The sequence below is a fragment of the Bradyrhizobium sp. SRS-191 genome (genome assembly GCF_024586915.1).
GTDB lineage: Bacteria > Pseudomonadota > Alphaproteobacteria > Rhizobiales > Xanthobacteraceae > Bradyrhizobium.
On the sequence record NZ_JANBVS010000017.1, the window covers coordinates 1 to 57671 of the forward strand.

A 57671-nucleotide genomic window follows, 5' to 3' on the forward strand; every position below is an offset into this window, starting at 1 on the left:
ATACCCATCGCAACCTCCTCATCGAGTGTTGCGACGACCGATTGAATCCGCCTCCGGCCCTCCCTGCGCGATGGTCTTCACGCTTATGGCGTGCTCTCCCCGGTGTCCGGCCTTTAGCCACCGTCGCCTGCGGGCTCATCATCGCCCAAAGACTTGGCGCCAGCTTCGGGGCGCCAGAACCACACGCTTTCGCGTCCGCGCCGGACAGCGTTCGTCGCACGCTGCCGTTCACGGCCACCGCTCCCCACCTCCACGTATCGTGACGACGCGTACGTCCCTCTGCATGAGGCGGGATGGCGATAGACAACCACGTTTTCCGATAAAACGAAAGCGGAATATTTTTTGCCGGGGGACTGGACAGGCCAAATCAGGCTGAAGCGACTGACGAAATCAGTTTCTTCGCGCACGTAGCTGAGCATGCTCGCGAATGCATCCATCGTTCGGCCGCGGGTTGTCCCGGCGAGCGCGAAACACTTGCCGCGAACCTGCGATCGATCCGAATTGACGACTGCCCGACACCGCCGGTCCGGTGGCCATGAGCGTTCGCCGCGACGACACCAGCAAATGCGGTTGCAGGGATGCATCATCGTGAGCGCATCCCACACATTCAACATCCCGACGATGGCGCCTCTGCGCTCGCAACGATGATGCCGACATCCTCTGCGTGCAAACGCCGATCGGTTCTACGCGACGAATGCGCGAAGCACATGCGCGGACAACCGCATGATCGCAACGCGTAGTTGAAGCGTCGCTTGCCAAAATACGATCGATCGTCGGCGCGTTCGATTGTCGGCATCCGCTTGCGGCAAAATTTACCACCCATATGCACGCGACTTGGCGGAAGCCATGATCACGCTAGAGTGAGTTCAACAACCAGCTCTCAGCGAAACGCCCCATCATGTCGATCTCCGTCAAAGGCCGGCTGGCCATTGTCGCGCTCATCGCGCTTGCCTGTTTGGCAAGCTCGGTCCTGAAACTCTATCTCGGGCTGCTGTGCATTTCGCTGCTGGTGAGTTTCGCCATTGTGGGCGTGATCGCCTGGCTGGTGGACGGCATCGCCAGCAAGCGCCATCGCGGTCCGGAACGACGGCGCGGCCGGAGGCGCCGTTGTTCCGCTCTCGTCCAGGACCCGCGGCCGTTGCCGGTCACGAGCGTCGATCACATCGATACGCCGTCAGCTGCAGGGCAAGCGTGATGAGCAGGATGCACGCCGTCCGCTTCGCCACACTGCTTTGTCTCGTCACTTGCACGGGGGCGCAGGCCGAGCGGCCTGCCTTCGCCGTCGTAGATCGTCCGTCGCAGGACGGCCGCTGCATCGATGATCCCGGTCGCGGCGATCTCGACCGCTCGGAGGCGGCTTGCCTCGCCCAGCTGTCGGCATTCGCGCAACGCAGCGGCTCGTCGCTGAAGCTGACATTCCGCAACGGCCGCACCCGCATCTATCGCAATCAGGATGCCAGATGCGCCGAGGGCGACATCAAGACGTGCGTGAAGTTTCAACTGACCGGCTACTTCCCCGAGCATGAGCTGATCCTGATCGAATGCGGCCGCCTCGAAGGCGTCGACTGGATTCTGGTGCGCGCCGACATCGGTGACGAGATCGGCATCGTCGCTCCGCCGCACTACTCGCCGGAGAAGCGCTGGCTGGTTTCGGTCGTGGCACGGCGGAGCTCGTCGGGACCGCCCGAAGGCATCGATATCATCCCGACCAAACGCGATCGCATGTTGAAGGATTGGCACTATCGGACGCCGGAGGACAGCAAATGGCGCTACGAGTTCGAACGCTGGGACGGCGAGGACCAGATCGTCCTGTCAGCCAAGCCGACCGAGGACACGGCGATGCCGCGCCTGGTGGCGATCCATCGGAAGAAGAGCGAGTGGCTGTTCAAATAGCCGCGCTGATCGCTTCGATCCGCCGCCCGTATCTCAGTCCCTCGCCCGCTCCGCTTCGAGCGCAGCCAGATAGGCAGCCATCATCTCAGGCAGAGCAGCAACGACGACGTCGCGACTCCGCGGGTCCTGCTCGCGCGTGAACAGCAGCGTGCCGAGCGCGACGGCATCCAAGGTGGTGGCGGCCTTCGCCCCCAGCTCATCGCCGAGCTTGGCGCGCATGATCCGGTCGATGAGGCGGCGAAAATCGTCGTGCATGGTCTTGTCATGCAGATCGAGCGTGGCCAGCGCATCGGGGTGGCGCACGAAATAGCGGAGCGCCCAGCCGATCAGTTGCTCGATGATCTCCGGCGGCGACATCGCGCCCCACTCGGCGTCGCTTCGCTGCAGCACGCGGTCGAAGGCCGGCTGCAGCTCGGCGTCATGGCGCTCGGCCAGCGCATCGAGCATCTGATCCTTGTCGCGGAAGAAGTGATAGACCGAGCCGATCGACGCGCCCGCGCGTTCGGCGACCGCATGCATGCTGACGGCCGCGAGTCCGGACTCGGCGATGAGCGCCGCGGCAGCGTCGAGCAACTGCTCGCGCCGCTCCCGCCCGCGCGCCTGGCGCGGCGCCCGCGCCGAGCTGCGCGGGGAGGTCTCCGCAGGGGTCACATCTTTCCGTCGCACGTCCGAAGCAAACTTTCGTCTCTGACGGGTCGCCCGGCGGGACATCACCGGTCCCCGAGGCAGATCCGCTCATTCCAGAAGGACTTGCCCTGGGCCTACGCAATTCTAGACCGGGCAACGGGAATGTGACTAGACATTTTTTTCTAGAAATGTTTGTCTAATTCACGCGCCGTCAAGGGGAAGGTGCTTTGCTTGTTCCCTGGGCTGTCACCCTCTGCCAATGCCTAACGCCTGGCGCGGGTTCATCGGCCTGATGTGCGACTGCCTTGAATGCCGGATACGCGACGACCGGGGTCTTCGAGACCATCGTTGGCGCGGCCTGGATCAACCCCTGCCCTCGGGTTTCTGCGTGCAATCATGATGTCATCGACGCGATCTCTCCCTGCCTCTCGCGCCTCCGGCTTCCGCTTGCGGGCATTGGCCGGCTATGCGGCTCTCGGCCTGCTGCTCACGGGCTGCGACCAGAAGACGGCAGCGACCGCGCCGCCGTCGCGGCTGGTGCGAACCGAAGTGGTGAAGCTGTCCGAGCGGCGGCAATCGATCACGCTGACCGGCGACGTGCAGGCGCGCGTGCTGGCCGAGCTGTCGTTCCGCGTCAGCGGCCGCGTGACCGAGCGGCTCGTCGAGGTCGGCGCGCACGTCAAGGCCGGTCAATTGCTCGCCAAGATCGATCCGGCCGAGCAGCAGGCGGATCTCGATTCCGCGCAGGCCGCCGTGGTGGCCGCGGAGTCGCAGGTCAAGGTGGCGACCTCCAATTTCAACCGGCAGCAAACGTTGATCACGAGCGGTTTCACGACGCGCGCGTCGTTCGACCAGGCGCAGGAGACGCTGCGCACGGCGGAAGGCTCACTGGAAGCTGCGAAAGCGCAGCTCGGAACGGCCAAGGACGCTCTCACCTACACCGAGCTTCGCGCCGACGCCGACGGCACCATCACTGCACGCAACATCGAGGTCGGCCAGGTCGCGCAGGCGGCGCAATCCGTGTTCACGCTGGCGCATGACGGCAACCGCGATGCCGTCATCGACGTCTACGAAGCCGCCCTGTCGCTGAAGTTCGATGACAGCAAGGTCGCGCTGGCGCTGCTGTCGGATCCCTCGGTCACCGCCAAGGGCACGGTGCGCGAGGTGTCGCCGACCATCGATCCGAAGTCCGGCACCGTCCGCGTCAAGATCACGATCGAGAATCCGCCGCCGGAGATGGTGCTCGGCAGCGCCGTCAGCGCCACCGGCTTCATCAAGCCGGAGCAACGCATCATCCTGCCGTGGAGCGCGCTCAATGCGTCCGGCAAGACGCCGGCGGTGTGGCTGGTCGATGCCGCCAACAAGACCGTGTCGCTGAAACCGATCACGATCGAGGACTATGAGACCGGCGCCGTCGTCGTGTCCGCCGGGCTGAAGCCGGGTGATCGCATCGTCACCGAGGGCGGCAAGCTTCTGAGTGTCGGTCAACAGGTCAGCTTCAACGAGGAGACGCGGTCGTGACGATCTCGATGCGTTCCGTGCTTCCCCTTCTCGCGCTCTGCGTCCTCGCCGGCTGCAACGACAAGACCGAAGCGCCCGAGCCGGTCCGGCCGGTGCTGTCGATGAAGGTCGAGCCGCAGGCGGCCAACGCGTCCGCCGTCACCGGCACGATCGAGCCGCGCTACAAGGCCGACCTGAGCTTTCGCGTGCTCGGCCGCCTCATTGCGCGTCCCGTCTATGTCGGCGACAGCGTGAAGCAGGACCAGGTGGTGGCGGCGATCGACCCCGCCGCACTCGAACTCGCGGTGCGCGCCTCCGCCGCCGAGGTCTCGCGCAGCCAGGCGCAGCTGACCAATGCGACGGGCACCGAAGGCCGTCAGCGCACCTTGCTGGAGACCGACGCGACGACCAAGGCCACGCTGGAGAGCGCCGAACAGTCGCGCGCTGCGGCACAGGCCTCGGTCATCAAGGCGCAGTCCAATCTTGCCAAGGCGCGCGAGCAGCTCGGCTACGCCCAGCTCAAGGCGGATTTCGCCGGCATCGTCACCGCCGTTGGCGCGGAGGTCGGTCAGGTCGTGTCGCCCGGCGTCAGCGTGGTGACCGTGGCACGGCCCGACATCCGCGAGGCCGTCATCGATGTCGGCGACGACATCGCCGGCGGCTTGCAGGCGGGCACGCCGTTCACGGTTCGGCTGCAGGTCGATCCGAGCGTCAGCGCGACCGGCAAGGTGCGCGAGATCGCGCCGCGCGCCGACGCCACGACGCGCACGCGCCGCATCCGCATCACGCTCGACAATCCGCCGGAGATCATGCGCCTCGGCACCACCGTCACGGCGAGCATCGACGCCGAGCAGAAGATGGTCATTCGCCTGCCGCGCTCCGCCGTGCTGGAGCAGAACGACAAGCGCTTCGTCTGGCTGGTCGATGCCGCCAGCAAGACGGTGAAGCGGCAGGAAATCACGGTCGCCACCAACGAGGACGGCAGTCTTCGCGTGACCAGCGGCCTCGAGGCCGGGCAGCGTGTCGTCACCGCCGGCGTGAACAGTCTCAAGGATGGCCAGGCCATTCGCATCGATCAGGAAACTCAGCCGTGAAGTCCTTCAATCTCTCCGACTGGGCGCTCGAGCACCGCTCGCTGGTCTGGTACTTCATGATCGCCTTCATGGCGGCGGGTCTTTTCTCCTACATCCATCTCGGGCGCGAGGAGGATCCGTCCTTCACCATCAAGACGATGCTGATCCAGGCCAAGTGGCCCGGCGCCTCCGCCGAGGAGATGACGCGGCAGGTCACCGATCGCATCGAGAAGAAGCTCGAGGAGCTGCCGGCGCTCGACTACACCAAGAGCCTGACCGTGCCCGGCCAGACCACGGTGTTCGTCAATCTGCGCGACACCACCAAGGCGCGCGACGTCGTGCCGACCTGGCTGCAGGTGCGCAACCTCATCAACGACATCAAGGGCGACTTCCCCTCTGGCGTGGTCGGCCCCGGCTTCAACGACCGCTTCGGCGACGTGTTCGGCAACATCTATGCGTTCACCAGCGACGGCCTCAGCCAGCGCCAGCTGCGCGACCGCGTCGAGGAGGTCCGCGCCAAGGTGCTGACCGTGCCGAATGTCGGCCGCGTCGACATCGTCGGCGCGCAGAACGAGGTGATCTATCTCGAATTCTCGCCGCGCAAGGTCGCCGCGCTCGGCATTGACCAGCGCACCATCCTGAACGCGCTGCAGGCCCAGAATGCGGTGTCGCCGTCCGGCGTGCTGCAGGCCGGCCCCGAGCGCGTCGCGGTGCGTGTCTCCGGTCAGTTCAGCTCTGAGGAGAGCCTCAAGGCGATCAACCTGCGCATCAACGACCGCTTCTTCCCGCTCACCGACGTCGCCACCATCACGCGCGGCTATGAGGATCCGCCGACCTCGCTGTTCCGCTTCAACGGCCAGCCGGCGATCGGGCTTGCCATCGGCATGAAGGCCGGCGCCAATCTGCTCGACTTCGGCGAGGCGCTGAAGGAGGAGATGACCAAGGTCGTTGCCGACCTGCCGGTCGGCGTCGGCGTGCACCTCGTCTCGGATCAGCCGAAGATCGTCGAGGAAGCCGTCGGCGGCTTCACCAAGGCCTTGTATGAGGCCGTGATCATCGTGCTCGCGATCTCGTTCGTCAGCCTCGGCGTGCGCGCCGGACTCGTCGTGGCGATCTCGATCCCGCTGGTGCTCGCGATCACCTTCCTGTTCATGGCCTATACCGGCATCTCGCTGCAGCGCATCTCGCTGGGCGCACTGATCATCGCGCTCGGCCTGCTGGTCGACGACGCCATGATCGCGGTCGAGATGATGGTGGCGCGGCTCGAAGTGGGAGACTCGCTGCGCAAGGCTGCCACTTACGTCTACACATCCACCGCATTCCCGATGCTGACGGGCACGCTGGTCACCGTCGCCGGCTTCATTCCGATCGGTCTCAACAACAGCGCCGCCGGCGAGTTCACCTTCACGCTGTTCGTGGTGATCGCGGTGTCGCTGGTGGTGTCGTGGATCGTGGCCGTGCTGTTCACGCCGCTGCTCGGCGTCACCATCCTGCCCGCGTCGCTGCCGGCGCATCACGCCGAGGGCGGCCGTCTGACGCGGATGTTCCGCGCCATGCTGAATGCCTGCATGCGCAACCGCTGGACCACGATCATCGTCACCGTCCTGATCTTCGGACTGTCGGTGTTCGGCATGGGCTTCGTGCAGCAGCAGTTCTTCCCCTCTTCCGACCGCAACGAGCTGGTCATCGACTTCAACCTGCCGCAGAACTCCTCGATCGCCGAGACCAATGCGCAGATGGCGCAGTTCGAGCGGGAGGCATTGAAGGGAGACCCTGACATCGACCACTGGTCGACCTATGTCGGCTCCGGCGCGCAGCGTTTCGTGCTGTCGTTCGACGTGCAGCCGGCCGACGTGTCGTTCGGCCAGATCATCATCGTGACCAAGAGCCTGGAGGCGCGCGACCGCGCGCGCGGCAAGCTGCAGGCCTATCTGACCAAGACCTTCCCCGGCACCGACGCCTATGTGCATCTGCTCGACATCGGCCCACCGGTCGGCCGCCCCGTGCAGTACCGCGTCAGCGGGCCCGACGTGGCCAAGGTGCGCGAGATCGCGCAGGACTATGCCGGCGTGATGCGCGGCAACAGCCATCTCGGCGCCGTCATCTTCGACTGGATGGAGCCGTCGCGCGTCGTCAAGGTCGACGTGCTGCAGGACAAGGCGCGCCAGCTCGGCGTCACCTCCTCCGACATCGCCAACGCGCTGAACGGCGTGCTCGACGGCACCTCGATCACCCAGGTCCGCGACGACATCTATCTGATCGACGTGCGCGGCCGCGCCCAGGCCAAGGAGCGGCAGTCGCTGGAGACGTTGCGCGATCTGCAGCTGTCGGGCTCCAACGGCCAGTCGATCCCGCTCGCGGCGCTGGCGACCCTGCGCTACCAGATCGAGCAGCCGGAGATCTGGCGCCGCTCGCGGCTGCCGACGCTGACCCTGAAAGCCAGCGTGATCGACCAGGTGCAGCCGAACACGGTGGTCGATCAGCTCAAGCCGGCGCTCGCGTCCTTCAACGCCAAGCTTCCGGCCGGCTACAAGGTCGTCACCGGCGGCGCCGTCGAGGAGAGCGCCAAGAGCCAGGCGCCGATCATCGCGGTCGTGCCGATCATGCTGTTCACGATGGCCACCATCCTGATGCTGCAGCTGCAGAGCTTCCAGCGGCTGTTCCTGGTGTTCGCGGTGGCCCCGCTGGCGCTGATCGGCGTCGTCGCGGCGCTGCTGCCGAGCGGAGCGCCGCTCGGCTTCGTCGCCATCCTCGGCGTGCTCGCGCTGATCGGCATCCTGATCCGCAACTCCGTCATCCTGATCGTGCAGATCGAGCATCTGCGCGAGGAGGGACGGCCGCCTTGGGAAGCTGTGATGGAGGCGACCGAGCACCGCATGCGGCCGATCATGCTCACCGCCGCCGCGGCCTCGCTCGCCCTTATCCCGATCGCGCGCGAGGTGTTCTGGGGCCCGATGGCCTATGCGATGATGGGCGGCATCATCGTCGGCACCGTGCTGACCTTGCTGTTCCTGCCGGCGCTGTACGTCGCCTGGTTCCGCATCAAGGCGCCGGACGCAACGGCCGAGCCGGAGGCCAAGCCGCACGGCGCGTAGCGGCTTGGGAATCGCGGATATTTGCGTGGGATAAGCCGTCCGCGTGGGTTAAACGCCCCGCGGCGGCCGGTTAGATTCGGTCTCCATGGAGAGATGCGAATCATGACCGATCCTCAGATCGTCTGCCCCTCCTGCCGCACCGAGATCAAGCTCACCGAGCAGCTCGCAGCGCCCCTGATCGCGGAGACCCGCCGGCAGTTCGAGAAGCAGCTTGCCGCCAAGGAAGCCGATTTCGGCCGCCGCGAAGCCCAGCTCAAGGCCGCGCAGGAGCAGATCGCGCAGGCCAAGGCCGCGATCGACCAGCAGGTCGCCGCCAAGCTGAAGGCCGAGCGCGCCGCGATCGCGCAAGCCGAGGCCGAGCGGGCGCGCCAGGCCGTCGCCGACGAGATGGGCAATCGCGACCGCCAGCTCGCCGAGCTGCATCAGGTCATCGTCAGCAAGGATGCCAAGCTCGCGGACGCACAGAAGGCGCAGGCCGAGATGCTGCGCAAGCAGCGCGAGCTCGACGAGGCCCGCCGCGAGCTCGACCTCACCATCGAGACCAAGGTGCAGGAGTCGCTCGTCGCCGTGCGCGACAAGGCGCGGTTGGAAGCCGAGGACTCGCTGAAGGCCAAGGTCGCCGAGAAGGAGACTCAGATCGCCGGCATGCAGCGGCAGATCGAGGAGCTCAGGCGCAAGGCCGAACAGGGCTCGCAGCAGCTGCAGGGCGAGGCGCTGGAGATCGAGCTGGAATCGCAGTTGCGCGCGCGCTTTCCCCGCGACCTCGTCGAGCCCGTGCCGAAGGGCGAGTTCGGCGGCGACGTGATCCACCGCGTGGTCGGCCCGGGCGGCCAGGCCTGCGGCGCGATCCTGTGGGAATCCAAGCGCACCAAGAACTGGAGCGATGGCTGGCTGGTGAAGCTGCGCGACGATTTGCGCGCGGCCAAGGCCGACATCGCGCTGATCGTTTCGACCGCGCTGCCGAAGGGCGTCGACGGCTTCGACCTGATCGACGGCGTCTGGGTCGCCGAGCCGCGCTTCGCGCTGCCGCTGTCGCAGGCGCTGCGCCAGTCGCTGATCGACGTCGCCTGCAGCAAGCTCGCGCAGGAGGGCCAGCAGACCAAGATGGAAATGGTCTACGCCTATCTCACCGGCCCCCGCTTCCGCCACCGCATCGATGCCATCGTCGAGCGCTTCACCGAGATGCAGTCGGACCTCGACCGCGAGCGCAAGACCATGATGCGTCTCTGGGCCAAGCGCGAGGAGCAGCTGCGCGGCGTGCTGGATTCGACGGCTGGATTGTACGGCGATCTCCAGGGCATCGCGGGGCGCGCGATGCAGGAGATCGAGAGCCTGGATGTGTTGCTGATCGAGGGCAAGAGCGAGGCGGCGGAGTAGTCAGCGCGCCCGATATCAGCTGCGTTTCGCGGCTGTACCCTGACGGCTTAGGCCCCTCTTCGCGACGCTTGCACGGTGCACCCTCGAGGTCGGATTGCATCGCCAGATGCCATCCGGGTGAGGGGGACAGAACTCACCACACACACCACCTGCGCGGCTGCCCCTCACCCCAACCCTCTCCCCGTGAAGAACGGGGAGAGGGAGCGCACCGTCTGCGCGGCCAAAGCTTAGATCAGAAGATCGCTCAGGCCGCCGGGATGATCTTGCCGGGGTTGAAGATGTTCTGCGGGTCGAGCGCCTGCTTCACGGCGCGCATCGCATCCAGCGCCTCCTGGCCGAGCTCGGACTTCAGGTACTTCTGCTTGCCCTGGCCGATGCCGTGCTCGCCGGTGCAGGTGCCGCCCATCGCCTGGGCGCGCTCGACGAGGCGATGCATGAAGTCCTCGCCGCGGGCCATCTCGTCGGCGTCATCGACGTCGCACATCAGCGAGCAGTGGAAATTGCCGTCGCCGACATGGCCGACGATCGGCGAGGTCAGCTTGAGACGGGCGAGATCCTCCTCGGTCTCGCCGACGCAATCGGCGAGACGCGAGATCGGCACGCAGACGTCGGTCGCGACCACGCCGACACCGGGCCGGATCGCCTTGACGGACCAATAGGCATCATGGCGCGCCTGCCACAGCTTGGTGCGGTCCTCGGGCTTGGTGGTCCAGGCGAAGTCGCCGCCGCCGCACTCCCTGGCGATCTCGGCGAAGTTCTTCGACTGCTCGGCCACCTCGGCGTCGCTGCCGTGGAACTCCAGCAGCAGCAGCGGCGTCTCCGGCAGCGTCAGCTTCGAATAGGCGTTGCAGGCCCGCACCTGCGCGGCGTTGAGCAGCTCGATGCGCGCCATCGGGATGCCGGTCTGGATCGCGAGGATCGTCGCCTGGCAGGCGCCGCGGACGGTCTCGAACGAGCACGACGCCGCTGCAATGGTCTCGGGAATGCCGCGCAGGCGGATGGTCATCTCGCAGATGATGCCGAGCGTGCCTTCAGCGCCGATGAAAAGATGCGTCAGATCATAGCCCGCGGCGGACTTCTTGGCGCGCGTGCCGGTCTTGATGATCTCGCCGTCGCCGCGCACCACCTTCAGCGCCAGCACGTTCTCGCGGATGGTGCCGTAGCGCACCGCATTGGTGCCCGAGGCGCGCGTCGAGGCCATGCCGCCGAGCGAGGCGTCGGCGCCGGGATCGATCGGGAAGAACAGGCCTTGGTCGCGCAGATACTCGTTGAGCGTCTTGCGGGTGATGCCGGGCTGGATGACGCAGTCGAGATCCTCGGCATGCACCTCCAGCACCTTGTTCATGTCGCGCATGTCGATGCAGATGCCGCCGGCGGGCGCGTTGACCTGGCCCTCCAGCGAGGTGCCGGTGCCGAACGGAATGATCGGCACGCCGAGCGGCGCACAGATGCGGACGACGTCCTGGATGTCGGCGGTCTCCTGCGCCAGCACCACGCCATCCGGCGGCTGCGTCGGCAGCCAGGTCGTGGTATGGCCATGCTGCTCGCGCACGGCCTGCGAGGTGATGAGCTTGTTGCCGAAGCGGGCGGCGAGCGCGTCGAGCGCGCTCTTCAGCGCCTCCGGCGCGGGCCGCTTCAGGTCGTGATGAGGGATCGTCGTCGCCACTTTATCCTCCGGAAGTTGGGCGGACCGTGGCAAAGGACGCAACAGGGGTCAAGGGAGCAAACGGAAGAGCCGATGAGCGATAATGCAGTGCCCACAAAGGCCGCCAGCGGGCCGTTCCTGTCGTCCATCATGCAGATCGAGCCGCAATGGATCGACTATAACGGCCACCTCAACATGGCCTATTACAACGTGATGTTCGACCGCGCGATCGACCAGATCTGGGCCGAGCTCGGCATCGGCCCGGCCTACATGAAGGAGCGCCAGGGCTCGACCTTCACCGCCGAATGCCACGTGCGGTACCTGCGTGAGATCCATCTCGGCGATCCCGTGCAAATCGCGGTGTGGCTGATCGCCGCCGACGAGAAACGGCTGCACACTTTCGAGGAGCTGCGCCACGCGACCGAAGGCTGGATCTCCGCGACCTCCGAGAACATGTCGGTGCATATCGACATGACCAAGCGCAAGGTCGCGCCGTTTCCGGAGGACATCCAGGTCAATATCGCGCGCGTGCTGCAGGCGCACACAGCGCTGCCGCGGCCCGACGGGCTCGGCCGCGCCATCGGCATGCCGGCGAAACGATAGCTCAGTCCGCCCGTACCCACTCCGGCAACCGCTCGAACCAGGGCTGCGCCTGTTCGAGCTGTCGGGCGAGCTGCAGCAGCCGCGCCTCGTCGCCAAGCCGGCCGACGAACTGCACGCCGAGCGGCAGGCCGTCGGCGGTCCAGTGCAGCGGCACGCTCATCGCCGGCGTGCCCGTGAGATTGGCGAGCTGCGTGAACGGGACGTATTGCAGGCTGTCGCGGGCGATCTTGTCGATCATGCCGTCGAGCACGCCCCAGCGTGTCAGCAGTCCGAGCAGGCCGATCCGATCGAGCATGTCGAGCAGGGTCTGCTCGGCGCTCGACGGATCGCCCTCGCCATGCCGGACCGGCGGGTGCGCGAGCGTCGGCGTCAGCAGCATGTCGTAGCGGGCGTGGAAACGCGCGAGCGCGCGCGCGAAGCCGTTCCATTTGAGGAGTTGCGTGGTCAGCGCGCCCGCCGAGATCGCCCCTCCGAGCGTTGACAGCACCCGCGTCAACAGCTCGAACTCCTCGCGGCGCGCGCCCTTGGCGCGGGCCTCGCTCACCAGTGCCGCGACCTGACCGAAATAGATGTGCAGGAACGAGGTCGCGAGCACAGCGCCGTCGATGTCGGGCTTGGCCTCTTCCACCTCGTGACCGAGGCCTTGCAGCAGCTTCACCGCATTCTCAACCGCGAGCTTCGCCTCGGCGTGAACCTCGGTGCCGATCGGGGATACGGTGGTGGTGCCGATGCGCAGCTTGCCGGGATCGCGCGTCATCACGTTGGCGAAAACAACGCCCGGCTCGGCCACCAGGAACGGATCGCCGGGCTCGGCGCCCGCGATGACGTCGAGCGCCAGCGCCGTGTCGCGCACGCTGCGCGAGACCACACCTTCGCAGGACGCACCGAACCAATATTCGCCGAAGCCGGGCCCGGACGACACCAGCCCGCGCGACGGCTTCAGCCCGAACAGGCCGCAGCAGGCCGCGGGAATGCGGATCGAGCCGCCGCCATCATTGCCGGCCGCCATCGGCACTATCCCCGAGGCGACCGCAGCGGCAGCGCCGCCGCTGGAGCCGCCCGGCGTGTGCGCGCCATTCCAGGGATTGCTGACGCGACCTAAGGCGCGGGAGTCGCTGACGCCCTTGAGGGCGAGCTCCGGCAGATTGGTCTTGCCGAAGATCACGAGGCCTGCCTCGAGATAACGCCTGACCACCGCGGCATGCTCGGCTGCGACCACGCCCGACAGCGCCTTGCTGCCATAGGCCGTCGGCAGGCCCGCATAGTCCTGCGCGCAATCCTTGATCAGGAAGGGCACGCCGGTGAACGGGCCGGAGGCCGGCTTCGCCAGCTGTGCGCGCGCCTCGCGCTCCATCAGCCTGCAGACGGCGTTGGTCCGTGGCTGGGCCCGCTCGTTCTGCGTCAGCGCGAGCTGCAGCAGTTCGGCCGCGCTGGTCTCGCCCGCCTTCACCGCTGCGGCCAGCGCCGTCGCATCGCGCGGCAGGTAGTCCCGAACGTCCACGCTGCCCTCCCCGTGCGGCATCGGCTGCCGTCATCGTAGCTGATTCTGGCTGCAACAGAGGCCCACTCGCGCCAAACGCGGCGGCATCGCGGCACCACGAAGGCGACCTTGGCGGTATGATGCTCGGCCACGGTCGATTTGATGGCCGGATTGCGCGCTTCGCCCTGATTTTAGTTAATTTGATTCAGATCATTCGTCGCGTCCCTTGCGTCGGCCTAACCTTACGCATCGTTAGTTGCGTAGAGTTGACGAGAGAGCGATGGGACGCCTCGCAAGCCTACTGAGCAGAGCGCACGGGCCGCACGACGATGTCGCGGCGGTCCCGGTGACCACCGCCGACTACTTCATCCTGCTGTCGCGCGCGATGGAGAACCTCCCCGATTCCAGTCCCGAACGGCGGGCCGAAGTCTATCAGTCCGCACGCCAGGCGCTGGTGACGCAGCTTCAGGCGATGGATCCGCCCGTCTCGCGATCCCGCATCAAGGCCGAGCAGCGCGCGCTGGACGACGCGGTGGACACACTCGAAACCCGCGCACTGACCACGCCGGACGCGGCGGCAGAGCCCGAGACAAGTCCGGGTGAAGCCCATCCGGAGATTTCAAATGTTTCAATTGCACCGAGTGAAGACGACACCATGACCCAGCACCAGTTTCAATCCAGGTTTGCCCCCCGCCCCGCCGTCGAGGAGAAGCCGATGTCACGGCTCGATGAAATCAACCGCGTGCTGCGCAAGCTGCAGAGCGACTCCTTCGGCGTCGAGGCCTGCGCCTTGATCTCCGAAGACGGTCTGATGATCGCGAGCGTGCTCGCCGCCGACATGGAGGAGACGCGGGTCGCCGGCATGACCGCGACGTTGCTGTCGCTCGGCGGCCGCGCCGCCATGGAGCTCGGCCGCAGCCATCTGCAGGAGGTCATCATCCGCGGCGAGTCCGGATACGCGGTGCTGGTCAGCGCCGGCCGCGGTGCGCTGCTGCTCGCGCTGACCAACGAGAACAGCAAACTGGGCCTGACCTTCTTCGACATGCGCGAGGCCGTCCGCTCGCTGCAGAAGGTGCTGTAGCAGTCATACAAGGGAGGCCGGCGCGCCGCGCCGGCAGGAGTATCGTCAATGGCCAATACCGTCCTCTATGATGACGGCGTTCACAAGAACATTCTGCTGGAGGATTTCAGCGCCGGCGATCTCGCCGTGCAGGCGAACCAGCATCTGATCATTCACGACCGCGTCGGCATGCTGCTCGACCCCGGCGGCCACAAGGTCTACTCCAAGGTGCTCGGCGAGACCTTCAGCGAGCTCTCCGGCGGCCGGCTCAAATATCTGTTCCTGTCGCATCAGGACCCCGACATCGTCGCGGCCATCAATGGCTGGCTAATGACCACCGATGCCGACGCCTACATCTCCTCGCTGTGGACGCGCTTCGTGCCGCATTTCGGCTTCGACCATATCGTGGCCGACCGGCTGAAGCCGATCCCCGACGAAGGCATGGTGTTCGATCTCGCCGGCTGCAAGCTGTACGCCCTGCCCGCGCACTTTCTGCACAGCGAGGGCAATTTCCAGCTCTATGACCCCCACTCGAAGATCCTCTACAGCGGCGATCTCGGCGCCTCGCTCGGCGTCGACTACATCGTCACGCGCGACTTCAAGGCGCATATCCGCTTCATGGAGGGTTTTCACCGCCGCTACATGGTGTCGAACCGCGTCATGAAGGCGTGGGCCGACATGGTGCGGCCGCTCGACATCGAGATCATCGCCCCACAACACGGCGCGCTGTTTCCGGATCAGGCGATGTCGCGCCAGTTCATCGAATGGTGCGCGGGCCTCGAATGCGGCATCGACCTGATCACGCCGACGTTCAAGGTGCCGGCAGGCTGACATGCTGGCGCCCTCCCCCAACATCGTGTTTTCTCCGCCTGCGCCGCGCGCCGATGGGTATGTCGTAGCCGGCGAAGATGCGCCAGCTTGGCTTGCGGCTGCCTTTGCCGTAGCGGGGACGCTGGTCGCGATGATGTCGGCCGCGCTGTGGCAACAGGCACCGGCTGCCCCCGAGACCGTGGCCGCAGCCGCCGTGCCGCAGATGATGATCGCTCAACCAGTGCCGAAGCCGCAGGAAACGCCGGTGCCTCTTCCCGCACTAACCATGGCTCCGCCGATGCCATTGCCCTCGGCAACCCCGGTCGAGCCGCCAGCGCCGCCCACGTCATCGACAGCCCGCGCGGAGCCCCAGAGCGCCGCGAAGGCGCCTGCCGAATGCTTCGCACCGCTGGCCATCTCGTTCGAGCGCGGCAGCACGCGGCCTCATCCGGGCGACATGAAGCGCGCGCTGACTGTCCTGCAAAAGGCACTCTCGCGCCATGGCGACGCGGCCATCCTGATCGAGGGCCACGCCGACGCCAGCGGCAGCGAGGATCTCAACGTGCTCTTGAGCTATTCGCGCGCGAAGGCCGTCGCGGAGCTCTTGAAGAAGGACGGCATTTCGCCGCGGATGTCGGTGAGCGCAGCCGGCGCAGGCACCGCGCGCGGCGACTCCGAGGCGGCCGCGAACGATCGCAAGGCTGTTCTGCGCATCGCCGGCGTCGACGATTGCGATCACCTCACGGAAGCGAAGCGACCATGACCTTCTATGCCATCGTGAGCGGCGTTGGTGCCGCCATCCTGCTGTTGACCGCAGGCTATCTGTTCGGGGCGCGCCAGGGCGCGGTCGCCCGCGACCATCTGCGACGGCAGGTACAAGTCCAGGCGGCGAGCCTCAATCAGTTGCAAGACCAGAGCAGCCATGACGCCAGCGAGCGGGAAACAAGCCTGCGCAGCGCGATCCAAGACGTGCTGGCGCCGCTGGTCGAACGCGAGCGCATCTCGCTGGACCTCGCACATCTCGCAACGCGTCCGGGCCGACGGCGCGAGCTGGTGCCGCTGCTCGACAGGATCGCCGAGGTCGGCCGCTTCGAGACCGTGCTGTTGACGAACGAGGAAGGGCTGCCGCTGGCCGCCAACACCGCCGGCCATCACACCGAGCAATTGGCCGCGGCTGCGACGCGGCTGGCGCTGGTCGCCGAGAAGATCGCCGACGAGAACGACATCGCGCCGCTCTCGGTCATGCTGCGCGATGCGTCGGATACGACGACGCTGTGCCGCATCTTCCGGGTGCAGGATCAGACCTTGACGCTGACAGCCCTGTCCAACGATGCGCGGCTCGCCTCCGTCGCGCTCGATCCGGCGCTTGCGAAAGTTCAAGTAGCGCTGACCGCGCCGGCTTGAGGCGCCCAAACGCGCAAAGGGCGCAGTCCCTCTTGCGAGGCACTGCGCCCTTCGCCGACCTCATTGTCAGGGATGAGGCCGACTACACGCGGCTGCGACCGCGGGCGAGGCCCACGACGGCCGACACCAGGAACAGCACGATAGCGATGAAGAAGATGATCTTGGCGATCTCGATGGAGGCACCGGCGACGCCGCCGAAGCCGAGGATGCCGGCGATCAATGCGATAACCAGGAAGGTAACGACCCAGCTTAACATGACACGACCTCTGTCTCTCGATTGCGGTTCAAAGCGACGCGGAGCTTGCGCCGTTGCCAGGACAATCGAGGCCGGGAACAAAGGTTCCGGGCTCTTTCCGAGGTAAAAATTCGCGATTCGCCGGAACAAAGTCGGCGGAAACCGGCGCGCATCCGCACGGGCTGCCCCGATTTAGGGCTGTAAAACGCTCCCAGCGGCCCCATATCACCATCAATCCCTGCTATGAGGGCTCCTTCCTGCAGACCCCTTGATGTCGTCGTATGATGCCGTCAGAGGGACGAGATTGATTCGCCGATGACCGAGCCCAACCGCGTAAGCCGCTTTCCTGCACCCGACCACCAGCCCGTTGCCGGCGGCATCGCCGCGCGCGCACGCGCTGCCGCGAGCGGCGGTGCGCGTTATCTCTCAGGCCTCAACCCGGAGCAGCGCGACGCCGTCGAGACGCTCGACGGCCCGGTGCTGGTGCTGGCCGGCGCGGGCACCGGCAAGACCCGCGTGCTGACGACGCGCATCGCACATATCCTGAGCATGGGACGCGCCCGTCCGAGCGAAATTCTGTCGGTGACCTTCACCAACAAGGCCGCGCGCGAGATGAAGACGCGGCTCGCCGAGATGCTGGGACAGGCCGTCGAAGGCATGCCGTGGCTCGGCACCTTCCACTCGATCTCCGGCCGCATCCTGCGCAGCCATGCCGAGCTGGTGCAGCTCAAATCCAACTTCACGGTGCTCGACACCGATGATCAGATTCGCCTGCTCAAGCAGCTGCTGCAGGCCGAGAACATCGACGACAAGCGCTGGCCGGCGCGCATGCTGGCCGGCCTGATCGACGGCTGGAAGAACCGCGGGTTGGCGCCATCGCAGGTGCCCTCGGGCGAGGCCGCCGTGTTCGCCAACGGCAAGGGCGGCAAGCTCTATGCGAGCTATCAGGAGCGGTTGAAGATCCTCAACGCCGCGGATTTCGGCGACCTGCTGCTCGAGAGCATCCGGCTGTTTCGCGAAAACCCGGACGTGCTGCGGCAGTATCAGAGCCGCTTCAAGTTCATCCTGGTCGATGAGTACCAGGACACCAACGTCGCGCAATATCTGTGGCTGCGGCTGCTGTCGCAGGCGCCTACGCCTGCTGCCGCCACAGCCGCCGCTGCCCCCTCTCCCCTTGTGGGAGAGGGTGGATCAGTTGAGCGCAGCGAAACTGAGCCGGGTGAGGGGTTCTCTCCGCTTGCTCCTGCGCCTGCGGACAGAGACCCCTCACCCGCCTCGCTGCGCTCAGCCCCCTCTCCCTCAAGGGGAGAGGGGAACGACGTTTCCGCGGCCAAGACTGCCCTCAAGAACATCTGCTGCGTGGGCGACGACGATCAGTCGATCTATGGCTGGCGCGGCGCCGAGGTCGACAACATCCTGCGCTTCGAGCACGACTTCCCCGGCGCCAAGGTCATCCGCCTCGAACGCAACTACCGCTCGACGGGCCACATCCTCGCCGCCGCCTCGCATCTGATCACGCATAACGAAGGCCGGCTCGGCAAGACGCTGCACACCGAGGACGTCGAGGGCGAGAAGGTCACCGTGACCGGCGCATGGGACTCGGAAGAGGAAGCCCGCGGCATCGGCGAGGAGATCGAGGAGCTGCAGCGCAAGGGCGAGCATCTCAACGACGTCGCGATCCTGGTGCGGGCGTCCTACCAGATGCGCGAGTTCGAAGACCGCTTCGTCACGCTCGGCCTGCCCTATCGCGTCATCGGCGGCCCCAGATTCTACGAGCGCGCCGAGATCCGCGATGCGCTGGCTTATCTGCGCGTCATCAACTCGCCGGCCGACGACCTCGCCTTCGAGCGCATCGTGAACGTGCCGAAGCGCGGGCTCGGCGATGCCACCGTGCAGCTGCTGCACGACCATGCCCGCAAGCGCCGCATTCCGCTGTTCGAGGCGGCCCGCGCCGTGGTCGAGACCGACGAGCTGAAGCCGAAGGCGCGCGGTTCGCTGCGCGGGCTGGTTTTGCAATTCGAGCGCTGGCGCGCCCAGCGCGAGGTGACGCCGCACACCGAGCTCGCCGAGATCGTGCTCGACGAGAGCGGCTACACCGAGATGTGGCAGAAGGACCGCTCGGCCGACGCGGCAGGTCGCCTCGACAACCTGAAAGAGCTCATCCGCTCGATGGAGGAGTTCGAGAACCTGCACGGCTTCCTCGAGCACATCTCGCTGGTGATGGACCGCGAGGGCGCGGCCGACGAGGAAGCGGTGTCGCTGATGACCCTGCACTCGGCGAAGGGCCTGGAATTCGACAACGTGTTCCTGCCTGGCTGGGAGGAAGGCCTGTTCCCGAGCCAGCGGACGCTCGACGAGCAGGGCCGCGCGGGCCTCGAAGAAGAGCGGCGGCTCGCCCATGTCGGCCTGACGCGCGCCCGGCGTCGCGCCAAGATCTACTTTGCGACCAACCGCCGCATCCACGGCACCTGGACCACGACCATCCCGTCGCGGTTCCTGGACGAACTGCCGTCCGCGAGCGTCGAGATCACTGAATCCAAGGGCGGCTCGGGCTGGGGCGGCGCCGGCGGCTATGGCCCGTCGCGGTTCGACAATGTCGAGTCGTTCGGCTCGAGCTATTCGACGCCGGGCTGGCAGCGCGCCCAGGCGCGCCGTCCCGGCGCCGCGCGCGGTGGCTCGGAAGGCGGCTTCAAGGAGGAGCAATCTCCGTTCTCGGGTCACGATCCTTTCGGCGGTACATTCGGCCGCAACAAGCGCGGGCCGATGACGATCGAGGGCGAGCTGGTGGCGAAATCCACCGGCACCACGTCGGAGTTCGCGCCCGACGACCGCGTGTTTCACCAGAAGTTCGGCTATGGCCACGTCATCAAGGTCGACGGCAACAAGCTGACCATCGCCTTCGACAAGGCCGGCGAGAAGCACGTCGTCGACAGCTTCGTGCAGCGGGCGTGACCTCACGGCCGCGCGCCGCCGGTGGCGCGCGCTCGGCAAAAACGTCACCCGTCATCGAACTTCACACTTCGCCTTGGTTAGGCCTTGACCGTGGCGGCTCGCGTCGTATGAGATGCGTGCATGGTCCGGGGATACAATCTGTTCATTGTCGCGGTTGCGCTTTTGGTCCCGTCGCTTGCGACGGCGCAGACGATGAGCTTTGGCGACTCCGCCGGGCTGATCGCATCGAGCTGCGGCGCCGACATCACGGCCAATTGCCGCGGCGTCAATCTCGATTCCAACCGGCTCAAGGAATGCCTGTCGCGTAACCAGGACGTGGTGTCTGCGCAGTGCAAGGCGACCTATTTCAAGGCGTTCGAGGCGATCCAGAAGCGCATCTCGGCCCGCGTGACCGTGGCGAATGCCTGCCAGCGCGAGATCGTCAAGCTGTGCGGCGGCTCGACCAAGGAGACCAGCAAATCGATCCCCTGCCTGCTGACCACCAATGGCGTCAGCGCGCGCTGCCAGCAGTCGCTCGGCGAGGCGGGGTATCGCTGATGCGGAGGTCGACATCACTGCTGGGGATGATCGCCGCCTCGCTGCTGCTCGCAAGCCTCCCTGCGCGAGCGCAAGAGGTGACGCGCGAGGACATCGTGCGCCAGCTCAGCCGGTTCGAGACCGCACCCACGCTCGATCTGCCCGCGCTCAAGCAGCAGACCCAGGAACGCTCGAAGATCCGCAGCCGCAACGAGCCGCCGCCGCAGAAGCGGACGCCGATCGCGCCGGAGCTGATGAACCTGCCGGCCTTCAACGTCGACATCCAGTTCGACGTGGACACCCCGATCGTGCGACCGGAATCCTATCAGGCCGTCGGCCGGATCGCCGACGCGATGGTGTATGCGGACCTCCTGCCCTACACCTTCCTGATCGTTGGTCACATCGAAGCGAACGGCAAGCGCGAGTCCAACGTCCTCCTGAGCCAGCGCCGCGCCGACGCCATCCGCGACATTCTTGCGAATACCTTCAAGATCTCGGTCAAGCGGCTGCAGTCGGTCGGACTCGGCGAGGAGCAGCTGCTCGACCCCTCGAAGCCGACGGCGCCGGTCAATCAGCAGATCCAGATCATCACGGTCGCCAAGACCATCGAAGAGGCGGCTCCGCCGCCGCCGGCCCCGGCTGCCGCCGCGCCGGGCAAGCAGGCCCCACGCAAGCACCGCAATTGACGCAAGCGAGGTCTGCGCCGACGCCTTGAACCCGCGGCGTCACCGGCGCGACTGCCCTTCAGGGCCGCTCTCGGCGGCTGATGCCAATGGAACCCGTTCTCAGGCGGGCGCATTGGGCTTTTTGCGCAGCGAAGTCTGGAGAAGCGGGCTCTTGGAGCGGGCTCTTGGAGAAGCGGATCTGGGCATTATTGCCGGTTTGTCGATGCAGCCGCTTGATGGTATAGCCCCGTCTTTGCGGCCGTCGATTGAGCGGGGGTCGATCTCATTGACGAGCGAGCTAGCCATGAACGCCATGTTTCGACGCCAGATGATCGACTACGTCGAATACCATCGCGATCCGCGCAACGGCTTGATGCATGTGCTCGGAATCATCCTGCTGTTCCTCGGCGCCGTGCTCCCCCTGAGCTTGTGGCATTTCGACGCTCTCGGCATCCGGATCAGCCTGGGCGCCGTGCTGGCGCTGCCTGTGCTGGCCTATTGGCTGCTGCTCGATGCCGCACTCGGCGCCGGCATCCTGGCCTTCGCGGTGCTATTCCTTGGTGCGGCCATGATGATTGCCGATCACGTCCACGGATTGGCCCTGTGGGCCTTGTTTGCCGCGCTTGTGATCGTTGGCCTGGTATCGCAGGCCGTGGGCCACAAGGTCTTCGAGCGCAACAATCCGTCGCTGCTGGATCACCCGGCGCATCTGTTTCTTGGACCGATGTTCGTAATGGCGAAACTGTACATGGCGTTGGGTTTCCGGCCGTCGGTGGCCGACCTCATTGCGCCGAACTGGTCGCCTGATCGGCTGGCATCGGACCGTCTTCAAGGCGATCAACACTCGCGTCCCTGATGAAAGTCCTCGTTACCGGCGGCAGCGGTTTCATCGGCCACCACCTCGTTTCCGCGTTGGCGACGCGGGGCGCCGAGGTGCGCGTGCTCGACATCCGCTGTCCCAGCCACATGATCGCTGATGTGGAGTACATCGAAGGTTCGGTGCTCGATGCCGGCCTCGTGAAGCAGGCGATGGCCGGCGTCGATCAGGTCTATCACCTCGCCGGACTGCCGGGCATGTGGATGCCCGACCGTGAGGACTTCTACCGCGTCAACTGCGTCGGCACGGAGACGGTGCTGGCCGCGGCGCGCGCCGGCCGGGTCCGCCGCTTCCTGCATTGCTCGACCGAATCCATCCTGTTCGACTATCCGGGCTCGACGGGCGCGGCTGCTGCGCCGACGGCGCCGCCGGCGGAGGCCATGCCGGGCGCCTATACCCGCTCCAAGGCGCTGGCCGAGGCGCGCGCTATGGAAGCTGCCGCAGACGGCTTTCCCGTCGTCGTGGGCACGCCGACGATGCCGATCGGCCCGCATGACAGCAACCTGACACCACCGTCCCAGATGCTGCTGCACTTCCTGGACAGCCGGGTGCAGCTCTATCTCGATTTCATCGTCAACCTGGTCGACGTCCGCGACGTCGCCGCGGGCCTGATCCTGGCGATGGAACGCGGCAAGGTCGGCGGCCGCTACGTGTTCGGCGGCGAGAGCCTGCCGCTCAGCCGGATCCTGGAGCTGATGGCGGCGATCAGCGGCCGCAAGCATGTGACCGTCTCGGTGCCGGGACGGCTGGCGGAACTCTCGGCAGGCATGCTGGAGTTCATCTCCGATCACCTCACCAAGCGCTGCCCCTCCGGCACCGCCGAAGGCGTGCGGATCGCCCGCTCGGCCTCGGACCTGTCGATCGACAGGGCCAAGCGCGAGCTCGGCTATGCGCCGCGTCCGATCGAGCCCACTCTGCGCGAGACCATCGCCTTCCTGCTCGATTCCGAGCAGGCCAAGCGGCTCGACGAGAAACAACACCCTTTTCGCACCGCGGCCGAATAGCTAAGAGCGGCCGGTCCCACGTCTCATAACGGTTCCCAAGACATGTCCGGCGATGCCAGCCCCATTTCGTCAGTTGCGTTCAGCGGCTGGACCACCACCTGGCCCACCTCCCTGCTCGCCATCATCTGGCTGATCTGGCTCGCCAGCTGGGTCGGGGCCTCGTTCTGGTCCGGGCAGACGCGCAAGCATGTGACGGTCATCAAGACCAGCCGCTATCACGCGCTGATCGTGCTCGGCGGTATCCTGTTCACGCCCTGGACCTCGCGCCTCCTCGGCGAGACGCCGTTCTGGCACCCCGGCGAGACCGGCGTGTACCTGCTCACGATCGTGACCCTGGCCGGCATCGCCTTCACCTGGTGGGCGCGCATCCATCTCGGCCGGTTCTGGTCGAACGCGATCACCCACAAGGAAGGCCATAAGGTCATCGATACCGGCCCCTACGGCATGGTTCGGCACCCGATCTATACCGGCCTGATCCTCGGCATGATCGCCACGGGGATCGCGGTGGGGACGGTGACCGCCGTGCTCGGCGCCGTCCTGATCTCGCTCGGCATGGCCTGGAAGGCGAAGATGGAAGAAGGGTTCCTGGCGCAGGAGCTGGGACCCGACTACGTCGCCTACAGCCGGCGCGTGCCGATGATCATCCCGTTCCTGCCGGCCGGCTGAGCCCGGAGCAACTCACCGCCGCATTTGCGCTTCCGCCGGCGGCGGCGACGGCTGGTTGGCCGCCTGCGGCAGCAGATGGCGCGGCAGGATGATGCGCTGGCCCGGGACCAGCGGCTGAGCGGCGAGACCGCGATTGGACTGCTGCAGCGCCCAGAGCGGAATGCGATAGGTCGCGGCGATCTGGTCGAGGGTCTCGCCCGGGCGCACCGCGACTGCGGTGCCGCTGTCCCACAGCTCGACCGAGGTTTTAGGCGGGATCAGATAGCGCAGCGGCACGGGATCAGCGTCGGCGGTAGCGGAGGTCTGCGACAGCTGGCTGATCATGCTGACCAGCTGGGCGTGCACATCCTCCATCTTGTCGATGTTGATGTGCGTGACCTCGTCATGATCCTTCATGTCGAAGCTGGCGTAATGGCCGCGGAAGCCGGGCTCCGGCTTGACGTCGCCGCCGCCGAGAATGTTGTCCGACAGGAACAGGTTGATGAAGCGCTGCACGTTCGGCGGCACGCTCTTGGTGGCATGCGCGGGGTCGACGGTGACGACGAGCGCGACGGGGATGTTCTGCTCCTGCAGCGTGATCGCGATGCGGACGCTGCACAGCCCGCCCATGGAATGGCCGATCAGCACGATCGGCGCCTGATCCTGGCGGTAGTTCTTCGCCACCTGCAGCGCGATCAGATCGCACAGGGTGAATTCGTAGACGCTCGCCCAATATCCGGCCTTCTCGATCTTCTCGGCGAGGCGATCCATGCCGGTCGAGAACAGCGGGCCGAGCGCGCCGCGGAACAGATAGACCCGCGGCGGCGGCAGCGTCTGGACGGGCTCCGGCGGGCGCTCCGGAGCAGCGGGGCGGATGGCGGCCTGGGTCGGCGCCGTTGCGGTCTTGGCCGCCTTGCTGGGCGTGGTCGCGGCAGCGGCTCCTGCTTTGGCGGTCGCCGGCGCAGTCGTCGCGACAAGCCCGATGACCAGCAGCCCGGACACCCCGTGCCCGGCCACGGCCTGGGCGGCGTCGAGCCAGCCCCTCGCAATTCGCGCCAAACGGGTCATTCGCGCTCCCGGGAAAGCTCAAAGCTAGGATCAGGCAGGTCCATGTCCCCCCTGCCATACCGCTTGTCGTCGCCGAATGGGAGCATTTTGGGGCGCGCCGGGCGCCCCTCCGGGTGACTACCGGTATCCTGTAGCGCTGGCCGCGCGCTGCGGGGCGGCCATGCGGGTGGGCGGCCCGGCCGGCTGACGCCCCCTGCCGCCGAACACGACGCCATCGATCGCCCCGATCACCTTCTGCTGCATGATCTGGTTCTTCTCGATGGTGATGTGGCCGACGCCCGGAACCGCAGACCCCACGTCGACATTCTCGAGCTTGCCGTGAAAGCCGTCATCGCGGCGGACCGGCTCGCCGTTGCCGTTGGCGATGTAGAAGTTGATGTAGCGCTCGGCATTGCCGCCGACGAGCTTGGTCTTGAACACCGAGTCGAGACCGATGGCGAGCTTCACGGGCACGCCGAGCTGGCCGAGCTTGTTGATCATGTCCGGCAGCGCCGTGGCTCCGGAGGAATGGCCGACCAGGATGATGGTCTTGATCCGGCCGGCCTTGTAGGCCGTCGCCGCCTCGTCGGCCAGCGACGACCACGACACGAAATTGGCGACCGTGTTCGGGATGCCCTGCGAATCCAGCTTGGCGGCGATGTCGTCGAGCCCGAGCGAGAAGATGTTGAGCACGCCGCGCAGCAGATAGACATGCGTCGTGCCGGCAGCGCTCGCAGCCGCCGGGCTCGGCGCGGCACGGACCGATCCGGTTCCGAGCGGCAGGACCAGCGCAAGCGCCAAGGCGACCATGCCAAGCCAGCTGCCAAGCCAGCGCGCCGGAAGGCTGCGCGTCGAAATGGTGCGGGTCGTGCTGAAACGTGGCGTCATCGGTCCTTCTCCACGGCGGAAATGTCGAGACGGCGCGAACCGTACAAGAGATGCTCGCGGACGCAACATGGTGGAACGGCGTCCAGGGCGTTCATCGGGCCGACGTGGCCGCACGGCAACACTGGCCGAAATCGGCCATGAAAATGCCCGACCAGTGACACGATCAGTTCACGGACCTGCGATTGCGCGACCGCATCGCCGTTCCTATCTGTGCGCTTCCTTCCCTCTTCCTTCCCCTGCCTCTGCGCCATTCTTCTCCGCGCAGTTTGCGAATCGCAACGAACCCCCGTGATGGCTCCCGTCATTTCCGTTTCCGGCCTGTCGAAGACCTATCCGTCGGGCTTCACCTCGCTCAACAACGTCAACCTCGCGATCGAGCGGGGCGAGATCTTTGCCCTGCTCGGCCCGAACGGCGCCGGCAAGACGACGCTGATCAGCATCATCTGCGGCATCGTCAACGCCTCCACGGGCAAGGTCGCCGTCGGCGGCCATGACATCAACAATGACTACCGCGCCGCGCGATCGATGATCGGGCTGGTGCCGCAGGAGCTGCACACCGATTCGTTCGAGAGCGTGTGGGCGACGGTGAGCTTCAGCCGCGGCCTGTTCGGCAAGCCGAAGAACCCGGCCCTGATTGAGAAGATCCTCAAGGATCTGTCGCTGTGGGACAAGAAGGACGCCAAGATCATCACCCTGTCCGGCGGCATGAAGCGTCGCGTGATGATTGCGAAGGCGCTGTCGCATGAGCCGCAGGTGCTGTTCCTGGACGAGCCGACCGCGGGCGTCGACGTCGAGCTGCGCAAGGGCATGTGGGACGTCGTGCGCGAGCTGAAGGCCGCCGGCGTCACCATCATCCTGACCACGCATTACATCGAGGAAGCCGAGGAGATGGCCGACCGGGTCGGCGTCATCAACAAGGGCGAGATCGTGCTGGTCGAGGACAAGGCCAGGCTGATGGCAAAGCTCGGCCGCAAGCGGCTGAGCCTGCATCTGCAAAACCGGATCGACGCCATTCCCGAGACGCTGGCGCCGTATCATCTCACGTTGTCCGAGGACGGGTGGCGGCTCGCCTACGATTACGACACCAAGGGCGAGCGCACCGGCATCACCAGCCTGCTGGGCGATCTCCGCACCGCCGGCATCCGCTTTGTCGATCTCGAGACCAAGCAATCCTCCCTCGAAGACATCTTCGTCAGCCTGGTGAGCCAATGAACCTGCGAGCCGTCGCTGCAATCTACAAATTCGAGATGGCGCGCACCTGGCGCACGCTGTTGCAGAGCATCGTGTCGCCGGTCGTCTCGACGTCGCTCTACTTCGTGGTGTTCGGCGCCGCGATCGGCTCGCGCATCAGCGAGGTCCAGGGCGTCAGCTACGGCACCTTCATCGTGCCAGGATTGGTGATGCTGTCGGTGCTCACGCAGAGCATCGCCAATGCCTCGTTCGGGATCTACTTCCCGAAGTTCATCGGGACGATCTATGAGATCCTCTCGGCGCCGATCTCGCATGTCGAGATCGTGCTCGGCTATGTCGGCGCGGCCGCGACCAAGTCGATCATTCTCGGGCTGATCATCCTGGCCACTGCCGGGCTGTTCGTGCCGCTGCACATCCAGCATCCGGTCTGGATGCTGTCGTTCCTGGTGCTGACGGCGGTGACGTTCAGCCTGTTCGGCTTCATCATCGGCATCTGGGCCGACGGCTTCGAGAAGCTGCAGATGATCCCGATGCTGGTGGCGACGCCGCTGACGTTTCTCGGCGGCAGCTTCTACTCGGTCAACATGCTGCCGCCGACCTGGCACTCGATCGCGCTGCTCAATCCGGTCGTCTATCTGATCTCCGGCTTCCGCTGGAGCTTCTACGAGATCGCCGACGTCCGGGTGGAGATCAGCGTCGCGATGACGCTGGCCTTTCTCGCCATCTGCATGACGGCGATCTGGTGGATCTTCAAGACAGGCTACCGGCTCAAGCGCTGAGCCGGCAGCCCGTCACGCTGGGTTCAGCTCAGCGGTAGCAGTGGAAGCGACCGTAGCCGTCGCGGTAGCCGCGGCAGTGATAATGCCGGTGATAATAGGAGCGGTGCGGAATGCCGAGCGCGCCTTCGACGGCGCCCACTGCTCCGCCGACACCGGCGCCGACAGCACCTCCGACCACGCCGCCCACCGGCCCGCCGATGCGGTTGCCTTCGTGAGCGCCCTCATGGGCGCCGCGGATGATGCCTTGGGCATGCGCGACTGGCGGGAGCGCGAGCCACGCCAGCGCGAGGAAGAACAGTGCGAGCGCGGCGAGCAGATAGGTTAGGCGCTGCGGCGCGCGGTCATCGAGCACCGCCGTCTTGGCCTTCGTCGTGAGCATTTTGAATCCTGGGAACCGCATGGAGGAATGCTTGAAACGCCGATGCGGCCAAAAGGTTGCGCGCTGAGGGCAAATTGGACGGATTAGAGAAGTCCTAAACGTCGGCCCTTCGGCAACGAGATCAGTCGCGAAAATGTCAGTCGCGATGAACGGGCCGGAGCCTTTGCCTGCGACGTGCCTGCCATTAAGGTTGAGGCGTCCCTCGGCTGGAACAAAGCCTGGACTTCCGACATAGTGCAGGCCGATCGTGAGCCGCGGCATTTTGAAGTCTTGTTCTCAGGCTGTTTTGGAAGTCACGTTCTGACAGTCGTAGGCCCGGAGGCCAAAGGTTACATGCGTACCACTCTTTTTGCGGTTGCCGGCTTCGCCTTGCTGTCCGCCACGCCGGCGCTTGCCAAGGTCGACATCACCGTCGACAAGAACAATCAGATCATGACCGTGGCGGTCGACGGCGTCGAACGCTACCGCTGGCCGGTCTCGACCGGCATTCCATCACGCGAGACGCCGAACGGCACCTTCCGTGCATTCCGCATGGAAGCCGACCATTTCTCGAAGGAATTCGACGACGCGCCGATGCCGCATTCGATCTTCTTCACCAAGGTCGGGCATGCCATCCACGGCACCGATTCGGAAGGCCGGCTCGGCACGCCCGCCTCGCACGGCTGCGTCCGGCTGTCGAAGGCGAATGCCACGACCCTCTACGATCTCGTGCAGAAGGACGGCGTGCTCAACACCACGGTGACCCTGACCGGATCGGCGGAAGTGGCGCTGGCGCGCAATCCGCGCCGCGGCACCGCCGTGGCCCGCCGGGACACCCAGCCGCAGCAATATGACGACAATGGCGAGCCGGTGGTGCTGACGCCGCAGCCGCAATTGCTGCCGGGACGCCCAATCGTTCCGCAGCAGCAGCGCCCGGATGACGGCTACATCTACCCGGCGGACGGCAGCGACACCGGCGTGCGCTATCCGGCGCCGCGCGGCACCAGCCGTCAGGTGTATGGCGCGCAGGCCTATCCGCAGCAGCAGTATGACTACGACAGCGGCAATCCGAGTTATGCACAGCCGCGCTACTACCAGCCGCGATCCTATTATCAGCCGCGTGGCGGCTACTATACATACCAGGACTAATCAGACCCACTTCCAACCTGATTTGTGCAGCCGGATGCGCTCTGTCGCTCCGGCTGCATCCGTTTCAGGGGAGGCTCATGCGAGGCAAGCTCACTCGGCGCTCGCGCGCTCGAGCGTGGCCGGCGCGGGCTCGGCGGCGGCCTGCCCGCGAGCGGATGGCGCGCGTTTCCGGCGCTGCACCAGGTACTGATCCGCCAGCACACCGATCAGGATCACCGTGCCCATCACCGCGAAATTCAGCGAACTCGGGATACCCAGCAAGTTGACCAGGTTCTGCAGTACCTGCAGCAGGATCGTGCCGAGCACGACGCCGATGATCGAACCCTCGCCGCCGCGCAGTGAGCAGCCGCCGAGCACGGCTGCGGCGATCGCATAGAGCTCGTAGAACGAGCCGTGTACCGCCGGCGAGATCGAGCGGGTGTACATCGCGATCAGCACCGCTGACAGCGCGGTCAGGCCGCCGCAGATCACATAGGCCGAGATCGTGACGCGATCGGAGCGGATGCCGGAATAGCGTGCCGCCTCCTCATTCTTGCCGACGGCGTAGAAATAGCGGCCGTAGACGGACCGGTGCAGCACAAGCCAGGCGATGCCGGCGACGATCACCAGCGCGACGACACTGTGCGGCAAGGGAAAGCCGAGCACGTTGGTGCGGCCTGCCGTGAGCCATTCCAGCATCGGGAAGCTCGCGCCATAGCCGAAGCCGGCGGTGGCGTCCTCGGTGTAGTAGCGGGCGGCGCCGCGATAGATCAGCAGGCCGCACAGGGTCACCACGAACGGCTGAATCTTCATCTTGGTGACCAATGTGCCGTGGACGGTGCCGATCGCGACACCACCAAGGATGATGAGCGCAAAGGCCAGGATCCAGTCGACGTCGCGATTGACGATCAGGTCGATGAACAGCACGCCGAGCAAGGCGATCACCGATCCGACCGCCAGCTCGATGCCGCCGACGATGATGACGAAGGCCTCCGCGATCGAGAAGATGCCGAACATGCCGACCTGGTTGGCGGTGTTGGAGAGGTTGCCGACCAGGAGGAAGCGCGGGTTGATGAAGGCCACGACGGCGCCGACCACCAGGATCAGGACCAGCAGGCTGAGATCTTTCTTCTGCACAGGCGCCTCGCTCAGATGGTGTGACCGACGGCGAGCTGCAGCACATTGTGCTCGCTGAACGCGCCGCGCTCCAGGAAACCGGAAATCCGCCCTTCATGCATCACGGCGATGCGGTCGCTCACCCCGATCACCTCTTCCATGTCGCTCGAGATCATCAGGATGGCGACGCCGGCATCGGCGAGCCGCCGCAGCGTGTCGTAGATCTCCTGCTTGGCCCCGACATCGATGCCGCGCGTCGGCTCGTCGAAGATCAGGACCTTCGGCCGCATCGACAGCCATTTCGCGAGCACGACCTTCTGCTGGTTGCCACCGGACAAGGTGCCGACCTGCATCTTGACGTCGGGCGCCCGGATCTTGAGGCGTTCGCGCTGGCGGTCGGCGTTGTCGGTCTCGCGAGACCTGTCGACCAGCCCCAGGCTTGCATAGGACGCGAGATCCGGCAGCGAGATGTTCTCGGCGATCGGGAAGTCGAGCAGCAGGCCGCAGCCTTTGCGGTCTTCCGGAATGAGATAGATGCCTCGATCGATCGCCGCGCGCGGCGTCGAGATGCGGACGGGCTCGCCATCGAGACTGATGCCGCCGGCCAGCAGGGGTTCGACACCGAAAATGGCGCGCGCGAGCTCGGTCCGTCCGGAGCCGACGAGCCCGGCGAGACCGAGGATCTCGCCGCGTCGCAGTTGCAGGCTCACGGCCCGGCGCGGATAAGTGGACGTGACGGCATCGACGACATCGAGGACCGTGTCGCCGGGCGGCGCCGCCGGCGGCACGTAGCGCGACCGCAGGTCCCGGCCGATCATCAGCCGGATCATCGCCGCCGGATTGAGCTCGCCGCGCGTCAGCGTGCCGACCGTGCGGCCGTCGCGCAGCACGACGGCGCGGTCGGCGCATTGCACCACCTCGTTCAGGCGGTGGGTGATGAAGATGACGCTGACGCCGTCTGCCTTCAGGCCGGCGATGACCTGCATCAGCCGCGCGGTCTCCGACAAGGTCAGGCTCGAGGTCGGCTCATCCATGATGACGCAGCGCGCGTTCAACGACAGCGCCTTGATGATCTCGACCAGCTGGCGCTGCGCCAGCGACAGCTCCGCGAGCGGCGTGTCCGGCGCGAAGTCGGCTGCAAGGCGCGCGATCAGCGGCTGCACCTTGGCACGCAGCGTGGCGCGGTCGATCAGCCGGAGCGGCCCGCCAAACACCGGCTCGCGGCCGATGAAGACGTTCCCCGCGACATCGAGATTGTCGAACAGGTTCAGTTCCTGATGCACGAAGGCGATGCCGGCCGCGATCGCATCCGTCACGGTGTAGCTGGTGCGGTCGGCGCCATCGATGCGAATGGTGCCGCTGCTCGGCGCGACCACGCCGCCGAGCACGCGCATCAATGTCGACTTGCCGGCGCCGTTCTCGCCGAGCAGCGCGACAACTTCGCCGGGCGCAATCGACAAGCTGACGTGGTCGAGGGCGACCACGCCAGGATAGGTCTTGCCGATGTCGATCAGCTCGAGGAAAGGCCCGGACACGCCGGCCGCCGCATCACTTCTTGAGCATCGACTTCATCTGCGCCATGAAGTCCTCGACGTTGGACTTGTCGATGACCTTGCCGGGCACGATGATGATGCCGTTCGCCGGAACGCCGGACTTGTCGCCCTGCACGACCTTGGCCATCAGCTTCATGCCCTGATAGCCCCACTCATAGGGCTGCTGCACGACGGTGCCTTCGATCGCGCCGTCCTTGACGCCGCCGAGCGTGATCGGATCCTCGTCGAAGCCGATGATCTTGATCTTGCCGAGCTTGCCGGCTTCCTTCAGCACCTCATAGATGCGCGGGGTGTTGTAGGAGTAGAAGCCGACCAGGCAGCTGACATCCGGCATCGCCGCCAGAATGTCCTCGACGTTGCGCTTGGCGCGCGTCTGGTCGATCTCGTCGCCACGGACGTCGACCAGCTCGACCTTCGAGCCCTTGATCGTCTCCTTGACGCCCTCGATGCGCTCACGCGCATTGTCGGCGCCGAGCAGGCCGACGAAGCCGACGCACTTGCCGCCGTTCGGCAGCGCCTTCAGCATCAGCTTGCCGGCATCCTTGCCGAGCTCGGTGTTGGAGGAGCCGATATAGGCGATGCGCTTCGATTGCGGCGCGTCGCTGTCCGTGGTGAACAGCACCGTCTGGCCGGCGATCTTGTTGAGGTGCTCGGTCTGGTTCTTCGGATCGACCGCGCTCACCATGATGCCGGCAGCGCCGGCGGCGACGAGGTCATCCAGCATCCGCTGCTGCACGGCGGCGGCCGCCTGCTCCGGATATTTGAGCTGAAGGTTGTAGTCGGGCAGCTCGCCCTGCGCCTTCTTCACGCCGGCCTCGGCGATCTTCCAGAAGTCGGACGCGCCGTTGACCACGAACGCCAGGACCTTCTTGTCAGCGGCTCCTGCCGAGCCGACGCCGAGCGCCACCGCCAACAGAGCAGACGCACCAGCCATCCAAAGACGCTTCATCGAACCCCTCCCATGTCAGCCGGCCTGCTTGATGCGACCGGCATTTGTAATCACCACAAGAACTCATAGGCCCGAGCGGAAAGCGTCCGCCCGGTCGGGCCAAAGATCTCAGCTCGATCTCAGCAGCCCCGGCGTGCTCGTGCCGTTTGGCAAAGCGGCATCAGCCCGAAGGGGTCGTGGAGATTTGAATCGAAGATCGCCCGTCCGTGCCAGCTACTGGGCCCTTCGAACAGCATCGCCGTCGGGAACCAGATATGAGGCACGCACCTCAGGTAGCATGATCGGGGCAGCCACGCAACAAAGCCGGTGAGGAAAGCCGATATTCAAGCGTTTTGCGGCGCAATAGGTTTACATGCCCAACGACCGGCCGGGCGAGCTTCTACTGCAATGCAACTGAAAGGAGGGCGCATTGCGAGGTGCGCACCTCTTGCCGCTACGAGAGTCATCGGCGCCTTCCGCGAGACGGAGGGCCTCGCGAGCGAGCCGTTGGCTCGCGCTATTCGCCGTCGCGGAGGCGCCGATACACGGCGCCGAGGATGTTCGAATAATCGTCGGTCCAGACCCGCTCGCCATCCGTGGGCTCTGTCTCGGTCCATTTGTTCGACGAGGCGAGCTTGCCGACATCGGCCTCCTCGCGCGCGCTGACGACGACGTCGGTGGCGAAGATGTATTCGTCATCGCGGCCGGAGTCCTCGTTGTAGACCCAGCTCTTCATGTCGTTGGCATCGGCGATGCCGACGACGACGCTCTCGAGTTCGAGGTGGCGGTTGGAGACATGCATGACCACGGCGCCCTGCGGCGCCAGCTTGGCCTTGTAGATCGCCATCGCCTCTTCGGTGGCGAGGTGGATCGGGATCGCATCGGACGAATAGGCATCGACGATGATGAGGTCGTAGACGCCGTCCGGCTCCTTGGCGAAGGTCAGACGGGCATCGCCGATGACGGGCTTGAAGTCCGGCGCGCAGTTCTTGATGTAGCTGAAATATTTCGGATCGCTGGCGGTATCGACCATGGTCTGGTCGATCTCGAAATACTTCCAGTCCTCGCCGGGCTCGGCCGCGCAGGTCAGCGTGCCCGAGCCGACGCCGATCACGGCGACCTTGAGCGGCGCGCCCTTGCGCTCGCGGATCGCGGTGATGGCGCGGCCGATGCCGCCGTCCTTGTGATAATAGGTGATCGGCTCGGGACGGCCGGTGACCTTGGAACCGTCAGCGTTGAGATATTTCTGCGCGCCGTGGATCGTCGTGCCGTGCATCAGCACGTGATAGTGGCCATCGGAGGTAACCACGATCTTGTGCACGCCGAAGAAGCTGCGCACGGTCTCGATGCGGCCATCATCTGCGGGATAGGCGCGGATCAGCACCAGCGCGAGCGCGGCCGTCGCGAACACCTTCCAGCGGTCGCCGTTGAGCAGCAGCGCAAGCAGCGCCGCCAGCACGCCCACGGCGCCGGCGACATAGACGCGATGATCCTCGAGATAGGTGGTGACCTTGCCGGTCATCGCAGCTGGAACCAGAAGGGCGATGGCGATCGCGGCCAGCACGATCCAATACCAGCGCGTCAGCCGCGGCCATCGCTCGGTGACATCGGGGCGGCACAGCGCCGCCATCGCCAGCAGGATCGGATATTCAGCCACCCAGGAGAAGGTGAACGGCGCAATCAGCCCGGCGAACAGGCCGCCGACCATGCCGCCGAACGACAGCGCGACATAGAAGCCGGTGAGATATTTCGCAGGCGGCCGCGTGCGCGCGAGCTCGCCATGACAGGCCATCGCGATGATGAAGAAGCAGAGCTGGTGACCGCCCAGCGTCAGCGCGAGGTTCTGCTCGCCGCCGAACGCGAGCAGTACGACGACGCCCGCGATCGCGAGCGGCTGCAGTGCCAGCATCCATTTGTGCGGCAGCAGCGGCCGCGACTGGAACACCAGCACCCAGGTGAGCAGATAGAGCGACAGCGGCAGCACCCAGAGCAGCGGCGCGGCCGCGACGTCGGTCGAAATGTGCGCCGTCACCGCGATCAGCAGGCCCGAGGGTACGGCGGCGAGGAAGATCCAGCGCAGGCGCAGCAGCCAGCGCGGCGCGGGCGCGTCGGTCACATCATTCTGCAGCAGGCTCGCCACCGTCACGGGCGATCGCAACAGCAACACGCCGCAGCCGGCGATCAGCGCGATCAGCAGGCCATAGCCGCCGGTCCAGATCAGGTTCTGCATGCGCAGGCTGAAGATCGGCTCGATCAGAATGGGATACGACAACAGCGCCAGGAAGCTGCCGATGTTCGACGACGCGTAGAGGAAATAAGGATCGGGACCGGCGGGATGGCCCGTACGCACGAACCAGGCCTGGAGCAGCGGATTGTTGGCGGCGAGCGCGAAGAACGGCAGGCCGATCGAGGCCGCGAACAGGCCGAGCAGCCAGACCGCATAGCCCGATGTCGGCGGATCGCCCCAATGGCCCGCGATCGACAGCGGCAGGCTCAGCAGCGCGAAGCCGAGCAGCAGGAGATGAATCGCCACGGGGATCACCCGGCTGCGCAGCTGGGTGAGGAAATGGGCGTAGGCATAGCCGGCGAGCAGCAGCGCCTGGAAGAACACCATCGCCACCGACCACACCGCCGGCGAGCCGCCGAGCCGCGGCAGCACCATCTTGGTGAACAGCGGCTGCACCGAGAACAACAGCAGCGCGCTGACGAAGATCGCGGCGGTATAGACGACGAGGACCAGCCGGTTGCGGGCGGCGGAGGGCTGGGCGACGGCGGCGGGCGAGGCGATTGAGGTCATGACAACTCCAGCAGCAGCGCGGTCGGCATCAGGTGCGACGGCCAGACCGCGACGCGCAGACGACACATAGCGGATCGCAGGGCGGTATGGCGAGCAGCTGCGGCAAAACCGAGTTCCCCTTGACGCGGCGCCGATCCGGGGCGACAGCACGTTGCAGCGGTTCCCGGTGGACCGGCACTGCCGGTCATTAAGCAGGGCTATTTGAAGCGGACATGAACGAAACCGACGTCATCATCATCGGCGCGGGCCATAATGGCCTCACCTGTGCTGCCTATCTCGCCAAAGCGGGGCTGCGCGTGCATGTGGTCGAACGCCGCAAGGTGATCGGCGGCGCCGCCGTGACGGAGGAGTTTCATCCGGGGTTCCGCAACTCCGTCGCGTCCTACACGGTGAGCCTGCTCAATCCGCGCGTGATCTCCGACCTCAGGCTGCACGAGCACGGCCTCGAGATCGTCGAGCGCCGCGCGCAGAACTTCCTGCCCTCCCCTGATGGGCGCTATCTGCTGACCGGGGAGGGCCGCACGCAGGCGTCCGTTGCCCGCCTCAGCCCCGGTGATGCCGAGGCGATCGGCCCGTTCTCGGCGCGGCTGGAGGCGATCGCGGATGTGCTGCGCAGCCTCGTGCTGCGGGCGCCGCCGAATCTCGTGGCGCAGTTCGGGCTGCCGGCGATCCGCGAGGCGTTCAATGCACTCGGCACCGCCAACACGCTGCGCGCGCTGTCGCTGGAGCAGCAGCGCGACCTGCTCGATTTGTTCACGCGCTCGGCCGGCGAGATGCTGGACGAGATCTTCGAGACCGACCTGGTGAAGGCCCTGTTCGGCTTCGACGCCATCGTCGGCAACTATGCCAGTCCCTACGCGGCCGGCTCGGCCTATGTGATGCTGCACCACGCCTTCGGCGAGGTGAACGGCAAGAAGGGCGTCTGGGGCCACGCCATCGGCGGCATGGGCGCGATCACCCAGGCGATGGGCCGGGCGCTGAAGGAGCTGGGCACGCTGGTCGAGATCGACTGCGGCGTCCGCGAGGTGATCGTCGAGCGCGACCGCGCCGTCGGTGTCGTGCTCGAGGACGGCCGCGCGCTGCGCGCTCGCCACGTCGTCGCCAACGTCAATCCGAAGCTGCTTTACACCCGCCTGGTGCCGGCCGGCGCGCTGCCGGCGCCCTTCCTCAGCCGCATCCGCAACTGGCGCAACGGATCAGGCACGTTCCGGATGAACGTGGCGCTCAGCCGGCTGCCCTCGTTCAGCGCGCTGCCCGGCGAAGGCGACCATCTCTCGGCCGGCATCATCCTGGCCCCCAGCCTCGGCTATATGGACACGGCCTATCTCGATGCGCGGGCGCAGGGCTGGAGCCGTGATCCGGTCGTCGAGCTGCTGATCCCGTCCACGCTCGATGCGACGCTGGCGCCGGCGGGGCAGCACGTCGCCAGCCTGTTCTGCCAGCACGTCGCGCCGGAACTGCCGGACGGCCGCTCCTGGGACGATCATCGCGACGAGGTCGCCGATCTCATGATCGCGACCGTCGACCGCTACGCGCCGGGTTTCGCGGCCAGCGTCATCGGCCGGCAGGTGCTGTCCCCGCTCGATCTCGAGCGGCAGTTCGGATTGCTCGGGGGCGACATCTTCCACGGCGCCCTGACGCTGAACCAGCTGTTCTCGGCCCGGCCGATGCTGGGCTACGCCGACTATCGCTCGCCGCTGAAGGGCCTCTACCATTGCGGCTCGGGCAGCCATCCCGGCGGCGGCGTCACCGGCGCGCCCGGCCACAACGCGGCGCAGGCGATCCTGGCCGACCATCGCGCTTTGTTCGGTTGAGGACAGGCTGTGGACGGGCGGTGGAAGACCGGCCCGTCACCGCGTGAATTGGCGGTGCAACACAAGCGTTGGAGGGTGTGGATGGAGCGCCGCGAAGGCTGTGCACAACCCTGTGGGACGTTTGTGCCTGGGCTGTCGAAATCGCAGCTCAAAATGAAAAACCGGGCACTGAGGCCCGGTCCCTCGAGAACGCCGCAGCGTAGATTATTTCAACGACGAGTTGATGGAGTCGAACTTGCTGGTGAGCGAAGAGCCCAGCCCGTTCACGGCCGCGATGATCGCCAGGGAGATGCCGGCTGCGATCAGGCCGTATTCGATCGCGGTGGCACCGGATTCGTCGCGCAAGAACTTCAAAACAATGGTCTTCATCTCTACCTCGTTTCCCAACCCAGGAACCGAGGCTTTCCGGTTCCTATGACGGGAACATTAGGCGGAGAGAACCTAAGGTTGGTCTAACGGCGCTCGATCAACTCGTTACGATTTTTCTCGGCAATTGCGATGCAACTTTTAGGCAGCGGGCGGGCCTCGTGAGGACAACCGGAAGCTGCCCCCATTTCACGTCATTTTGGCCAAAGAGCTTGCGCCGGCGGCGAGATTGCTTAACCACAGCCCTCAAATCCTTCCCGGACCCATGCCCATGACCTCAGCCGCGACCCCTGCGACCTACAAGGCGACCTTCACGGTTGCGGACGAAGCCACCGCACGGCCGGCGGTCGACGTCCTGACCGAGGTGTTTTTCGAGGGCGACGCCGCGGTCGCTGCCTTCGAGCGGACGGACGGACAATGGGACGTCACGGTCCACTTCGCCGACCCGCCCGACCAGGCGCTGGTGCGCGAGCTCGTCGGCGGGGCGGCCGGAGCCTCCGTGGCCGAAAACCTGACCTTCGAGGCGGTCGAGGCCAAGGACTGGGTCAAGGCCAGCCTGGATGACCTCGTCCCCGTCCCGGCGGGCCGCTTCATGGTCCATGGCCACCATGACCGCGAACGGGTGCCCGGGAACAAGCTCGGCATCGAGATCGAGGCGGCGCTCGCCTTCGGCACCGGCCATCACGGCACCACGCGCGGCTGCCTGCTGCTGCTCGACCACGTTCTGAAGCGATGGGCGCCGCGACACGTGCTCGACCTCGGCACCGGCACCGGTGTGCTAGCGATCGCGGCCGCCAAGGCGACCCGCCGCTCCGTGCTGGCCAGCGACATCGATGCCCCCTCGGTCAGGGTCGCGCGGGACAATGCCCGGCACAACGGCGCCGGCCCGCTGGTTCAGGTGATCCGCGCCACCGGCTTTGCCGCGGCCGAATTTGCCGAAGCCGGGCCATTCGACCTGGTGCTGGCGAATATTCTTGCAAACCCGCTGCGGCAGCTGGCGGCGCCGATGCAGCGCCACCTCGCGCCCGGGGCCTTCGTAATTCTGTCAGGCCTGTTGACGCCGCAGGCGCGCGCCGTCCTCGCCGCGTATCGCGCGCGCGGCCTGGTTCCGGTCAAGCATCTCAGGATCGAGGGCTGGAGCAGCCTGTTGCTGCAAAAACAGTCGTGAGCGCGGATCAACTCGCGTCAGGACCGACGATGGCCGAGCGCGACGCCGTGAACACGGCGCAGCGAGCGGAAGGCAATTACGTCTTCGACTGACTCTGCTGCGAGACCGACTCGGAGTTCTTGCGAGACCCACGCCGGACACGAGGTTCAACGAGTCGGTGAACGAGATCGGCCAGCGCGCTGCGCGGCTTCTGGACGGGTGTGGCAGTCGGTGCGTGCGGCGTCGGCGCCGACAGTTTCTCGAAGGTAAAAGCAGGCATTGTGCATCCCCTCGCCATTGAGTTGAGGCACTCCCCGGATTGTGTGACCGTGGCTGATCTTTACGATCGTGGTCCCACATCCATCACGTTTCCTCGCCGCATCTCTTCCGGATGACCGGCATGCGACAGCAAATCTTTTTGCACAGGCGAATGCAAGGAGATTCTTCGTGCACTGCACGCCTAACTGGATGAGTATCTGTCGCAGTTAAGATCCACGCCTAAAGTATGAGACCGATGTTCGAAGCCCTGTTCCAGACGTTCGAAGAACCCGAAACCGGCGTCGCGCTGACGGCAAGGCTGGCCGCGCTCCGCGAGGAGCTGGCCCGGCGCAAGCTCGCAGGCTTCATCGTGCCGCGCGCGGACCAGCAGCAGAACGAATATGTGCCGCCCTCGGACGAGCGGCTGGCGTGGCTGACGGGCTTCACCGGCTCGGCGGGCCTTGCAATGGTGTTGCCGCAGCAGGCCGCGATCTTCGTCGACGGCCGCTACACCCTTCAGGCCGCCAAGCAGGTCGACGGCAAGGCGTGGACGGTGGAGTCGCTGATCGAGCCGCCGCCGGAGACCTGGCTCACCGCCCATCTGCAGAGTGGCGACCGCATCGGCTTCGATCCCTGGCTGCATACCACCGCGGCGGCCGAGCGCTTCGCGGCGGCCTGCGCCAAGGCCGGCGCCGAGCTGGTGCCGGTCGACAGCAATCCGATCGACAGCATCTGGACCGAACGTCCGCTGCCGCCGCTCGGTGCGGTCTCCATCCACGGCGCGGAATTATCCGGCGAGGCCGAGGCCGAGAAGCTCGGGCGCATCCGTCAGGAGATCGAGCGGCTCGGCGTCGAGGCGCTGGTGCTGTCCGACTCGCACAACGTCGCCTGGACCTTCAACATCCGCGGCGCCGACGTGTCGCACACGCCGCTGCCGCTGTCCTATGCGCTGGTGCCGAAGGCCGGACGGCCGACGATCTTCATCGACAGCCGCAAGCTCTCGAACCTCACGCGCGATCATCTCGAGCAGAGCGCCGAGGTGGCTGAGCCCGATGCGCTGACGACGCGGCTGACGGAGCTCGCGCAATCGGGCGCGGCGATCGCGCTCGACAGCGCGACGGCTGCGGATGCGCTGACACGGCTGGTCCAGGGCGCCGGCGGCAAGGCTGTGCGCGGCGCCGATCCGGTCAGCCTGCTGAAGGCCGCCAAGAACGGGGTGGAGATCGAAGGCACCCGCCGCGCGCACCGGCGCGACGCCGTCGCGCTGGCGCGCTTTCTCGCCTACATCGATCGCGAGGCGCCCAAGGGCAGCTTGACCGAGATCGACGCGGTCGAGGCGCTGGAGAGCTTCCGCCGCGACACCGGCGCGCTCAAGGACGTCTCGTTCCCCACCATCTCCGGTACCGGCCCAAACGGCGCGATCGTGCATTATCGCGTCACCCGCAAGAGCAACCGCCGCATCATGCCCGGGGATCTCCTGCTGATCGATTCCGGCGCGCAGTATCAGGACGGCACCACCGACGTCACCCGCACCATCGCGGTGGGCACTCCGACCGACGAGATGCGCGATCGCTTCACCCGGGTGTTGCGCGGCCATCTGGCGATCGCCCGCGCGCTGTTTCCCGACGGCACCACCGGCGCGCAGCTCGACACCTTGGCGCGGCAGTTCCTGTGGCAGGCCGGAATCGATTTCGAGCACGGCACCGGCCACGGCGTCGGCAGCTATCTGTCGGTGCACGAAGGTCCGGCGCGGATCTCCAAGCTCGGCACCACACCCTTGAAGCGCGGCATGATCCTGTCCAACGAGCCCGGCTACTACAAGACCGACGCCTTCGGCATCCGCATCGAGAACCTCGAGCTGGTGGTGGCCAAGGAGATCAATGGCGCGGAGAAGCCGATGAACGGCTTCGAGGCGCTGACGCTGGCGCCGATCGATCGCCGGCTGATCGATGTGGCGATGCTGAGCAACGACGAGCGCGCCTGGCTCGACACCTATCATGCCCGCGTCAGGGACGCCGTGCGCGCTGCGCTCGATGAGCCGGACCAGCTCTGGCTGGATCAGGCGACCGCGCCATTGTAGCCGCCCAACTATCAGGAAAGTAATTACAAGATTGTCACGGCAGTCCCTTGAACGACGAAGCTGAGCACCCTCAACAACGAGCGCGGTGCACATGACTGCGCCCTCTCCCCTTGCGGGAGAGGGCATGTCGGACAGTTCGGCGAGCTCGGTTGGGTGAGGGGTATCTCTCCACGCGTGCGCACGCGGAGAGATACCCCTCACCCAACCGAGAAATTGGATGGGCCGGCGATGCCCTCTCCCGCAAGGAGAGAGGGCACAGTCACGCACAGCGCCGAGTGACGTTCAAGCAGCCCGTCAGGCGCGTAGGGCACGGGGGACGCGACCACCGCCGGCTAGACCCCGGCACCCCGGCGGCAGGACTGAACGGATGGATCTCTCTAAGACTGTGGGCAAGCGCAACGTGCCCTCCGACAGATCGGGCCACGAACTACACCATCACCGTCGCAGCGCGGGTTGCAACTGTCCCGCTGCCGGCATGGGCGCATGCGGAAACAGGCGTTTCCGTGACGCGGAAGGCCGCTACAGTCGGGCCGTTCACCTGATTTGAGCGGCACGATGCATGGAATGATTAGCAGACCGCCGGGAGCGGCCGCGCAGCAGGCGGCGCCGTCGCGCACGATGCTGATCCTCCTGGTCGTGATGACCGGGCTGGCGCCGATCTCGCTGTATCTGCTGGTTCCGGCACTGCCGCTGCTCGCGACCACGTTCGGGCGCGACGCCTCGGTCGTGCAGATGACGGTGTCGTTCTACATGATCGGCATCGCGATCTCGCAGCTTCTACTCGGACCGCTGTCCGACCGTTTCGGCCGCCGCCCCGTGATGCTCGCGGGCCTCGCGCTCTCGATCGTGGCGAGCTTCGGCTGCATCTTTGCCGATACTCTGCCGCAGCTGATTGCGGCCCGCTTCTTCCAGGCCCTCGGCGGCGCCAGCGGCATGGTGATCAGCCGGGCCATCATCCGCGACCTCTATCCACGCGGGCGCATCGGCGCGATGATCAGCCTGGTCGTCGCCGTCATGATGATCGCGCAGATGCTGTCACCGTTGACGGGAGGCCTGATCGAAATCGCATTCGGCTGGCATGCGATCTTCTACGTCGTCGCAGCCGTATCGATTGCGGTCGGTGTCGCGGTCACCCTGGCGCTGCCGGAAACGCGCCCTGCCCGCGTCGAAGGCGCGAGCTTCCGGCGCGACGTCGTCATGCTCGTCAAGAGCCGCGCCTTTCTCGGCTACATGCTGTGCCAGGTGTTGGCGTCGCAGATCATCTTCGCCTTTGCCGGCGGCGGGCCCTACATCGTCGAGGTGCAGATGGGCCGCTCATCGGCGGAATATGGCGCGTGGTTCGCGACGACAGGCTTCGCCTACTTCGCCGGCAATCTGTTCTGCGTGCGCTATGCGCCGCGTCATTCGCTCGATCGGCTGATCTGGTTCGGATTGATCCTGCAGCTCACGAGCGCGGCGCTGAACTTCACGTGGAGCCTGTTCGGCTTCAACCAGATGCCGTCCGTGTTGTTCGGCACGCAGATGCTGCTGATGTTCGCCAACGCCTTCGTGATGGCGAACTCCGCGGCCGGCGCGATCAGCGTTAGGCCAGGCGCCGCCGGCACCGCCTCCGGCGCGATGGGTTTTCTGCAGATGGGGCTGGGCGCACTGACCTCGCAGCTCGGCGCTTATCTGGGCGGTCACTATGCGACGACGCTGCCGCTGACATCGGCGATGCTGACGCTCTCGCTGGCCTGCGCCGCCAGCATGATCTTCCTCGTGCCCCGCACGCCGCTAACGGTGACGAAGGAGCTGATCGAGCAGGCGGAAGAGGATGAGGCCGGGGTGATGTGAGGGGTTGTACGTACTCGCGTGGTTCTCGATATCAGTACGCCGAGGCCGATCAATTCCAGAACGGCCTCAGGACGACTGAATCCCCCAGCTTTCGCGGATGGCGATGGGTGTGAGTGTCGCCGTCGTCCCGGCCTCGAGCCGGGACCCATAACTACCGCCGGTCGGGGCTGGGAGAGCGCTATCCACCAGCCTGCCTCGAACATCTCCCTGGGGGTATGGGTCCCGGCTCAAGGCCGGGACGACAGCGAGGATGGCGCGCGTACTGTGGTGAACCATGCGGTCCACCTCGCACCTCGACTGCCCGGAACATGCACGTGAGATCGACGCCGAACAGCATCGGCGGCGACCGTCACCATGACCGGCTACTCCGCGATCAGCTGCAGCCACTCGTCCTCGGTGAGCACCTTCACGCCGTGCTTCTCGGCGTCCTTCAGCTTGGAGCCGGCCCCGGGACCGGCAACGACATAGTCCGTCTTCTTCGAGACCGAGCCCGACACCTTCGCACCGAGCCGCTCGGCCGTGGCCTTGGCCTCGTCGCGCGTCATCTTTTCCAAGGTGCCGGTGAAGACGACCGTCTTGGTCGCAATCGGCGAGTTGCGCTTGGGCTTTTCAGCATCGAGGATCTTCACCTCGCGCGTCAGCCGCTCGACGATGCCGCGATTATGGTCCTCGCGGAAATAGGCGGCGACGCTCTTGATCACGGTGTCGCCGATCTGGTCGAGCGCATCCATCTCGGCGATCGCCTCCTCGTCCTCGGCGGCGACCTTGAGACAGGCGTCGTGGAACGCCTCCCACGAGCCGTAGCCGCGCGCAAGTGCCAGCGCGGTGGTCTCGCCGACATGGCGCATGCCGAGCGCGTAGATGAAGCGCTCCAGCGCAATCTCGCGACGCGCATCGATGGCGTTGAACAGGTTGCGCACCGAGGTCTCGCCATAGCCCTCGACCTCCTCCAGCTTCAGCTTGGCGTTGCGCTGCTGCAAGGTGAAGATGTCGGCAGGCTCCTTCACCCAGCCTTCATCGAAGAAGAACTGGATCTGCTTCTCGCCGAGGCCGTCGATGTCGAAGGCGCGGCGTGAGGCGAACAGCTTGAGGTGTTCGATCTTCTGATAGGGACAGGCGAACTCGCCGGTGCAGCGCGCGCGCGAGCCCTCCTCGCCGGTCGCGATCTCCTCGCGCACGACGTCGGTGTGCAGCGGGCACGGGCACTTCTTCGGGAAATGGAATTCCTTGGCGTCATCGGGACGCTTGTCGATGAGGACGTCGACCACCTGCGGGATGACGTCGCCGGCGCGCTGGATCACGACGGTGTCGCCGATGCGGATGTCGCGGCCTTCGCGCAGCACCTCGCCCTTGTTGCCGATGCCCTTGATGTAGTCCTCATTGTGCAGCGTCACGTTCTGCACGATGACGCCGCCGACACCGACCGGCTCCAGCTTGCCGACCGGGGTGAACGAGCCGGTGCGGCCGACCTGGATCTCGATGTCCTTGAGCACGGTCATGGCGCGCTCGGCCGGGAATTTATGCGCGATGCCCCAGCGCGGGGTGCGCGAGACGAAGCCGAGCCGCTCCTGCCAATCGATCCGATCGACCTTGTAGACGACGCCGTCGATATCGTAGTCGAGCTCGGCGCGCTGCTCTTCGATCTGATGATGGAAGGCAATCAGTTCCTCGACCGAGTGGCAGAGCTTGGTCAGCGGGTTGGTGGTGAAGCCGCAACGCTCGAACCATTTGATCATGCCGCTCTGCGTCTCCGCCGGCATCGCGCTCATCTCGCCCCAGGCATAGGCGAAGAAGCCGAGCGGCCGTGACGCGGTGATGGTCGGATCCTTTTGGCGCAGAGAGCCAGCGGCGGAATTGCGCGGATTGGCGAAGATGGTGTCGCCGGCTTCCTTCTGGCGTTCGTTCAGCGCAAGGAACGCCTGCTTGGTCATGTAGACCTCGCCACGCACCTCGCAGACGTCAGGCAGGTTGCGGCCGTGCAGCTTCTGCGGCACGTCCTTGAGGGTGCGGATGTTGGCGGTGACGTCCTCGCCCTCGGCGCCGTCGCCGCGGGTCGCCGCGGTGACCAGCTCGCCGCCTTCATAGCGCAGCGACATCGACAGCCCGTCGATCTTCGGCTCGGCGGAGAAATCGATCCGGTCATCATCGGAAAGCTTGAGGAAGCGCGCGATGCGGCCCGCGAAGTCGCGCACGTCCTCCTCGGCGAAAGCGTTGTCGAGCGACAGCATCGGCACGGCGTGCCGCACCTTCTTGAAGCGGCCCGACGGCGCTGCGCCGACCTTCTGCGACGGCGATTCGCTGCTGACGAGTTCGGGAAAGCGGGTCTCGATGGCGTTGAAGCGACGGCGCAGCTCGTCATATTCCGCGTCCGAAATCTTCGGCGCGTCATCCTGGTAGTAGAGCCTGTCGTGGGTCTCGAGCTCCAGCGCCAGCCGCTTCCATTCGACCTTGGCCTGGGCCTTGGTGAGGTCGGCGACATCGACGGGCTGCTTCGGTTTTGTTGTCGATTTTGCTGTCTTGGCCATGCTGCGGACTGTCTGCTCATCAAACCCGAGGCGGCCCAAAGGCCGCCCTGGGATGACGGTTTACACAATGCGCACGGCGGAGCCAAAAGCGTTCGGCCTGAACCCTCAACTTATGCCGCCGCGGCCTCCAGCAGGCGGTCGGCGGCGGCGCGGGCTTCGGCGGTGACCTCGGCGCCGGCCAGCATGCGGGCGATTTCCTCGCGGCGATGGAGGGTGGCGAGCGTGTTGACGCGGGTGACGACCCGTTTCCCGCGGTCGAGCGCGTCCTTGGAGATCAGGAGATGCTGATCCGCCCGGGCCGCGACCTGAGGGGCATGGGTGACAGCCATCACCTGAACCCCATGCGCGAGCCGCGCCAGCCGGGCGCCGATGGCATCCGCCACCGCGCCGCCCACACCGGTGTCGATCTCGTCGAACACCAGGGTCGGCGCCGAGCCGCGATCGGACAGCACCACCTTCAGCGCCAGCAGGAACCGCGACAGTTCGCCACCCGAGGCCACCTTCATCATCGGGCCCGGCCGTGTTCCCGGGTTGGTCTGGACCCAGAACTCGACACGATCGATGCCTTCCGGACCCGGCGCATCGGCGTCGCTGTCGACCTGGGTCATGAACTTGGCGCGCTCGAGCTTCAGCGGCCCCAGCTCGGCATGGACCGCGCGGTTCAGCTTCTCGGAGGCCTTGCTGCGCGCCGCCGACAGCTTGGCCGCAGCCGCGGCGTAGCGCCCGTCCGCCGCCGCGGCTGCCGCTTCGAGCTTCTTCAACTGCTCGGCCCCGGCATCGATCAGCACGACGTCGGCGGCGTATTTGGCGGCCAGCGCGGCAAGACCATCCACCGGGGTGGAGTATTTGCGCGCGGCCGCGCGCAGCGCGAACAGACGCTCCTCGATCCGCTCCAGCTCCAGCGGATCGAAATCGGTGGCCGCCAGCGCCGTGGTCAGATGCTGGTCGGCCTCCTCCAGCGCATTGATCGCGGCATCCATCGCCTTCACGGCCGGATCAACCAGCGCCGGCGAGCTGACCGCGCGCCGCTCCAGCCGTCGCACGGCCGCCGCCAGTGCCGCGATCGGCGACTGGTTACCGCTGACCGCATCCTGGGCGTCACGCAGATCGCCGGCGATCTTCTCGCCCTGCATCATGGCGGTGCGCCGGGCGGCAAGCTGCGTCTCCTCGCCCTCCTTCGGCGCCAGCTTCTTCAGCTCGTCCGAGGCATGCCGCAGATAATCGGCCTCGCGGGCCGCGCGCTCCATGCCGGCGCGATGCTGGTCGAGCGCCGTGACGGCGGTGCGCCGGGCGGCCCACAGCGCCTCGACGCCGGCGACATCTTTCTCCAGACCGGCGAAGGCATCCAGCAGGCGGCGGTGGGTGGCGGCATCGACCAGCGCGCGCTCATCATGCTGGCCATGAATCTCGACCAGCGTGGCGCCGATCGCCTTCAAGGTCTGCACGCTCACGGATTGGTCGTTGATGAAGGCCCGAGTGCGGCCGTCGCCATACTGAACGCGGCGCAGGATCATCTCGCCATCGGCATCCAGGCCGTTGGCGGCGAGGATCCGCGCGGCCGGGTGGTCCTTGCCGATCTCGAACACGGCTGTGACCTGGCCTTGGTCGGCGCCGTGCCGCACCAGGCTGGCGTCACCCCGGCCGCCAAGGGCCAGAGCAAAGGCATCGAGGAGGATCGACTTGCCTGCGCCGGTCTCGCCGGTCAGCACCGCAAGTCCCTCGGAGAATTCGAGATCGAGTCGTTCGATCAGGACGATGTCACGGATCGACAGTCGCGCCAGCATGGAACCGAAGTCCTTCGTAACGGGGCAGAATGCCCCTGAGCGAACGACTCGATGCTAGCAGCAAAATGAGAACAAAACAAGAATTGAGAACAAAGAGAGATCGCCCTCAGCCGGCGCCGTGCCCGTTCAGCCGAGACCCAGCTTCTTGAAGGCGCGCGAGATGTAGGAGCCCTTGTTCTCCTCCGGCTCGACGCCACCCGACTTCACGAGGTTATAAGCGTCCTTGTACCACTTGCTGTCCGGGAAGTTGTGGCCGAGCACGGCGGCCGCCGTCTGCGCCTCGCCGACGATGCCGATCGTCATGTAGGCCTCGGTCAGGCGATACAGGGCTTCCTCGACGTGGCGAGTCGTCTGGTACTGCGTCACCACCGTCTTGAAGCGATTGATGGCCGCAGTGTAGTCGCGCTTCTGCATGTAGTAGCGGCCGACGTCCATCTCCTTGCCGGCGAGCTGGTCGCGGGCGCCCTCCATCTTGGCCTTGGCGCTGGTCGCGTATTCGGAGGCCGGATATTTGCGCACGACCTCTTCGAGCGCCGCGATCGCCTTCTCGGTGCGGCCCTGGTCGCGGCTGATGTCCGGGATCTGGTCGTAATGCGAAGCGGCGATCAGGTATTGCGCGTAGGCGGCGTCCGGGCTGCCCGGATGCAGGGTCACGTAGCGCGTGGCAGCGCCGATGCAGCCGTCGTAATCGCCCGCCTGGTAGGAGGCGTAGGCCGACATCAACAGCGATTTCCGGGCCCAATCGGAATAAGGATGCTGGCGATCGACCTCCTCGAACTTCTTGGTCGCAGCCTTCACATCCTTCTTCTCGTTCATCAGGAACAAGCCCTCATTATAGAGCTTGTCTGCAGGCTCATCGACGAAGGTGTCGTCCTTGGCCAGAAACTTGTCCCAGAGACCGCCGGTGCCGCAGCCCGCCAGGGGCAGCGCGAGCATGAGCAGCGACGCTGCAAGCCGAGCGCCGCGAGCGGCCGATACGGGACGGGAGAATTCGCGCGTGAGACGCTGGTTCGACATGCTTCTCTGGAACCCGATGCCTGTGATCTGATCTACGCCGCGCACCATGACCATCGTCTCATGATCGCGAAGGAAAGAGCCCCGCTTGTGGCGCGCATCACGCTGCCACGGCCTCTCTAGCTGAAAACACTTCGTCAACCAACCGCATAGGCAGCCAATCCGTCCGGATTAAGGCGAGACCGAGGCTGCCGCCTCGCATCATGGTTACCGCTGCAAAAGCCTTTGGAAAACCCATAGAAATGGCGCGTCCCGAAACAGGCCGGGATCGCACGGCAACAATCGCTAACGAAAATGGTGAGGGCCTCTCGGTGCGCGAGCGCACGGGAAAGCCGAAGCGGCGGTCCCGACTCTCGACTCGTCAAGCGGTCACGACCTGACGATTCGCCGTTGTCCAATGAGCTCAGGACACGTCCGGGCCGAAGGCCGGGGCGATCATGCCACCGACCATGCCGCCGACGACCTCGGCCGCCACGCGGGGACGGCGCACCGTCTCGCCCTCGACAAGCCGCCAAGCGGTGCGGTCGGCCATCAGCGCGGTAAGGACGGCGTGGTTCAGCTTGTGGCCGCCGCGGACCGAGCGGTAGGTGCCGAGCAGCGGCAGGCCGGCCAGCGCCAGATCCCCGATCGCATCCAGCACCTTGTGGCGGGCGCATTCGTCGGCGTAGCGGAGACCTTCCGGATTGAGCAGACGCTCCTCGTCGAACACCAGCGTGTTGTCGAAAGACGAACCGAGTGCGAAGCCGGCGTTCCAGAGACGGGAGACATCGCTCATGAAGCCGAAGGTGCGGGCGCGCGCGATTTCGCGGCGGAAGCGTTCCGGATTGAGCTCGAAATGATAGGCCTGACGGCCGATGACGGAGTTGGCGAAGTCGACCTCGACCTCGACGCGGAAGCCTGAATTGTTCGGACGCAGTTCGCCCATCGAGGCGCCCATCGTCACCTGAACCGGCTTCAGCACCTGGATGTAACGGCGGGGGGCGGACTGATTGATGATGCCGGCCTGGTCGATCGCGGCAACGAACGGAGCGGCGCTGCCGTCCATGATCGGCACTTCGGGACCATCGACCTCGACAAGGGCGTTATCGACGCCCATGCCGCGCAGCGCGGCCAGAATGTGCTCAGCGGTGGAGACCAGCGGGCCGTTGCGGTCACCGAGCACCGTTGCCAGTTCGGTGGCGATCACCGATCCGAAGGACGCCTGGACCTCGCGGTCAGCGCCATCGAGACCCGTGCGAAGGAAGACGATACCGGCGTCGATCGGTGCGGGGCCGATCGTCAGGCTGACCGGCGCACCCGAATGGACGCCTACACCCGTGACGGTGGCTTGCGAACGAAGCGTTGTTTGCCGGCTGAATTTCATCGACGACCGCCCAAGACCCCGCCTGAACCCCCATCGGCCGCCCCTCGCGAACCGACTCATTTTCAGGCATCCCCAAGTCACGGCAGAACTTAACGAGAGCCCCAAAGAGCGCCAACTCACGCTTCTTTACGGATTGTTACCCCATCTCTGCCGTATTCGCGCCAACCCTTAACCAAACTGGAACGTGGCCTTAACCCTCCCCGTTCCGCATCCAAACACCGAAAGAATAATTAATCATTTAAAATCAGTTAGTTGAACGACCATTCACGGCTCCGGAATGCCCATTGAAAAGGCCCGGCTCTCGCGAGCCGGGCCTGTTCAGCACCATCGGGGCTGTAACAATTCTCAGGTTGCCTGCCGGCGCAGGAAGGCCGGGATATCCAAATGGTCGTCGCCCTGTGGCGCGGGGGCCACAGGCGCGGGACGGCCATGGACGTCCAGACCCTGCGGAGCGGGACGGCGGGCGTACTCAGAGACAGGCGATTCGTGGCTTGCGACCTGCTGGGCAACGTTCCGCTGCGGTTTGCGTTCCGGCAGCGGCGGCATCTGCGGCATGGCCGGAGCAGCGTTGCGGCCCGACATCGGCGGCTCGCTCTCCTCGTCACGACGGCCGAGGCCGACATTGGCGAGACGCTGCAGCAGCGACATGCGGGTCTTTTGCGGATGCTCCTCGCCCTCATCGCCCCTCGCCTGCCGGATCTCGGCCTGGGCCGGCATCGGCAGGTCCTCGAACTTCGGCATGCGCGGCGCGCGGGTGGGAACCCGCTCGGCGGCCTGCGGGATGAAGGTCTCCGGCGGAGCAGCCGGCTCGACCGGCGCGGCGCGCTGGGCTTCCGGCTCGGGGAACAGCGACGGCTTCTGAGCGATCGGACGCACGGTCACATCGCCATAGGACGCCGCGGTCGGGACCGGAGCGGGAGCCGGCGCCGGCTCGTTTGCCATGGCGGCAGCCACGGCAGCCAGGGTGTCGCGCTCGAGGTTCGGAGCCGGACGCGGCGCCGGAGCCACCGGCGCGGGCGCCGGTTGGGCCACGGCCGGAGCCACGGACGCCTGCTGCTCGAGCTTGGCAGCGCGTTCCGCCAGCCGCTGATTGTCGGCGCGCAGGCGCGCGGTCAGGTCGGCGAGACGGCTTTCAGGAAGACCCGCGTGAGCGGTCGGGGCGGCGGCAATCGGAGCGACAGCCGCCGCCGGCTGTGCAGTCGTCGTGACGCCGCGGTTGAACTGCGCCTGCTCGATGCCGGTGGCAACGACGGAGACGCGGATCAGGCCGTCGAGCGATTCGTCGAAGGTGGCGCCGACGATGATGTTGGCGTCCTGGTCGACCTCCTCGCGGATGCGGGTCGCGGCTTCGTCGACCTCGAACAGGGTCAGGTCCTTGCCGCCGGTGATCGAGATCAACAGGCCGCGGGCGCCCTTCATCGAGGAATCGTCGATCAGCGGGTTGGCGATCGCGGCTTCGGCAGCCGTCAGCGCGCGCTTCTCGCCCGACGCCTCGCCGGTGCCCATCATCGCCTTGCCCATCTCACGCATGACGGCGCGGACGTCGGCGAAGTCGAGGTTGATCAGGCCTTCCTTGACCATGAGGTCGGTGATGCAGGCCACGCCCGAATACAGCACCTGGTCGGCCATCGCGAACGCGTCGGCAAAGGTGGTCTTCTCGTTGGCGACCCGGAACAGGTTCTGGTTCGGGATGATCAGCAAGGTGTCGACCACCTTGTGCAGCTCGGAGATGCCGGACTCCGCGGTGCGCATGCGGCGCGCGCCTTCGAAGTGGAACGGCTTGGTGACGACACCCACGGTGAGGATGTTCATCTCGCGCGCGGTCTTGGCGATGACCGGAGCAGCACCCGTGCCGGTGCCGCCGCCCATGCCGGCGGTCACGAACACCATGTTGGCGCCCGAGAGATGATCGCGGATCTCGTCGATCACCTCCTGCGCGGCGGCAGCGCCGACGTCCGGCTGCGAGCCGGCGCCCAACCCTTGCGTCACCTGCGTGCCCATCTGGATGATGCGCTGCGCCTTCGACATGGTCAGCGCCTGCGCGTCGGTGTTGGCGACGACGAAGTCGACACCCTGCAGGCCGGCCGTGATCATGTTGTTGACGGCGTTGCCGCCCGCGCCGCCGACGCCGAACACCGTGATCCGGGGCTTCAGCTCGTGGATATCAGGAGGGGTAATAGTGAGTGCCATGATTGCCTCTCGATCACGCGCGCGTGGGTTCGCCCCGGCCGCCGGCCGTGGGTGGTGTTGTTGGAATTCGCATGGGGTGGAAAGCGGTCATCAGAAGCCCTCGCGTAGCCATCGTCCGACCTTTCCGAAATAGCCGTCGGTTCCTGTCCCGACCTGCCGCGTATGCCGCGGTTCGACGTGTTCGAGATGCGCGTATTGCGGATAGACCAGGAGCCCGGTGGGCACCGCGAAGGCGGCGTTCTTGGCCTCGCTGGGGAGACGGCCGAAGCCGAGCGGACGGCCGACGCGCACCGGGCGGTCGAGGATCCGGGTCGCAAGCTCGACCAGACCCGTCAGCTGGGAGGCGCCTCCGCTGAGGACGACGCGCGCCTTGGGTTCTGCCGCAAAGGGCGAATCCTTCAGCCGGTCGCGGACCATTTCAAAAATCTCCTCTGCGCGGTGCCTGACGATGTTCGCGATGGTGGCGCGGGACACGATCTGCGGAACATCCCGCTCGTTGTCACCGGCCGTCGGAACAGACATCAACTCACGCGCGTCGGACCCGCCAGTCAGCACCGTGCCATATAACGTCTTGATTCGCTCGGCATCTGCAATGCACGCTGATAGTCCGCGCGCAAGATCCATGGTCACGTGATGCCCGCCGAGCGCAAATCCGGAGGCATGGACGAAGCGCCCGCCCGAATAGATCGCGATCGTCGTGGTGCCCGCCCCCATCTCGACCACGGCCGCGCCGAGATCGGCCTCGTCGTCGGTCAGCACCGAGAGCCCGGCAACATACGGGCTCGCCGCCATCGCCTCGACGTTGAGATGGCAGCGCTCGACCACGAGCATCAGGTTCTTGGCGACGGTGGCGTCGGTCGTGACAACGTTCATGTCGACGCCGAACTGCCGCGCCAGCATGCCGCGGGGATCCCGGATGCCCTTCACGCCATCGAGCGTGTAGCCGACCGGCAAGGCGTGCAGCACCGCCCGCCCGTCACCGGTCGCATGGTGCATCCCGGTGGAGGTCACGCGGCTGACATCGGCCTGGGTCACGGCGCCGCCGCGAATGTCGGAGGTCGCTTCGATCAGATGGCCCATAACGCGGCCGCCGGCGACCGGCAGCAGCACGGACTCCACGCGCACTTTGGCCATGCGCTCGGCCAGCGCGACGGCCTGCCGCACAGCCTGCTCGCATTCGACGGGATCGACGACCGCGCCGGCCTTGACGCCGCGCGACTGGATCTGGCTGTAGCCGATCAGTTCCACGGCGTGCGTCCGGCCGCGTAGCGCGTCGCTCGGCGGCGCCGGCTTCAGCCGCGCGATCATGCAGGCGATCTTGCTGGTGCCGACGTCGAGCGAGGCCACCAGCGCGGTGCGCTTCTGGCCCATCGGGCGAGTCTTCGGAGTCTGGCGATCGAAGCCGGTCATGCGTCACCGGCTTTCTTCTTGGACTTCTTGTCCTTGAACAGATCATCGCGCGCCTTCGCGGCGTCGTCCGACAGCTGCACCGTCAGCCGGTCCGACAGCCGCATGTCGATGGCGACGATGTCGCGCGAGAACAGTCTGTCGTCCTGGTCGAGCTGGCTCAGCGTCGCCAGCGCATTGCCGACGTCGTTCTCAGGCAAACGAATGTCGAGGCCGTCCTTGGTGCGCAGGTTCCAGCGGCGCTCGCCGACGAAAACCGCGGCCTTGGTCACGGCACGCACCTGCGGATAGCGGGCGAGCAGCGCGAGGAAATCGCGCGCACGGCTCTCGGCGCCCTTGCCGACCACGAGCGGCAGAGTGAGGAAGCGGCGCGACACATATTGTTCGAGCACGGCGCCGTCATCGGCGATCACCGAGAGGCGGCCCTCCTGCTGCCAGAGCGCGAACGCCTTGCGCTCGACGATGTCGATCTGCAGCTGGTTCGGGAAGAACTTCTGCACCGTCGCTTCGGCGATCCAGGGGTTGGCCTTGAGCTTGTCGCGAACGGCGGCCGCATCCAGGAACAGCAGCGACGAGCGGCCGGAGACGCCACCGATCGCGAGGATCTCGTCCTGGGTCAGCTGCTTGCGGCCGTTGATCGCGACCGCGGTGATCCGGAAGCCGGCCGCGTTGGCCAGCGCGTTGCGGGTGTCGGACAGCGCCGCATTGACGTCCTGGGCGTGACCGCCCTTGACGATGCCGAGCCAGACGCTGCCGAACAGCAGGCCGACCGTCGCCACGGTGCCGAGCCGGCGCGGCAGATAGCGCTCGACGAACTCGACGATGCGGGGCGGCGCCTCGCGCTCGGCCATTGGCGCGAGCGCGGCCGACCGGTGATCTCTGGGGGCAGGCTGACCGCGGTGCGACTGCTTCTTGCCTGCGCGCGCGAACGTCAATCGCGGCAGACGGGCTGAGACATACTCGCGCAGCAGGATTGCCGCGCCAAGGGCAGCGGCTTTGAGGTTCGCTTGAGGCCTCTGCGATCGAGCGAGGCGTCCTGCACCATCCATTGCACGAGCTCATCAACTGTTGCGCCCGCAATACTCGCGGACCCACGCCACGGTCCCGGCGGCTGGCGACCATCGCAAGAGCGAGGTCACGACCCGGCAGCCGAGCACCACTGAGGCGCCAGCGTTAACCTTCGGACGTCCTGGTAAACAAAAAGTAAAATAGGTCCGGAGAGATGATTTTTTTCTCCGATTTATGAGGACCTTGCCCGGAATTCTTAAGCATTTTACGGGTTACAGGAACCACCGGGCGACGCCGGGCCGGGTTCCTCCGGTGCGACTACCGCACACTTTATGATCGGCGCACACGGCGGTCCGCCAAGTCGATCTGCTGCTGCAGGAAGTCGGCGAAGCCAATGCCCTGGGCCGCGAGCGCCTTCGGATAGAGCGAGGCGGCGGTCAGCCCGGGCAGCGTGTTGGTCTCCAAATAGACCGGGCCGCTGGCCGAGACGATGAAGTCGGTGCGTGAATAGCCGCCGCAGGACAAGGCGCGATGGGCCTTGATCGCCTCTCGCTGCAGCGACGCCGTCACCTCAGGACTGAAGCGCCCCGGACAGATCTCCTTCGTGGCCGCAGCGAGGTACTTCGCGAAATAGTTGAAGGCGCCGTCGGCCGGCAGGATCTCGATCGGCGGCAGCGCGATCAGCGATCCATCGGCCTGCTCGAGCACGCCGCAGGTCGCCTCCGTCCCGGTGACGAACGGCTCGAGGAGATACTCCTCGGTCGCGGCGGCCGCCTTCACGGCAATGAGGTCCTGCTTGGCGTTGACGAAGATCAGTCCGAAGCTGGAGCCGTCCTTGACGGGCTTGGCGATCAGGCGGCCATAGCGCGCCAGTGCAGACTCGGCGTCATCAAGCGCAACGCCTTCGGCCGCGGTGACACCGCCGAGCACAGCGAACCGCTTGGCTGCCACCTTGTCGAAGGCGAGATGGGACGATGCCGAACTCGAGCCGGTGAACGGCACGCCGCGCATCTCACACATCAGTTGAAGCTCGCCGTTCTCGGCGCGTCCGCCATGAAGCCCGAGCACCAGCAGTCGGTCTTCGGCGCTGGCACGATCGAGCGCCTCTGCCAGTGTCCCGATCCGGGCGCCGTCGGCGGTGAACGGCTCCTCGAACGGCTTGGCATGGGCGACCAGCGCCTGGCCGCTCGCGTGATGCACGGTATCGTCGGCGTCCCAGAACCAGAGGTCGGCTTGCGGCAACGCCGCGTGCAGCGCCTTGGCGCTGGCGACCGAGACGAGACGTTCCTTGTTGGTGCCGCCGAACAGAATCGTGGTGCGCATCAATGGCTTCTCGATTGATCTCAGAACGCGGTTGCGACACTGCGGACTTCACGTGAGCCGGCGGGTTGTCAGCTCGCCTTGATTCCGATCCGCTTGATTTCCCACTGCAGCTCGATGCCAGAGCTCGCCTTGACGCGTTCGCGCACGGTCTCACCCAGAGTCTCGATGTCGTCGGCGGTCGCGTTGCCAGTGTTGATCAGGAAATTGCAGTGCATCTCCGAGACCTGGGCGCTGCCGACCTTGAGGCCGCGGCAGCCCGCGGCATCGACCAGCTTCCAGGCCGAATGCCCCGGCGGGTTCTTGAAGGTCGAGCCGCCGGTCTTCTCGCGGATCGGCTGCGCCGTCTCGCGATGCGCCTGCACATCGGCCATGCGCGCCCGGATTGCCTCCGGCGCTGATGGCGTGCCGCGGAAACGCGCGGCCGTAAAGATCAGCGCGGGATCTGTGCCGCTCGCACGGTAGGTGAACTTCATGTCGGCATTGCTGAAGCGATGCGTCCTGCCCTGACGGTCTACCGCCGTCGCCTCGACGAGAATATCCTTGGTCTCGCCGCCATTGGCGCCGGCATTCATGCGGAGCGCGCCACCGATGGTGCCGGGAATGCCGAACAGGAATTCCAAGCCGGCGAGATTGGCTGACGCCGCGACCTCGGCGACACGCTTGTCGAGCACGGCTGTGCCGGCGGTGACGATATCGTCCTCCGCCTTGACCTCGCCGAACGCGCGCGGCGCCAAACGGATCACGACGCCCGGCACGCCGCCATCGCGTACGATCATGTTGGAGCCGACGCCGATGACGTAGACTGCAAGCTCATCCGGCAGGTGCTTCAGAAAGTAGGCGAGGTCGTCAGCGTCGGCCGGCGTGAAAAGCACTTGCGCCGGTCCGCCGACGCGAAACCAGGTGAGCGGCGCGAGACTCTCATTGGCGAGCAGCCGCCCGCGCAGCTCAGGCATGGCGGCTTTGAGATCGGGCGTGATGTCGGGGAAGCTCACTGCCCTACCCCAGCGCCTTCAATTCGTTCGGCAGCGCGTAAGCCCATTGCGTGATGTTGCCGGCGCCGAGGCACACGACGAGGTCGCCCGGCTTGGCGAGATCCTTGACGATGCCGGCAAGATCGGCGGACTTGGGGAGCGGCAGCACGTCGCGATGGCCGTGAGCGCGCAGGCCGAGCACGAAGCGATCGCGGTCGATGCCTTCGATCGGCGCTTCGCCCGCCGGATAGACATCGGCGACGATGACGGCATCGGCATCGTTGAAGCAGGTGCAGAACTCCTCGAACAGCGACTGCAGCCGGGTGTAGCGATGCGGCTGCACCACGGCGACGACCTTGCCGTTGGTCGATTCCCGCGCCGCCTTCAGCACGGCCGCGATCTCGACGGGGTGATGGCCGTAGTCGTCGATCACCGTGACGCCATTCCATTCGCCGGTGCGGGTGAAGCGGCGCTTCACGCCGCCAAAGCCGGCGATGGCCTTGCGGATCGCCTCGTCGGACAGGCCGAGCTCGCGGGCGACGGCAATCGCCGCCGTGGCGTTCGAGGCGTTGTGCCGGCCGGGCATCGGCAGCGCAATGTCGGCAATCTCGTGCGTCGCGCCGCTCTTGCGATCGCGGAACACGACCTTGAACGACGAGCCGCCGCCCATCGGCGTGAGATCGACGAGGCGGACATCGGCCTGCGGATTCACGCCGTAGGTGATGATGCGGCGGTCCTCGATCTTGCCGACCAAAGCCTGCACCACCGGGTGATCGATGCACATCACGGCGAAGCCGTAGAAAGGCACGTTCTCGACGAAGGCGCGGAACGCGTCCTGCACGGCATCGAACGTCTTGAAATGATCGAGATGCTCGGGATCGACATTGGTGACGATCGCGACGTCGGCCGGCAACTTGAGGAAAGTGCCGTCGCTCTCGTCGGCCTCGACCACCATCCACTCGCCGCCGCCGAGCCGCGCATTGGTGCCGTAGGCATTGATGATGCCGCCATTGATCACGGTCGGATCGAGCCCGCCGGCATCGAGCAGCGCCGCAACCATCGAGGTGGTCGTGGTCTTGCCGTGGGTGCCGGCGATCGCGACACAGCTCTTCAGCCGCATCAGCTCGGCCAGCATCTCGGCGCGGCGCACGACGGGGATACGCTGCGCGCGCGCCGCCATCAGTTCCGGATTGTCGCGCTTGATCGCGGTCGAGACGACGACGACGTCGGCGCCCGCCACGTTCTCCGCCTTGTGGCCGACGCTGACCGTGATGCCCTTCTCGCGCAGGCGCGCGACATTGGCGTTGTCGGAGGCATCCGAGCCCTGCACCGTGTAGCCGAG

The 57671-nt window shown here is 66.2% G+C and carries 46 protein-coding genes (1 of these 46 running past the window's edge); 24 read left to right on the forward strand and 22 right to left on the reverse strand.

The features are described 5' to 3' along the window. The first annotated feature begins 898 nt into the window (after nucleotides 1-898). Nucleotides 899-1195 (forward strand): hypothetical protein, encoded by a 297-nt coding sequence (locus NLR35_RS25715; protein ID WP_257169328.1) that lies wholly within the window; start codon nucleotides 899-901, stop codon nucleotides 1193-1195. Further along, a complete protein-coding gene (locus NLR35_RS25720; protein WP_306577735.1) occupies nucleotides 1195-1893 on the forward strand; it encodes a hypothetical protein in 699 nt (232 codons plus the stop codon). Before NLR35_RS25715 ends, NLR35_RS25720 begins: the two co-directional genes overlap by 1 nt. Before the next feature lie 33 nt (nucleotides 1894-1926). Here the strand turns inward: NLR35_RS25720 and NLR35_RS25725 are convergent, their stop codons facing one another. Continuing rightward, entirely contained in the window at nucleotides 1927-2559 is a 633-nt protein-coding gene (locus tag NLR35_RS25725) for a TetR/AcrR family transcriptional regulator (protein WP_257169329.1), read from the reverse strand. 357 nt (nucleotides 2560-2916) lie between these two features. Here NLR35_RS25725 and NLR35_RS25730 point away from each other — a divergent pair, with 357 nt between their 5' ends. From NLR35_RS25730 to NLR35_RS25745, 4 genes are all read left to right on the forward strand, one after another. Next, on the forward strand, nucleotides 2917-4041 hold the full coding sequence (locus NLR35_RS25730) for an efflux RND transporter periplasmic adaptor subunit (RefSeq protein WP_257169330.1): 1125 nt from the start codon (nucleotides 2917-2919) through the stop codon (nucleotides 4039-4041). A gap of 8 nt (nucleotides 4042-4049) precedes the next feature. Beyond that, the gene (locus NLR35_RS25735) at nucleotides 4050-5114 is read left to right on the forward strand and encodes an efflux RND transporter periplasmic adaptor subunit (protein ID WP_374940862.1); all 1065 of its coding nucleotides are present in this window, start codon (nucleotides 4050-4052) and stop codon (nucleotides 5112-5114) included. Continuing rightward, nucleotides 5111-8188, forward strand: coding sequence for an efflux RND transporter permease subunit (locus NLR35_RS25740; RefSeq protein ID WP_257169332.1), 3078 nt, complete (start codon nucleotides 5111-5113; stop codon nucleotides 8186-8188). Before NLR35_RS25735 ends, NLR35_RS25740 begins: the two co-directional genes overlap by 4 nt. Nucleotides 8189-8290: 102 nt before the next feature. Further along, a complete protein-coding gene (locus NLR35_RS25745; RefSeq protein ID WP_257169333.1) occupies nucleotides 8291-9565 on the forward strand; it encodes a DUF2130 domain-containing protein in 1275 nt (424 codons plus the stop codon). A gap of 244 nt (nucleotides 9566-9809) precedes the next feature. On the opposite strand, the gene NLR35_RS25750 is transcribed toward NLR35_RS25745, so the two are convergent. Then, entirely contained in the window at nucleotides 9810-11231 is a 1422-nt protein-coding gene (locus NLR35_RS25750) for an FAD-binding oxidoreductase (protein ID WP_257169334.1), read from the reverse strand. Between the two features lie 72 nt (nucleotides 11232-11303). Between NLR35_RS25750 and NLR35_RS25755 the strand changes: the two genes are divergently transcribed. Further along, nucleotides 11304-11813, forward strand: a complete 510-nt coding sequence (locus tag NLR35_RS25755) for a thioesterase family protein (protein ID WP_257169335.1) — start codon at nucleotides 11304-11306, stop codon at nucleotides 11811-11813. Between the two features lies 1 nt (nucleotide 11814). Here NLR35_RS25755 and NLR35_RS25760 read toward each other — a convergent pair whose 3' ends face one another. Then, a complete protein-coding gene (locus NLR35_RS25760; RefSeq protein ID WP_257169336.1) occupies nucleotides 11815-13314 on the reverse strand; it encodes an amidase in 1500 nt (499 codons plus the stop codon). A gap of 259 nt (nucleotides 13315-13573) precedes the next feature. Here NLR35_RS25760 and NLR35_RS25765 point away from each other — a divergent pair, with 259 nt between their 5' ends. Genes NLR35_RS25765 through NLR35_RS25780 form a run of 4 tightly spaced genes read left to right on the forward strand, consistent with a single transcriptional unit; the run spans nucleotide 13574 to nucleotide 16567 of the window. Then, nucleotides 13574-14374 carry a roadblock/LC7 domain-containing protein gene (locus tag NLR35_RS25765; RefSeq protein WP_257169337.1) on the forward strand — a complete coding sequence of 267 codons (801 nt, stop codon included), beginning with the start codon at nucleotides 13574-13576 and terminating at the stop codon, nucleotides 14372-14374. Nucleotides 14375-14422: 48 nt separating this feature from the next. After that, a complete protein-coding gene (locus NLR35_RS25770) occupies nucleotides 14423-15184 on the forward strand; it encodes an MBL fold metallo-hydrolase (protein ID WP_257169338.1) in 762 nt (253 codons plus the stop codon). A gap of 1 nt (nucleotide 15185) precedes the next feature. Further along, entirely contained in the window at nucleotides 15186-15926 is a 741-nt protein-coding gene (locus NLR35_RS25775; protein ID WP_257169339.1) for an OmpA family protein, read from the forward strand. After that, complete coding sequence (locus NLR35_RS25780) at nucleotides 15923-16567, forward strand: hypothetical protein (RefSeq protein WP_257169340.1); 645 nt, start codon at nucleotides 15923-15925, stop codon at nucleotides 16565-16567. The genes NLR35_RS25775 and NLR35_RS25780 overlap by 4 nt, the downstream gene beginning before the upstream one ends. A gap of 82 nt (nucleotides 16568-16649) precedes the next feature. On the opposite strand, the gene NLR35_RS25785 is transcribed toward NLR35_RS25780, so the two are convergent. After that, nucleotides 16650-16823, reverse strand: coding sequence for a DUF1328 domain-containing protein (locus NLR35_RS25785; protein WP_015665123.1), 174 nt, complete (start codon nucleotides 16821-16823; stop codon nucleotides 16650-16652). Nucleotides 16824-17117: 294 nt separating this feature from the next. Here NLR35_RS25785 and NLR35_RS25790 point away from each other — a divergent pair, with 294 nt between their 5' ends. The 6 genes from NLR35_RS25790 to NLR35_RS25815 all read left to right on the forward strand — a co-directional run bounded on the left by NLR35_RS25790 (nucleotide 17118) and on the right by NLR35_RS25815 (nucleotide 23482). Then, the gene (locus NLR35_RS25790) at nucleotides 17118-19754 is read left to right on the forward strand and encodes an ATP-dependent helicase (protein ID WP_257169341.1); all 2637 of its coding nucleotides are present in this window, start codon (nucleotides 17118-17120) and stop codon (nucleotides 19752-19754) included. A 120-nt stretch (nucleotides 19755-19874) separates the two neighbouring features. Then, nucleotides 19875-20291, forward strand: a complete 417-nt coding sequence (locus NLR35_RS25795; RefSeq protein ID WP_257169342.1) for a hypothetical protein — start codon at nucleotides 19875-19877, stop codon at nucleotides 20289-20291. Continuing rightward, nucleotides 20291-20956, forward strand: a complete 666-nt coding sequence (locus NLR35_RS25800) for an OmpA family protein (protein ID WP_257169343.1) — start codon at nucleotides 20291-20293, stop codon at nucleotides 20954-20956. Before NLR35_RS25795 ends, NLR35_RS25800 begins: the two co-directional genes overlap by 1 nt. 283 nt (nucleotides 20957-21239) lie before the next feature. Further along, nucleotides 21240-21791 (forward strand): DUF962 domain-containing protein, encoded by a 552-nt coding sequence (locus tag NLR35_RS25805; RefSeq protein ID WP_257169344.1) that lies wholly within the window; start codon nucleotides 21240-21242, stop codon nucleotides 21789-21791. Beyond that, nucleotides 21791-22816, forward strand: a complete 1026-nt coding sequence (locus tag NLR35_RS25810; RefSeq protein ID WP_257169345.1) for an NAD-dependent epimerase/dehydratase family protein — start codon at nucleotides 21791-21793, stop codon at nucleotides 22814-22816. Before NLR35_RS25805 ends, NLR35_RS25810 begins: the two co-directional genes overlap by 1 nt. Nucleotides 22817-22858: 42 nt before the next feature. Further along, entirely contained in the window at nucleotides 22859-23482 is a 624-nt protein-coding gene (locus tag NLR35_RS25815; protein WP_257169346.1) for an isoprenylcysteine carboxylmethyltransferase family protein, read from the forward strand. 12 nt (nucleotides 23483-23494) lie between these two features. Here NLR35_RS25815 and NLR35_RS25820 read toward each other — a convergent pair whose 3' ends face one another. Then, complete coding sequence (locus tag NLR35_RS25820) at nucleotides 23495-24529, reverse strand: alpha/beta fold hydrolase (protein WP_257169347.1); 1035 nt, start codon at nucleotides 24527-24529, stop codon at nucleotides 23495-23497. A gap of 117 nt (nucleotides 24530-24646) precedes the next feature. After that, a complete protein-coding gene (locus NLR35_RS25825; RefSeq protein WP_257169348.1) occupies nucleotides 24647-25396 on the reverse strand; it encodes a hypothetical protein in 750 nt (249 codons plus the stop codon). Between the two features lie 291 nt (nucleotides 25397-25687). On the opposite strand from NLR35_RS25825, the gene NLR35_RS25830 reads away from it, so the two are divergent. Continuing rightward, the gene (locus tag NLR35_RS25830; protein WP_257169349.1) at nucleotides 25688-26608 is read left to right on the forward strand and encodes an ABC transporter ATP-binding protein; all 921 of its coding nucleotides are present in this window, start codon (nucleotides 25688-25690) and stop codon (nucleotides 26606-26608) included. Continuing rightward, a complete protein-coding gene (locus NLR35_RS25835; protein WP_257169350.1) occupies nucleotides 26605-27366 on the forward strand; it encodes an ABC transporter permease in 762 nt (253 codons plus the stop codon). The genes NLR35_RS25830 and NLR35_RS25835 overlap by 4 nt, the downstream gene beginning before the upstream one ends. Nucleotides 27367-27394: 28 nt before the next feature. Here the strand turns inward: NLR35_RS25835 and NLR35_RS25840 are convergent, their stop codons facing one another. Continuing rightward, nucleotides 27395-27745, reverse strand: a complete 351-nt coding sequence (locus NLR35_RS25840) for a hypothetical protein (RefSeq protein WP_257169351.1) — start codon at nucleotides 27743-27745, stop codon at nucleotides 27395-27397. 333 nt (nucleotides 27746-28078) lie between these two features. On the opposite strand from NLR35_RS25840, the gene NLR35_RS25845 reads away from it, so the two are divergent. Next, on the forward strand, nucleotides 28079-28873 hold the full coding sequence (locus NLR35_RS25845) for a L,D-transpeptidase family protein (RefSeq protein WP_257169352.1): 795 nt from the start codon (nucleotides 28079-28081) through the stop codon (nucleotides 28871-28873). 90 nt (nucleotides 28874-28963) lie between these two features. Here NLR35_RS25845 and NLR35_RS25850 read toward each other — a convergent pair whose 3' ends face one another. From NLR35_RS25850 to NLR35_RS25865, 4 genes are all read right to left on the reverse strand, one after another. Next, nucleotides 28964-29989: an ABC transporter permease gene (locus tag NLR35_RS25850; RefSeq protein WP_257169353.1), complete on the reverse strand. Its 1026-nt coding sequence runs from the start codon at nucleotides 29987-29989 to the stop codon at nucleotides 28964-28966. Between the two features lie 11 nt (nucleotides 29990-30000). After that, nucleotides 30001-31503, reverse strand: coding sequence for a sugar ABC transporter ATP-binding protein (locus NLR35_RS25855; RefSeq protein WP_257169354.1), 1503 nt, complete (start codon nucleotides 31501-31503; stop codon nucleotides 30001-30003). A gap of 13 nt (nucleotides 31504-31516) precedes the next feature. Continuing rightward, complete coding sequence (locus tag NLR35_RS25860) at nucleotides 31517-32470, reverse strand: sugar-binding protein (RefSeq protein WP_374940860.1); 954 nt, start codon at nucleotides 32468-32470, stop codon at nucleotides 31517-31519. 496 nt (nucleotides 32471-32966) lie between these two features. Further along, on the reverse strand, nucleotides 32967-35246 hold the full coding sequence (locus NLR35_RS25865; RefSeq protein ID WP_257169355.1) for a spermidine synthase: 2280 nt from the start codon (nucleotides 35244-35246) through the stop codon (nucleotides 32967-32969). Nucleotides 35247-35458: 212 nt separating this feature from the next. Between NLR35_RS25865 and NLR35_RS25870 the strand changes: the two genes are divergently transcribed. Further along, nucleotides 35459-37060 (forward strand): NAD(P)/FAD-dependent oxidoreductase, encoded by a 1602-nt coding sequence (locus NLR35_RS25870; RefSeq protein ID WP_257169356.1) that lies wholly within the window; start codon nucleotides 35459-35461, stop codon nucleotides 37058-37060. 204 nt (nucleotides 37061-37264) lie between these two features. Here NLR35_RS25870 and NLR35_RS25875 read toward each other — a convergent pair whose 3' ends face one another. Further along, nucleotides 37265-37429: a Flp family type IVb pilin gene (locus NLR35_RS25875; protein WP_257169357.1), complete on the reverse strand. Its 165-nt coding sequence runs from the start codon at nucleotides 37427-37429 to the stop codon at nucleotides 37265-37267. 268 nt (nucleotides 37430-37697) lie between these two features. Between NLR35_RS25875 and NLR35_RS25880 the strand changes: the two genes are divergently transcribed. The 3 genes from NLR35_RS25880 to NLR35_RS25890 all read left to right on the forward strand — a co-directional run bounded on the left by NLR35_RS25880 (nucleotide 37698) and on the right by NLR35_RS25890 (nucleotide 42744). Continuing rightward, entirely contained in the window at nucleotides 37698-38594 is an 897-nt protein-coding gene (locus NLR35_RS25880) for a 50S ribosomal protein L11 methyltransferase (RefSeq protein ID WP_257169358.1), read from the forward strand. Nucleotides 38595-39087: 493 nt separating this feature from the next. After that, the gene (locus NLR35_RS25885) at nucleotides 39088-40911 is read left to right on the forward strand and encodes an aminopeptidase P family protein (RefSeq protein ID WP_257169359.1); all 1824 of its coding nucleotides are present in this window, start codon (nucleotides 39088-39090) and stop codon (nucleotides 40909-40911) included. 555 nt (nucleotides 40912-41466) lie between these two features. After that, complete coding sequence (locus NLR35_RS25890) at nucleotides 41467-42744, forward strand: multidrug effflux MFS transporter (protein ID WP_257169360.1); 1278 nt, start codon at nucleotides 41467-41469, stop codon at nucleotides 42742-42744. 362 nt (nucleotides 42745-43106) lie between these two features. Here the strand turns inward: NLR35_RS25890 and ligA are convergent, their stop codons facing one another. From ligA to murC, 10 genes are all read right to left on the reverse strand, one after another. Then, on the reverse strand, nucleotides 43107-45269 hold the full coding sequence (gene ligA, locus NLR35_RS25895) for an NAD-dependent DNA ligase LigA (RefSeq protein WP_257169361.1): 2163 nt from the start codon (nucleotides 45267-45269) through the stop codon (nucleotides 43107-43109). Between the two features lie 110 nt (nucleotides 45270-45379). Then, nucleotides 45380-47053: a DNA repair protein RecN gene (gene recN, locus NLR35_RS25900; protein WP_257169362.1), complete on the reverse strand. Its 1674-nt coding sequence runs from the start codon at nucleotides 47051-47053 to the stop codon at nucleotides 45380-45382. 126 nt (nucleotides 47054-47179) lie between these two features. Then, nucleotides 47180-48070: an outer membrane protein assembly factor BamD gene (locus NLR35_RS25905; protein WP_257169363.1), complete on the reverse strand. Its 891-nt coding sequence runs from the start codon at nucleotides 48068-48070 to the stop codon at nucleotides 47180-47182. 400 nt (nucleotides 48071-48470) lie between these two features. Next, nucleotides 48471-49430, reverse strand: coding sequence for a UDP-3-O-acyl-N-acetylglucosamine deacetylase (gene lpxC / locus NLR35_RS25910; protein ID WP_257169364.1), 960 nt, complete (start codon nucleotides 49428-49430; stop codon nucleotides 48471-48473). Nucleotides 49431-49775: 345 nt separating this feature from the next. Further along, nucleotides 49776-51620 (reverse strand): cell division protein FtsZ, encoded by a 1845-nt coding sequence (gene ftsZ / locus NLR35_RS25915; protein ID WP_257169365.1) that lies wholly within the window; start codon nucleotides 51618-51620, stop codon nucleotides 49776-49778. 90 nt (nucleotides 51621-51710) lie between these two features. Then, entirely contained in the window at nucleotides 51711-53030 is a 1320-nt protein-coding gene (ftsA, locus tag NLR35_RS25920; RefSeq protein WP_257169366.1) for a cell division protein FtsA, read from the reverse strand. Beyond that, nucleotides 53027-54076, reverse strand: a complete 1050-nt coding sequence (locus tag NLR35_RS25925) for a cell division protein FtsQ/DivIB (RefSeq protein WP_257169367.1) — start codon at nucleotides 54074-54076, stop codon at nucleotides 53027-53029. The genes ftsA and NLR35_RS25925 overlap by 4 nt, the downstream gene beginning before the upstream one ends. A 289-nt stretch (nucleotides 54077-54365) precedes the next feature. Then, nucleotides 54366-55358, reverse strand: a complete 993-nt coding sequence (locus tag NLR35_RS25930) for a D-alanine--D-alanine ligase (protein ID WP_257169368.1) — start codon at nucleotides 55356-55358, stop codon at nucleotides 54366-54368. A 68-nt stretch (nucleotides 55359-55426) separates the two neighbouring features. Beyond that, nucleotides 55427-56350, reverse strand: a complete 924-nt coding sequence (gene murB / locus NLR35_RS25935; protein ID WP_257169369.1) for a UDP-N-acetylmuramate dehydrogenase — start codon at nucleotides 56348-56350, stop codon at nucleotides 55427-55429. Nucleotides 56351-56354: 4 nt separating this feature from the next. Further along, nucleotides 56355-57671 carry the 3' portion of a UDP-N-acetylmuramate--L-alanine ligase gene (gene murC / locus NLR35_RS25940; protein ID WP_257169370.1) on the reverse strand. It continues 87 nt past the right edge of the window, so 1317 of the gene's 1404 nt are visible here — the last part of the coding sequence; its start codon lies beyond the right edge, outside the window; its stop codon occupies nucleotides 56355-56357.

What these genes read in the sequence shown, in the direction of transcription:
- NLR35_RS25715 (WP_257169328.1), top strand. Translation starts at nt 899, where the DNA reads ATGTCGATCTCCGTCAAAGGCCGGCTGGCCATTGTCGCGCTCATCGCG.
- NLR35_RS25720 (WP_306577735.1), top strand. Translation starts at nt 1,195, where the DNA reads ATGAGCAGGATGCACGCCGTCCGCTTCGCCACACTGCTTTGTCTCGTC.
- NLR35_RS25730 (WP_257169330.1), top strand. Translation starts at nt 2,917, where the DNA reads ATGATGTCATCGACGCGATCTCTCCCTGCCTCTCGCGCCTCCGGCTTC.
- NLR35_RS25735 (WP_374940862.1), top strand. Translation starts at nt 4,050, where the DNA reads ATGCGTTCCGTGCTTCCCCTTCTCGCGCTCTGCGTCCTCGCCGGCTGC.
- NLR35_RS25745 (WP_257169333.1), top strand. Translation starts at nt 8,291, where the DNA reads ATGACCGATCCTCAGATCGTCTGCCCCTCCTGCCGCACCGAGATCAAG.
- NLR35_RS25755 (WP_257169335.1), top strand. Translation starts at nt 11,304, where the DNA reads ATGAGCGATAATGCAGTGCCCACAAAGGCCGCCAGCGGGCCGTTCCTG.
- NLR35_RS25765 (WP_257169337.1), top strand. Translation starts at nt 13,574, where the DNA reads ATGGGACGCCTCGCAAGCCTACTGAGCAGAGCGCACGGGCCGCACGAC.
- NLR35_RS25770 (WP_257169338.1), top strand. Translation starts at nt 14,423, where the DNA reads ATGGCCAATACCGTCCTCTATGATGACGGCGTTCACAAGAACATTCTG.
- NLR35_RS25775 (WP_257169339.1), top strand. Translation starts at nt 15,186, where the DNA reads ATGCTGGCGCCCTCCCCCAACATCGTGTTTTCTCCGCCTGCGCCGCGC.
- NLR35_RS25780 (WP_257169340.1), top strand. Translation starts at nt 15,923, where the DNA reads ATGACCTTCTATGCCATCGTGAGCGGCGTTGGTGCCGCCATCCTGCTG.
- NLR35_RS25785 (WP_015665123.1), bottom strand. Translation starts at nt 16,823, where the DNA reads ATGTTAAGCTGGGTCGTTACCTTCCTGGTTATCGCATTGATCGCCGGC.
- NLR35_RS25790 (WP_257169341.1), top strand. Translation starts at nt 17,118, where the DNA reads ATGACCGAGCCCAACCGCGTAAGCCGCTTTCCTGCACCCGACCACCAG.
- NLR35_RS25795 (WP_257169342.1), top strand. Translation starts at nt 19,875, where the DNA reads ATGGTCCGGGGATACAATCTGTTCATTGTCGCGGTTGCGCTTTTGGTC.
- NLR35_RS25800 (WP_257169343.1), top strand. Translation starts at nt 20,291, where the DNA reads ATGCGGAGGTCGACATCACTGCTGGGGATGATCGCCGCCTCGCTGCTG.
- NLR35_RS25805 (WP_257169344.1), top strand. Translation starts at nt 21,240, where the DNA reads ATGAACGCCATGTTTCGACGCCAGATGATCGACTACGTCGAATACCAT.
- NLR35_RS25810 (WP_257169345.1), top strand. Translation starts at nt 21,791, where the DNA reads ATGAAAGTCCTCGTTACCGGCGGCAGCGGTTTCATCGGCCACCACCTC.
- NLR35_RS25815 (WP_257169346.1), top strand. Translation starts at nt 22,859, where the DNA reads ATGTCCGGCGATGCCAGCCCCATTTCGTCAGTTGCGTTCAGCGGCTGG.
- NLR35_RS25820 (WP_257169347.1), bottom strand. Translation starts at nt 24,529, where the DNA reads ATGACCCGTTTGGCGCGAATTGCGAGGGGCTGGCTCGACGCCGCCCAG.
- NLR35_RS25825 (WP_257169348.1), bottom strand. Translation starts at nt 25,396, where the DNA reads ATGACGCCACGTTTCAGCACGACCCGCACCATTTCGACGCGCAGCCTT.
- NLR35_RS25830 (WP_257169349.1), top strand. Translation starts at nt 25,688, where the DNA reads ATGGCTCCCGTCATTTCCGTTTCCGGCCTGTCGAAGACCTATCCGTCG.
- NLR35_RS25835 (WP_257169350.1), top strand. Translation starts at nt 26,605, where the DNA reads ATGAACCTGCGAGCCGTCGCTGCAATCTACAAATTCGAGATGGCGCGC.
- NLR35_RS25840 (WP_257169351.1), bottom strand. Translation starts at nt 27,745, where the DNA reads ATGCTCACGACGAAGGCCAAGACGGCGGTGCTCGATGACCGCGCGCCG.
- NLR35_RS25845 (WP_257169352.1), top strand. Translation starts at nt 28,079, where the DNA reads ATGCGTACCACTCTTTTTGCGGTTGCCGGCTTCGCCTTGCTGTCCGCC.
- NLR35_RS25860 (WP_374940860.1), bottom strand. Translation starts at nt 32,470, where the DNA reads ATGAAGCGTCTTTGGATGGCTGGTGCGTCTGCTCTGTTGGCGGTGGCG.
- NLR35_RS25865 (WP_257169355.1), bottom strand. Translation starts at nt 35,246, where the DNA reads ATGACCTCAATCGCCTCGCCCGCCGCCGTCGCCCAGCCCTCCGCCGCC.
- NLR35_RS25870 (WP_257169356.1), top strand. Translation starts at nt 35,459, where the DNA reads ATGAACGAAACCGACGTCATCATCATCGGCGCGGGCCATAATGGCCTC.
- NLR35_RS25875 (WP_257169357.1), bottom strand. Translation starts at nt 37,429, where the DNA reads ATGAAGACCATTGTTTTGAAGTTCTTGCGCGACGAATCCGGTGCCACC.
- NLR35_RS25880 (WP_257169358.1), top strand. Translation starts at nt 37,698, where the DNA reads ATGACCTCAGCCGCGACCCCTGCGACCTACAAGGCGACCTTCACGGTT.
- NLR35_RS25885 (WP_257169359.1), top strand. Translation starts at nt 39,088, where the DNA reads ATGTTCGAAGCCCTGTTCCAGACGTTCGAAGAACCCGAAACCGGCGTC.
- NLR35_RS25890 (WP_257169360.1), top strand. Translation starts at nt 41,467, where the DNA reads ATGCATGGAATGATTAGCAGACCGCCGGGAGCGGCCGCGCAGCAGGCG.
- ligA (WP_257169361.1), bottom strand. Translation starts at nt 45,269, where the DNA reads ATGGCCAAGACAGCAAAATCGACAACAAAACCGAAGCAGCCCGTCGAT.
- recN (WP_257169362.1), bottom strand. Translation starts at nt 47,053, where the DNA reads ATGCTGGCGCGACTGTCGATCCGTGACATCGTCCTGATCGAACGACTC.
- NLR35_RS25905 (WP_257169363.1), bottom strand. Translation starts at nt 48,070, where the DNA reads ATGTCGAACCAGCGTCTCACGCGCGAATTCTCCCGTCCCGTATCGGCC.
- lpxC (WP_257169364.1), bottom strand. Translation starts at nt 49,430, where the DNA reads ATGAAATTCAGCCGGCAAACAACGCTTCGTTCGCAAGCCACCGTCACG.
- ftsZ (WP_257169365.1), bottom strand. Translation starts at nt 51,620, where the DNA reads ATGGCACTCACTATTACCCCTCCTGATATCCACGAGCTGAAGCCCCGG.
- ftsA (WP_257169366.1), bottom strand. Translation starts at nt 53,030, where the DNA reads ATGACCGGCTTCGATCGCCAGACTCCGAAGACTCGCCCGATGGGCCAG.
- NLR35_RS25925 (WP_257169367.1), bottom strand. Translation starts at nt 54,076, where the DNA reads ATGGATGGTGCAGGACGCCTCGCTCGATCGCAGAGGCCTCAAGCGAAC.
- NLR35_RS25930 (WP_257169368.1), bottom strand. Translation starts at nt 55,358, where the DNA reads ATGCGCACCACGATTCTGTTCGGCGGCACCAACAAGGAACGTCTCGTC.